General features: G+C 67.6%; 46 protein-coding genes, 1 tRNA gene and 1 rRNA gene. 29 read left to right on the top strand and 19 right to left on the bottom strand.

Going from position 1 to position 51,781, the window contains the following annotated elements; genetic code table 11:
* The 18 genes from rrf to NWF34_RS22425 form a co-directional block, all read left to right on the top strand.
* A 5S ribosomal RNA gene (rrf, locus tag NWF34_RS22510) occupies positions 1-113 on the top strand; the annotation flags it as partial.
* A 129-nt stretch (positions 114-242) separates the two neighbouring features.
* On the top strand, positions 243-2,519 hold the full coding sequence (locus NWF34_RS22505; protein ID WP_258326112.1) for an HAD-IIA family hydrolase: 2,277 nt from the start codon (positions 243-245) through the stop codon (positions 2,517-2,519).
* Positions 2,520-2,530: 11 nt separating this feature from the next.
* Positions 2,531-2,863 carry a hypothetical protein gene (locus NWF34_RS22500; RefSeq protein WP_024498690.1) on the top strand — a complete coding sequence of 111 codons (333 nt, stop codon included), beginning with the start codon at positions 2,531-2,533 and terminating at the stop codon, positions 2,861-2,863.
* Positions 2,864-2,888: 25 nt separating this feature from the next.
* Positions 2,889-3,749, top strand: coding sequence for a TlyA family RNA methyltransferase (locus tag NWF34_RS22495; RefSeq protein WP_024498691.1), 861 nt, complete (start codon positions 2,889-2,891; stop codon positions 3,747-3,749).
* Positions 3,750-3,828: 79 nt separating this feature from the next.
* Positions 3,829-4,848 (top strand): NAD kinase, encoded by a 1,020-nt coding sequence (locus NWF34_RS22490; RefSeq protein ID WP_024498692.1) that lies wholly within the window; start codon positions 3,829-3,831, stop codon positions 4,846-4,848.
* Positions 4,849-4,850: 2 nt separating this feature from the next.
* Positions 4,851-6,605 (top strand): DNA repair protein RecN, encoded by a 1,755-nt coding sequence (recN, locus tag NWF34_RS22485; RefSeq protein ID WP_024498693.1) that lies wholly within the window; start codon positions 4,851-4,853, stop codon positions 6,603-6,605.
* 101 nt (positions 6,606-6,706) lie between these two features.
* Positions 6,707-7,894 carry a putative cytokinetic ring protein SteA gene (gene steA, locus NWF34_RS22480; protein WP_024498694.1) on the top strand — a complete coding sequence of 396 codons (1,188 nt, stop codon included), beginning with the start codon at positions 6,707-6,709 and terminating at the stop codon, positions 7,892-7,894.
* Between the two features lie 3 nt (positions 7,895-7,897).
* Complete coding sequence (locus NWF34_RS22475) at positions 7,898-8,833, top strand: copper transporter (protein WP_024498695.1); 936 nt, start codon at positions 7,898-7,900, stop codon at positions 8,831-8,833.
* 151 nt (positions 8,834-8,984) lie between these two features.
* The gene (locus tag NWF34_RS22470) at positions 8,985-10,769 is read left to right on the top strand and encodes a CTP synthase (RefSeq protein ID WP_081712441.1); all 1,785 of its coding nucleotides are present in this window, start codon (positions 8,985-8,987) and stop codon (positions 10,767-10,769) included.
* A 5-nt stretch (positions 10,770-10,774) separates the two neighbouring features.
* Positions 10,775-11,398, top strand: coding sequence for an NUDIX hydrolase (locus tag NWF34_RS22465; protein WP_024498697.1), 624 nt, complete (start codon positions 10,775-10,777; stop codon positions 11,396-11,398).
* A 22-nt stretch (positions 11,399-11,420) separates the two neighbouring features.
* The gene (xerD, locus tag NWF34_RS22460) at positions 11,421-12,338 is read left to right on the top strand and encodes a site-specific tyrosine recombinase XerD (protein ID WP_006435437.1); all 918 of its coding nucleotides are present in this window, start codon (positions 11,421-11,423) and stop codon (positions 12,336-12,338) included.
* A 170-nt stretch (positions 12,339-12,508) separates the two neighbouring features.
* Positions 12,509-13,450, top strand: a complete 942-nt coding sequence (locus tag NWF34_RS22455) for a ParA family protein (RefSeq protein WP_024498698.1) — start codon at positions 12,509-12,511, stop codon at positions 13,448-13,450.
* Complete coding sequence (locus tag NWF34_RS22450; RefSeq protein ID WP_024498699.1) at positions 13,447-14,349, top strand: ScpA family protein; 903 nt, start codon at positions 13,447-13,449, stop codon at positions 14,347-14,349. The genes NWF34_RS22455 and NWF34_RS22450 overlap by 4 nt, the downstream gene beginning before the upstream one ends.
* Complete coding sequence (scpB, locus tag NWF34_RS22445; protein ID WP_024498700.1) at positions 14,346-15,137, top strand: SMC-Scp complex subunit ScpB; 792 nt, start codon at positions 14,346-14,348, stop codon at positions 15,135-15,137. The genes NWF34_RS22450 and scpB overlap by 4 nt, the downstream gene beginning before the upstream one ends.
* A 37-nt stretch (positions 15,138-15,174) precedes the next feature.
* Positions 15,175-16,110, top strand: coding sequence for a pseudouridine synthase (locus NWF34_RS22440; RefSeq protein WP_006435441.1), 936 nt, complete (start codon positions 15,175-15,177; stop codon positions 16,108-16,110).
* Entirely contained in the window at positions 16,107-16,802 is a 696-nt protein-coding gene (cmk, locus tag NWF34_RS22435; protein ID WP_024498701.1) for a (d)CMP kinase, read from the top strand. Before NWF34_RS22440 ends, cmk begins: the two co-directional genes overlap by 4 nt.
* Positions 16,799-18,238, top strand: a complete 1,440-nt coding sequence (der, locus tag NWF34_RS22430) for a ribosome biogenesis GTPase Der (RefSeq protein WP_024498702.1) — start codon at positions 16,799-16,801, stop codon at positions 18,236-18,238. Before cmk ends, der begins: the two co-directional genes overlap by 4 nt.
* 284 nt (positions 18,239-18,522) lie before the next feature.
* Positions 18,523-18,596, top strand: a tRNA-Pro gene (locus tag NWF34_RS22425).
* A gap of 149 nt (positions 18,597-18,745) precedes the next feature.
* On the opposite strand, the gene NWF34_RS22420 is transcribed toward NWF34_RS22425, so the two are convergent.
* The 7 genes from NWF34_RS22420 to NWF34_RS22390 form a co-directional block, all read right to left on the bottom strand.
* Positions 18,746-19,693 carry a diiron oxygenase gene (locus tag NWF34_RS22420; protein ID WP_258326111.1) on the bottom strand — a complete coding sequence of 316 codons (948 nt, stop codon included), beginning with the start codon at positions 19,691-19,693 and terminating at the stop codon, positions 18,746-18,748.
* Positions 19,690-20,601, bottom strand: a complete 912-nt coding sequence (locus NWF34_RS22415; RefSeq protein WP_258326110.1) for a prephenate dehydrogenase dimerization domain-containing protein — start codon at positions 20,599-20,601, stop codon at positions 19,690-19,692. The genes NWF34_RS22420 and NWF34_RS22415 overlap by 4 nt, the downstream gene beginning before the upstream one ends.
* Positions 20,598-22,718, bottom strand: a complete 2,121-nt coding sequence (pabB, locus tag NWF34_RS22410; RefSeq protein WP_258326109.1) for an aminodeoxychorismate synthase component I — start codon at positions 22,716-22,718, stop codon at positions 20,598-20,600. The genes NWF34_RS22415 and pabB overlap by 4 nt, the downstream gene beginning before the upstream one ends.
* A gap of 1 nt (position 22,719) precedes the next feature.
* Complete coding sequence (locus tag NWF34_RS22405; protein ID WP_258326108.1) at positions 22,720-23,148, bottom strand: chorismate mutase family protein; 429 nt, start codon at positions 23,146-23,148, stop codon at positions 22,720-22,722.
* Positions 23,149-23,457: 309 nt separating this feature from the next.
* Positions 23,458-24,546, bottom strand: coding sequence for an ATP-binding protein (locus tag NWF34_RS22400; RefSeq protein WP_258326107.1), 1,089 nt, complete (start codon positions 24,544-24,546; stop codon positions 23,458-23,460).
* 135 nt (positions 24,547-24,681) lie between these two features.
* A complete protein-coding gene (locus NWF34_RS22395; RefSeq protein WP_258326106.1) occupies positions 24,682-24,984 on the bottom strand; it encodes a hypothetical protein in 303 nt (100 codons plus the stop codon).
* Positions 24,981-25,559, bottom strand: a complete 579-nt coding sequence (locus tag NWF34_RS22390; protein ID WP_258326115.1) for a recombinase family protein — start codon at positions 25,557-25,559, stop codon at positions 24,981-24,983. Before NWF34_RS22390 ends, NWF34_RS22395 begins: the two co-directional genes overlap by 4 nt.
* A gap of 337 nt (positions 25,560-25,896) precedes the next feature.
* Between NWF34_RS22390 and NWF34_RS22385 the strand changes: the two genes are divergently transcribed.
* Entirely contained in the window at positions 25,897-27,333 is a 1,437-nt protein-coding gene (locus NWF34_RS22385; RefSeq protein WP_258326105.1) for an LLM class flavin-dependent oxidoreductase, read from the top strand.
* Positions 27,334-27,642: 309 nt separating this feature from the next.
* Here NWF34_RS22385 and NWF34_RS22380 read toward each other — a convergent pair whose 3' ends face one another.
* Both NWF34_RS22380 and NWF34_RS22375 read right to left on the bottom strand, forming a co-directional pair.
* Positions 27,643-28,842 carry an acyl-CoA dehydrogenase family protein gene (locus NWF34_RS22380; RefSeq protein ID WP_258326104.1) on the bottom strand — a complete coding sequence of 400 codons (1,200 nt, stop codon included), beginning with the start codon at positions 28,840-28,842 and terminating at the stop codon, positions 27,643-27,645.
* Complete coding sequence (locus NWF34_RS22375) at positions 28,839-30,221, bottom strand: LLM class flavin-dependent oxidoreductase (RefSeq protein ID WP_258326103.1); 1,383 nt, start codon at positions 30,219-30,221, stop codon at positions 28,839-28,841. Before NWF34_RS22375 ends, NWF34_RS22380 begins: the two co-directional genes overlap by 4 nt.
* A 213-nt stretch (positions 30,222-30,434) precedes the next feature.
* On the opposite strand from NWF34_RS22375, the gene NWF34_RS22370 reads away from it, so the two are divergent.
* From NWF34_RS22370 to NWF34_RS22345, 6 genes are all read left to right on the top strand, one after another.
* Complete coding sequence (locus NWF34_RS22370) at positions 30,435-32,102, top strand: ABC transporter substrate-binding protein (RefSeq protein ID WP_258326102.1); 1,668 nt, start codon at positions 30,435-30,437, stop codon at positions 32,100-32,102.
* Entirely contained in the window at positions 32,099-33,121 is a 1,023-nt protein-coding gene (locus NWF34_RS22365) for an ABC transporter permease (protein ID WP_258326101.1), read from the top strand. The genes NWF34_RS22370 and NWF34_RS22365 overlap by 4 nt, the downstream gene beginning before the upstream one ends.
* Positions 33,118-33,999 (top strand): ABC transporter permease, encoded by an 882-nt coding sequence (locus NWF34_RS22360; protein ID WP_258326100.1) that lies wholly within the window; start codon positions 33,118-33,120, stop codon positions 33,997-33,999. Before NWF34_RS22365 ends, NWF34_RS22360 begins: the two co-directional genes overlap by 4 nt.
* Positions 33,996-35,714, top strand: a complete 1,719-nt coding sequence (locus tag NWF34_RS22355) for an ABC transporter ATP-binding protein (protein WP_258326099.1) — start codon at positions 33,996-33,998, stop codon at positions 35,712-35,714. Before NWF34_RS22360 ends, NWF34_RS22355 begins: the two co-directional genes overlap by 4 nt.
* 254 nt (positions 35,715-35,968) lie before the next feature.
* The gene (locus NWF34_RS22350; protein ID WP_258326098.1) at positions 35,969-37,444 is read left to right on the top strand and encodes a hypothetical protein; all 1,476 of its coding nucleotides are present in this window, start codon (positions 35,969-35,971) and stop codon (positions 37,442-37,444) included.
* 28 nt (positions 37,445-37,472) lie between these two features.
* Positions 37,473-37,895: a nitroreductase family deazaflavin-dependent oxidoreductase gene (locus tag NWF34_RS22345; protein ID WP_024497439.1), complete on the top strand. Its 423-nt coding sequence runs from the start codon at positions 37,473-37,475 to the stop codon at positions 37,893-37,895.
* A 116-nt stretch (positions 37,896-38,011) separates the two neighbouring features.
* Here NWF34_RS22345 and NWF34_RS22340 read toward each other — a convergent pair whose 3' ends face one another.
* The 4 genes from NWF34_RS22340 to NWF34_RS22325 form a co-directional block, all read right to left on the bottom strand.
* A complete protein-coding gene (locus NWF34_RS22340; RefSeq protein ID WP_258326097.1) occupies positions 38,012-39,085 on the bottom strand; it encodes a cation diffusion facilitator family transporter in 1,074 nt (357 codons plus the stop codon).
* A gap of 3 nt (positions 39,086-39,088) precedes the next feature.
* The gene (locus tag NWF34_RS22335) at positions 39,089-39,487 is read right to left on the bottom strand and encodes a metalloregulator ArsR/SmtB family transcription factor (protein ID WP_006435464.1); all 399 of its coding nucleotides are present in this window, start codon (positions 39,485-39,487) and stop codon (positions 39,089-39,091) included.
* A 25-nt stretch (positions 39,488-39,512) separates the two neighbouring features.
* Complete coding sequence (locus tag NWF34_RS22330; RefSeq protein ID WP_024497442.1) at positions 39,513-40,565, bottom strand: fused (3R)-hydroxyacyl-ACP dehydratase subunits HadA/HadB; 1,053 nt, start codon at positions 40,563-40,565, stop codon at positions 39,513-39,515.
* 81 nt (positions 40,566-40,646) lie between these two features.
* The gene (locus tag NWF34_RS22325; protein WP_258326096.1) at positions 40,647-41,918 is read right to left on the bottom strand and encodes an oxygenase MpaB family protein; all 1,272 of its coding nucleotides are present in this window, start codon (positions 41,916-41,918) and stop codon (positions 40,647-40,649) included.
* Positions 41,919-42,056: 138 nt separating this feature from the next.
* On the opposite strand from NWF34_RS22325, the gene NWF34_RS22320 reads away from it, so the two are divergent.
* Complete coding sequence (locus tag NWF34_RS22320; protein ID WP_258326114.1) at positions 42,057-42,698, top strand: MBL fold metallo-hydrolase; 642 nt, start codon at positions 42,057-42,059, stop codon at positions 42,696-42,698.
* A 5-nt stretch (positions 42,699-42,703) separates the two neighbouring features.
* On the opposite strand, the gene poxB is transcribed toward NWF34_RS22320, so the two are convergent.
* A complete protein-coding gene (gene poxB, locus NWF34_RS22315) occupies positions 42,704-44,440 on the bottom strand; it encodes a ubiquinone-dependent pyruvate dehydrogenase (protein WP_258326113.1) in 1,737 nt (578 codons plus the stop codon).
* A 383-nt stretch (positions 44,441-44,823) separates the two neighbouring features.
* Between poxB and NWF34_RS22310 the strand changes: the two genes are divergently transcribed.
* Positions 44,824-45,240 carry a hypothetical protein gene (locus NWF34_RS22310; RefSeq protein ID WP_258326095.1) on the top strand — a complete coding sequence of 139 codons (417 nt, stop codon included), beginning with the start codon at positions 44,824-44,826 and terminating at the stop codon, positions 45,238-45,240.
* A gap of 83 nt (positions 45,241-45,323) precedes the next feature.
* Here NWF34_RS22310 and NWF34_RS22305 read toward each other — a convergent pair whose 3' ends face one another.
* Positions 45,324-46,178 carry an SDR family NAD(P)-dependent oxidoreductase gene (locus NWF34_RS22305; protein ID WP_258326094.1) on the bottom strand — a complete coding sequence of 285 codons (855 nt, stop codon included), beginning with the start codon at positions 46,176-46,178 and terminating at the stop codon, positions 45,324-45,326.
* Positions 46,179-46,344: 166 nt separating this feature from the next.
* On the opposite strand from NWF34_RS22305, the gene NWF34_RS22300 reads away from it, so the two are divergent.
* The gene (locus NWF34_RS22300; RefSeq protein ID WP_258326093.1) at positions 46,345-47,223 is read left to right on the top strand and encodes a helix-turn-helix domain-containing protein; all 879 of its coding nucleotides are present in this window, start codon (positions 46,345-46,347) and stop codon (positions 47,221-47,223) included.
* An 89-nt stretch (positions 47,224-47,312) separates the two neighbouring features.
* Here the strand turns inward: NWF34_RS22300 and NWF34_RS22295 are convergent, their stop codons facing one another.
* The 4 genes from NWF34_RS22295 to NWF34_RS22280 are packed head-to-tail and all read right to left on the bottom strand — an operon-like array spanning position 47,313 to position 50,257.
* Complete coding sequence (locus NWF34_RS22295; protein WP_258326092.1) at positions 47,313-47,939, bottom strand: GyrI-like domain-containing protein; 627 nt, start codon at positions 47,937-47,939, stop codon at positions 47,313-47,315.
* Positions 47,940-47,961: 22 nt separating this feature from the next.
* Complete coding sequence (locus NWF34_RS22290; RefSeq protein ID WP_159405964.1) at positions 47,962-48,765, bottom strand: ABC transporter permease; 804 nt, start codon at positions 48,763-48,765, stop codon at positions 47,962-47,964.
* The gene (locus tag NWF34_RS22285; RefSeq protein WP_258326091.1) at positions 48,762-49,748 is read right to left on the bottom strand and encodes an ATP-binding cassette domain-containing protein; all 987 of its coding nucleotides are present in this window, start codon (positions 49,746-49,748) and stop codon (positions 48,762-48,764) included. The genes NWF34_RS22290 and NWF34_RS22285 overlap by 4 nt, the downstream gene beginning before the upstream one ends.
* Positions 49,745-50,257, bottom strand: a complete 513-nt coding sequence (locus NWF34_RS22280) for a GbsR/MarR family transcriptional regulator (protein ID WP_024497455.1) — start codon at positions 50,255-50,257, stop codon at positions 49,745-49,747. The genes NWF34_RS22285 and NWF34_RS22280 overlap by 4 nt, the downstream gene beginning before the upstream one ends.
* A 292-nt stretch (positions 50,258-50,549) precedes the next feature.
* Between NWF34_RS22280 and NWF34_RS22275 the strand changes: the two genes are divergently transcribed.
* A partial coding sequence (locus tag NWF34_RS22275; protein WP_258326090.1) for a DUF222 domain-containing protein occupies positions 50,550-51,781 on the top strand: 1,232 nt, incomplete at its 3' end.

The following is a 51,781-nucleotide window of genomic DNA, read 5'->3' as shown; positions in this document are numbered from 1 at the left end:
GCGGCCATAGCGGAGGGGAAACGCCCGGCCCCATTCCGAACCCGGAAGCTAAGCCCTCCAGCGCCAATGGTACTGCACCTTAATCAGTGTGGGAGAGTAGGACACCGCCGAACACAACTTCAGAAGGGCCCCGTATTCGATGAATTCATTCGTCGAATACGGGGCTTTTCTCGTTCGCCCACGTCGTCTGGACGAGGGCGGCGATGCTTCCCATCAAGGTTCAAGGGCATAGATTGGCAGCTATGAATGATCGTGATCGTCCGCGTCGTGACGGACGCGGTGAGCGTGATACGCGAGATCAGCGGGAGTCGCGGGGCCAGGGCGGTCCGCGTGGTCAGCGGGGAGCCCGCGGTCAGAGCGATTCGGGTCGAGGAGATTCGAGTCGGGGACGTCGTCCGGATCGTCCGGGCCGTGAGCGCGGCGACGGTGGTCGCCGGCAGCCGGGTCCTCCGCTGCCCGACGACGTCGCTGCGTCAGACCTTGATCCTGAAGTCCGTCGCGACCTCCTGACACTCGACAAGGCCAACGCCGAGATCGTCGCCAAACACCTGGTGATGGTCTCGCGTCTGCTCCTCGAAGAGCCCGCGCTCGCGCTCGAACACGCTCGTGCCGCGCGCGGCCGCGCGTCGAGGGTCGGCGTCGTTCGGGAAACCGCCGGTATCGCGGCCTACAACGCCGGCGAGTGGCAGGAGTCCGCAACCGAGCTGCGTGCTGCGCGTCGTATCACCGGTAACAATGCGTTGTTGCCTCTCATCGCCGACTGTGAGCGTGGTCTGGGCCGTCCGGAGCGTGCAGTCGAGATCGCCCGTGGCGACGAGGGCCGTGCGCTGCGCGGCGAGGAAGCCACCGAAATGCGCATCGTCGAAGCCGGCGCACGAATCGACCTGGGTGAACCCGAGAAAGCCGTCGTCACGCTTCAGGCCGAGAACCTCAAGCCGGGTCAGGTGGGAACCGGACCTGCGCGGCTGTTCTACGCGTACGCGTCCGCGCTGTACGCATCGGGCCGCCGTGACGAATCGATCACCTGGTTCATGAACGCGGCCGCAGCCGACGTCGAGGACGTGACCGACGCCGAGTTCCGTCTGACCGAACTCGCGAACGACGACGCACCGGTCGGCGATGACGAGCAGGCCGTCGACGGGGTGGACGTCCTCGCCGACAGCGCAGTCTCTGAGGCACCGGCGGCCGAGTCGTCGAGTGCTGAACCCGTGAGCGTCGAACCGGCCGCTGCTGAACCGGCCGCTGCTGAACCGGCCGCTGCTGAACCGGCCGCTGCTGAACCGGCCGCTGCTGAACCGGCCGCTGGTGAGTCCCCCGAGTTGCCCGCGGCAAAGGTAGCTGCCGAACCGGTCGTCGCACCGGAGCCGGTTGTCGTACCGGAGTCCGCCGGCGATCAGGAGGCCGACGACACCGAGACGATCGAAGGCGTGCAGGGGACCGCAGACCTGTCCAAGACGTCGAGTTTCGTCGACGACGACGTATCGGAGCTGATCGGGCTTTCGGACTCGGTCTCGCAGACCCTCGCCGATCGTTACGATGCACTCCTGCTCGATCTGGACGGCACTGTCTTTGCGGGCAACAAGGCGCTGCCGAATGCGGTCGACACCCTCGACCGGCTCGACATCCCCTGCTTCTTCGTGACGAACAACGCGAGTCGACGGCCCGCCGAGGTCGCTGCGCATCTCCGTGACCTCGGCTTCGACGCCACCGACGATCTCGTCGTCACCAGTGCGCAGTCGGGAGCGCGATTGCTGTCCGAGCATCTGGCACCGGGATCGCGGGCGCTGGTGATCGGGACCGATGGACTCGCGCAGGAGGTTCGCGAAGTCGGTATCGGCGTGACACGGAGCGCCGACGACCGTCCCGCGGCCGTGATCCAGGGGCATTCGACCGACACCGGCTGGGCGCAGCTGTCCGAGGCCGCTCTGGCCATCCGAGCCGGTGCGCTGTGGGTGGCCACCAACGTCGACGCCACGCTCCCGTCCGAGCGCGGTCTGCTCGTGGGCAACGGCTCGATGGTCGCAGCACTGCGCAGCGCGACCGGCAAGGAGCCGCTCGTCGCCGGCAAGCCTGCCGCCCCGCTGATGGCGGACGCGATCACGCGGGCCGCGGCCAACGCTCCGCTCGTCGTCGGCGATCGTCTCGACACCGACATCGAGGGTGCACACGCCGTCGGCATCGAGAGCGCACTGGTCCTCACTGGCGTCAGCACGGTCACCGACCTGCTGGCCGCGCCCCCAGAGCAGCGACCCACCTATGTCATCGACGACCTCGCGGGCATGTTCGACGACGTCGACGCGGTGCGCGTGGCCGACCAGCCGGGGTGGACCGTGAGCGTGGAGGCCTCGACGGTGAGCGTCTCCGGCTCGGGCGACGAGACAGGTGTCGTCCCGGCGCTCGCCGCTGCCACCTGGGCCGCGGTCGACGCCGGTACCGCGGATCCCGAGGAGCTACGGATCCGGGCCGAGGGCACGGCGCGGGAGAAGCTGGCGTCGCTGGGTGTCGCCCTCGTCGGCTAGCGTGGTTGACGATGACTTATCCGAGTGACGAGAGCAGTCGTTCGGACCTGAGCAGCGGTCCGACACCGAACAGCATGGCGCCCCGACCCGGTCCGGGCGCCATGCCACGTCGCCAGTACGACCCGATGGCAGCCCTGACCGACGACCTATCGTCGGGACCGGACGCCGATCTCGACCTGCCGGACGTCGAGGCCACGGTCTCTGAGCTTCTCGCCGAGGTCGACGAGCTGCGTGAGTCCGTCGGGGACACTTTTTCGCTGGCCGCACTCGAGCGCCAGGCGAACCTTCTCGAGCAGGCACACGATGCGCTGACCGCAGCGCTCGATGCGGTGGACCGACGATGAGTCGATCCCGGACGCGGCACTGACGATGGCGACCCGAGCACGACTCGACGCAGAACTCGTCCGGCGTGGCTTGGCCCGGTCCCGGGAGCAGGCGCGCGAACTCGTCGACGCCGGCGTCGTGAAGGTCAACGGAACGGTGGCGGCCAAGGCCGCGACCGGCGTCACCCGTGATACCCCGATCGTCGTCGTCGAGGCACCGAAAGACGACTGGGCGTCGCGCGGCGCCCACAAGCTCCTCGGCGCGCTCGAGGCGTTCGAACCCCAGGGTCTGACCCTCGCCGGCCGTCGGTGTCTCGATGCGGGCGCGTCGACCGGTGGCTTCACCGATGTGCTTCTGCGTCGCGAGGTCCGGGAGGTCGTCGCCGTGGATGTCGGCTACGGACAACTGATCTGGCGTCTGCAGAACGACGATCGGGTTCACGTCTACGACCGCACCAACGTCCGGCACCTCGAGCCCGAGCAGATCGGTGGTCAGGTCGACGTCGTGGTCGCCGACCTGTCCTTCATCTCGCTGGGACTCGTCCTACCCGCATTCGCCCGTTGCGCGGTTCCGGGAGCCGACCTGCTGCCGATGGTCAAACCCCAGTTCGAGGTGGGCAAGGACCGTGTCGGCGCCGGCGGAGTCGTGCGCGATCCCGAGTTGCGTGCCGAGGCGGTGCTGGGAGTGGCGACCGAGGCCGCTGCCCTCGGGCTCGAGACTCGTGGAGTCGTGGCCAGCCCACTGCCCGGCCCGTCGGGCAACGTCGAGTACTTCCTCTGGCTGCGTAACGAACCCGAAGGCCGGACGGGCGAGGAGTCGGGGGAGAGCGATAGGGTCGACCGGGCGGGATCGTCCGACGAGCTCCGCTCCATGATCGAGCGTGCGGTCGCGGAGGGACCGCGCTGAGCGCGGACCGACCGGCGCCCGTTCGGCTCGTCCCTGCTCGACCACACGTCCGACCACACTTCTCCGGGAGGGAACATCAGTGACCGACGAGTCGGTAGCCGAGTCCGCCGGTGCCCGCGAGTTCTTGGTGGTCGCCCACACCGGACGCGAGAACGTCATCGAGACGATCGAGGCGATCGCGCGCCACTGTGTTGCGGCCGGCGTCGCGCTGCGTGTCGTCGACCATGACACGCTCGATCGGGACGCTCCGGACCACGACGTGCTGTACCGCAACCGGGAGGGCGAAGCCTCGCGACCCGGCAACATCCCGGTGGATCCGGAGTACCTCCGTTCCCTGGGTGCGGTCGTCGAGGTCACCACGGCCGAGTCCGCGTCGGCCGAGGGTTGCGAGCTCGTCATCGTCCTGGGCGGTGACGGAACCTTCCTGCGCGCCGCCGAGCTGGCCTGCCCGGCCGGAGTGCCCGTCCTGGGCATCAATCTCGGGCACATCGGCTTCCTCGCCGAATCCGAGGCGCACAAGATCGACGAGGTGATGGCGCAGCTCATCGCCCGCGACTACCGCATCGAACCGCGGATGACCCTGGAGATCGACATCGTCGACCCGGCCGATCCCGACCCACCGACGGCCAGCAGCTGGGCCCTCAACGAGGTGGCGATCCTCAACACCAGCAAGAACGGCGTACTCGAACTCGTCACCGAGGTCGACGGTCGCCCGGTGTCCGCGTTCGGCGCCGACGGCGTGCTGGTCGCGACCCCGACCGGGTCGACGGCCTACGCGTTCTCGGCGGGCGGTCCGGTCATGTGGCCGGACCTCGAGGCCATCCTCGTCGTCCCGAACAATGCGCACGCGCTGTTCGCGCGGCCCATGGTGACCAGCCCGAGGTCGCGGATCGCCGTCGAGGTGGACAAGAACGGACGTTCGGCGGTCGCGCTGTGCGACGGCCGTCGAGCACTCGACGTGCCGGCCGGTGCTCGCGTCGAGGTCGTACGCAGCGAACGTCCGGTGAACTGGATCCGAATCGATTCCGATCCGTTCGCCGACCGGCTCGTGACCAAGTTCGCCCTCCCGGTCACGGGATGGCGAGGGAGGCAGGCATAGGGGTGCTCGAAGAACTGTCGATCACCGGACTCGGTGTCATCGAGGAGGCGCAGGCACGTTTCCACCCGGGCTTCACAGTGCTCACCGGTGAGACGGGCGCGGGCAAGACGATGATCGTCACCAGCCTGCACCTGCTGTCCGGGGCGCGCGCCGATGCGACGCGCGTCCGAACCGGTAGCGCCAAGGCCATCGTCGAGGGTCGGTTCCGGCTGGCGAACGCCGAGGGTGTGCAGAAGGATCCGGTGGTCGCCGACATCCTCGACTCCACCGGCGCCGAACTCGACGACGACGACACCGTGATCGCGGTCCGGTCGGTGAGCGCCGACGGTCGGTCGCGGGCACATCTGGGTGGCCGATCGGTGCCGGTCGGGGTGATGGGGCAACTCACCACCGCGGTTCTGGCCATCCACGGCCAGAACGATCAGCTCCGTCTCCTGCGACCGGAGCATCAACGGGCCGCGCTCGACACCTTCGGCGGCTCGAAGGCGACGGCTGCGCTGGAGGCGTACCGGAAGGCCCGGACCGCCTGGGTCGACATCCTCGACGAACTCGACGCCCGTCGCGCGAACTACCGTGAGCTCGCGCAGGAAGCCGACCGACTTCGTTTCGGCATCGATGAGATCGCCGCGGTCGACCCGATCCCGGGTGAGGACGAGGAACTCACCGCGACGATCCGGCGTCTGTCGGACCTCGAATCCATCCGCGGCGCCGCCGACCAGGCACACGACATCGTCGCCGGCGATTCGGGAGCATCGGTGATCGAGGGGTTGGGCACGGTGCGCACCCTTCTGGAGGGTGCCGCCGACGACACCCTGCGCGGACTGGTCCCGCGGGTCTCCGAAGCGCTCACCGTGATCACCGACGTCGGCGCCGAACTGACGGCGTTCACGTCGAGCCTTCCCGCCGATGCCGAAGAGCTCGACAAACTCCTGGCGCGTCAGGCCGAACTCAAGACACTCGTGCGCAAATACGCGCCCGACGTCGACGGCGTCATCGACTGGCGGCGTAAGGCCGAGGCCCGACTCGCCGAGATCGAGGACCCGCGGTCGTCGATCGAGGAACTCGAGACCGCCGCCGCGGCGGCGCTGGAAACGGTCGAGGCGGCTGCGACCAAGCTGCACGACCTGCGCGTCAAGGCGGCGTCGTCGATGGCCGGCAAGGTGTCCAAGGAGCTGAAGGGTCTCGCCATGGGTGACTCGACGCTCGCGGTCTCCGTCGGTCCCGAACCGGCCTCGCCGGAGGATCGGCTCGCGATCACGCTCGGCGGCAGCCGGGCTCATGCGGGGGCCGACGGCGCCGACAAGGTCGAATTCGCGCTCGTGGCGCACCCCGGAGCCACGCCACTGCCGATCGCGAAGTCTGCATCCGGCGGCGAACTGTCGCGCGTGATGCTCGCGCTCGAGGTGGTGCTCGCGGCGCCGACCTCCGGTTCGGTCATGGTGTTCGACGAGGTCGACGCCGGTGTCGGCGGGCGCGCCGCCGTGGAGATCGGCAAGCGACTGTCCCGTCTGGCCCGGGCCCACCAGGTCATCGTCGTCACCCACCTGCCCCAGGTCGCGGCCTTCGCCGACAACCACCTGGTCATCGGCAAGTCCAAGAAGGGTGCGCTGGTCACCAGCAGTGTGCGGACCCTCGACCGCGACGAGCGCGTCGCCGAACTGGCACGCATGCTCGCCGGGCTGGGGGAGTCCGACACCGGACGTGCGCACGCCGAGGAATTGCTGGCCACCGCGGAAGCGGAACGGGCGGCTCACTGACCTCGCACGGGCTGGGACCCCTGTTGCTTGTGTGACAAAAGTTTCTCGTGTTACGGCGCGCCTCCCGGGCTCCGTCGTGTCTTCGGTCAATCATTGCGGTCATGAAGATGCCTGCACTGCTCGCGCGTAACACCGAAGAACTGCCTGGCGTGACCGGTATCGCCAGGATCGACAAGAACACCAAGCGACTGCTCAACCGGGTCGGTCCGGGTGACATCGCCATCCTCGACGAGGTCGACCTGGACCGCGTCACCGCCGACGCCCTCGTCGAGGCCAACGTCGTCGCGGTGGTGAACGCCTCCCGCTCGATCACCGGCCGCTACCCGAACCTCGGTCCCGAGGTTCTCGTCGCGTCGGGCATCGTCCTACTCGACGATGTGGGCCCGGAGATCTTCAAGCGCGTCAAGGACGGAGCCAAGGTGCGCGTCCACGACGACCGGCTCTTCGTCGGTGAACGTCGTCTGGCGCTGGGCACCGAACTCGACGAGCGCGACATCGCCGACATCATGATCGGCGCCAAGGCGGGTCTCGTCGATCACCTGGAAGCCTTCTCCGGCAACACGATCGAATTCATCCGCAGCGAATCCCCGCTGCTGATCGACGGCGTGGGTGTGCCGGAGATCGACGTGGACCTTGCCGGCCGGCATGTGGTCATCGTCGGTGAGGGCGCCGACCGCGCCGCGGATCTGCGTGCGCTCAAGCCGTTCATCAAGGAGTACCAGCCGGTGATGGTCGGTGTGGGCACCGGCGCGGACACCCTGACGAAAGCCGGCTACAAGCCCGCTATCATCGTCGGCGACCCCGAGCACATCAAGACCCCGACGCTGAAATCCGGTGCGCAACTGGTGCTGCCGGCCGACACCGACGGACATGCCGCGGGCCTCGAGCGCATCCAGGACCTCGGTATCGGTGCCACCACCTTCCCCGCGGCGGGCTCCGCGGAAGACCTCGCCCTGCTGCTGACCGACTACCACGGCGCCGACCTGATCGTCACCGTCGGGTACCCGGGCTCCCTCGACGACTTCTTCGATCGTTCGCGTCGCGAGAGCAACCCGTCGATGTTCCTGACCCGTCTGAAGGTTGGGCAGAAGCTCGTCGACGCGAAAGCGGTTGCGACGCTGTACCGCAGTCGCGTGTCCGGCGCAGCCATCGCGTGTGTCGTCCTGGCCGCACTGGTCGCGGTGATCGCGGCCCTCCTGCTGTCCAACACCGGCACCGACGTCACCGATTGGATTGTCACGCAGTGGAATGCGCTGCTCGACTGGGCACGAGAGGTCTGGAATCGATAGGCGATGATCTCGCTACGACAGCATGCGATCTCACTGGTCGCGATCTTTCTGGCATTGGCGCTCGGACTCTTCCTCGGTTCGGGGTTCGTCGGGGATCGGGTGAACTCGATGACCGGGACCAGTAGGGACCGGATCGGTGATCTCGAAGACCAGCGCGACGACCTGAACGCGAAGCTCAACGCGTCCAACAGTTTCGATCTGGCGATCGGGCCCCGGCTCATCGCCAACACCCTGCGCGGCCAGTCGGTTCTGGTGGTCACCGCGCCGAACGCGGCCGAGGCCGACGTCGACGCCGTGAAGGAGAACATCTCCGGCGCCGGCGCGCGCTTCGCCGGTCAGATCGCGCTGACCGAGTCGCTCCTCGGCGACCAGAACGCCGAACAGCTGCGCACCATCGTCGACCAGACGATCCCGCCGGGTGCGATGTTGCGAGCCGAGCTGACCGACTCGGGCAGCCGGGCCGGTGACCTGCTCGGAACCCTGGTGCTCTCCGGCAAATCCACCCGCCCGGCATCGTCCGCCGACCGTCGGACCGGTCTCGCGACCCTGCGGGACGGCGGGTTCATCGACTACGTCAACAACGCGGTGACACCGGCCGATCTGATGGTCGTGGTGACCGGTGACGAGTTCGGCCCCGACTCGGGTGCACAGGGTGCGCTCGTGGCCCGCCTTGCCGCAGCGGCGTCCGTACGTGGCGTGGGAGGGGTGCTCGTGGGTCGGACCGGATCGGCCAACGGAAGCTCGCCGATCGCCGTGGTCCGTGCCGACCCGTCGCTGGCCAACGCGGTCTCCACGGTCGACAACGTCGACCAGCCGACCGGTCTCATCACGACGGTCCTGGCGCTCGCGGCCGAGGGGAAGGGTGCGACCGGGGCCTACGGCACCGGGGCCGGCGCCACCGCGGTCACCGTCGGGGCCGACGGCAAGCCGGCCGCCTGACCCCGCCGTCGAGCTGATTTCGGGTTCGGAGTGAGTACCGCCACGCCACGCGCCGGTGTGGCGGTACGGCGTGGCGGCCCAGTGGTGTTACCCTGGAGTCCCGTAGGTAATCAGGGCATCGGCCCTGATTCGGCCGACGGGAGACACGCTTTTGCGACCTTTGCGACACGTTCACGACACCAAGCACATCTTTGTCACTGGTGGCGTCGCCTCTTCACTGGGTAAGGGCCTCACGGCCTCGAGCCTGGGTCAACTTCTCACCTCTCGGGGCCTGCGGGTCACGATGCAGAAGCTCGATCCCTATCTGAATGTCGATCCCGGCACGATGAATCCTTTCCAACACGGAGAGGTCTTCGTGACCGAGGACGGCGCGGAGACCGACCTCGACGTCGGACACTACGAGCGCTTCCTGGACCGCAACCTCTCGCAGTCGGCGAATGTGACCACGGGACAGGTGTATTCGACGGTCATCGCCAAGGAGCGGCGCGGCGAGTACCTCGGTGAGACCGTGCAGGTGATCCCGCACATCACCGACGAACTCAAGTCGCGGGTGCTGGCCATGGGCGAGCCCGACGCCGACGGCGAGGTGCCCGACGTCGTCATCACCGAGATCGGCGGCACGGTCGGCGACATCGAGTCGCTGCCGTTCATCGAGGCCGCCCGCCAGGTGCGCCATGACGTCGGCCGCGACAACGTCTTCTTCCTGCACGTGTCGCTGGTGCCCTACCTCGCGCCGTCGGGGGAGCTCAAGACCAAGCCGACCCAGCACTCGGTCGCCGCGCTGCGCAACGTCGGTATCCAGCCCGACGCGTTGATCCTGCGCTGCGACCGCGACGTGCCCGAGGGACTCAAGAAGAAGATCGCGCTGATGTGCGACGTCGAACTCGACGGCGTGATCTCGACCCCCGACGCGCCGTCGATCTACGACATCCCCAAGGTGCTGCACAACGAGCATCTCGACGCGTACGTGGTCCGCAAGCTGGGGCTGCCCTTCCGTGATGTCGACTGGACGGTCTGGGGCGAACTGCTCCACCGCGTCCACGAGCCGCGCGAAACCGTGCGGGTGGCGCTGGTCGGCAAGTACGTCGACCTGCCCGACGCCTACCTGTCGGTCACCGAGGCCATCCGTGCCGGCGGTTTCGCCTGGAAGGCACGCACCGAGATCAAGTGGGTGCCGTCGGATGACTGCCAGACCCCGGCGGGTGCGCAGGCCGCGCTCGGGGACGTCGACGCGATCCTGATCCCCGGCGGATTCGGCATCCGCGGCATCGAGGGCAAGGTCGGCGCCATCTCGTACGCGCGGCGCCGCGGCATCCCGCTCCTCGGCCTCTGCCTGGGGCTCCAGTGTGTGGTCATCGAGGCCGCCCGTTCGGTGGGGCTCGACGAGGCCAGTTCGACCGAATTCGATCCCGACACCCCGCATCCGGTGATCTCGACGATGGCCGACCAGGCGGACGCGGTGGCCGGCGAGGCGGACCTGGGCGGCACGATGCGCCTCGGTGCCTACGACGCGGTCCTGAAGGCGGGTTCGGTCGTCGCGGAGTCGTACGGTACCCGCGAGGTGTCCGAGCGTCACCGTCACCGTTTCGAGGTCAACAACGCCTACCGCGACAAGATCGCCGATTCGGGTCTGGTCTTCTCGGGGACCTCGCCCGACGGGCACCTCGTCGAATTCGTCGAATACCCCAAGTCGGTGCATCCGTTCTTCGTCGCCACCCAGGCGCACCCGGAGCTCAAGAGCCGTCCGACGCGACCGCACCCGCTGTTCCGCTCGTTCATCGAGGCCGCTTTGAAATACAAGGCAGCCGAACGCCTTCCGGTGGATCTCGGTGACGAGTACGAGTCGAACGACGCCCCGGCCGGCACCGTCGCGGCGGTCAACGACGTCACCGTCGAACCGGTCGCCGGGATCGACGAGATCGGCGTCGAGGGCTGACCGGGTTGGGCGGCCACGAGTTCGACGTCAACGGAACCCGCACCGTCTACGACGGTGCGATCATCACGTTGCGCGTCGACGACGTGGCCATGCCCGGCGGGCGAGTCGCCGAGCGGGAGGTCGTCGAACACTTCGGTGCGGTCGCGATCCTCGCGCGTGACGAGAACCGCCGGATCGCCATGGTGCGCCAGTACCGGCATCCGATCGGCCGCCGCCTCCTCGAGTTGCCGGCCGGCCTTCTCGACCAGGACGGTGAGGCGCCGCTGGCTGCGGCGCAGCGCGAGCTGGCCGAGGAGGCCGACCTGGCCGCCGACACCTGGCACGTCCTCGTCGATCTGGCGCTCTCACCGGGTTTCACCGACGAGGCACTTCGCCTCTACCTGGCCGAGGACCTACATCGCCTCGACGAGGCGGAGCGCGTCGACGAGGAAGCCGACATGGAGGTCGAGTGGGTGTCGCTCGACGACGCGGTCGCGATGGTGCTGGCCGGCGAGATCGTGAACGCCACCAGCGTCGCGGGCATCCTGGCCGCCTCGGCGGCGGAACGGTCGGGGATCGGGCTGCGCGGGACAGATGCCCCGTGGCCCGAGGAGCCGACCGCGCTCCGGGACCGCCGGCGTCGCTCGTGAACACGTCAGTCGTGAGTCGCCCGTGACGATCGCCGCCGCCATCTCGCGCTTCCTCGATCACCTCACCGTCGAACGAGGTGCGGCGGCCAACACCGTGTCGTCCTACCGTCGTGATCTCGAGCGGTACCGGCGATATCTCGAATCGCGCGACATCGCGTCGATCGACGCGGTGACCGAGGAGGACGTGCGTGAATTCCTCGTCGACCTGCGTCGAGGGGATCCGGACGCCGGGTTCCCGCCCCTCGCGGACAGCTCGATCGCGCGAACCGTGGTGGCGACCAGGCGCTTTCACAAGTTCGCGGTCGACGAGGGGATGGTTGCGACGGACGTCGCGCAGGCGGTCCGTCCGCCGAGGCCGGCGCGCCGTCTCCCGAAGTCGCTGCCCGTCGACGAGGTGCTGGCCATCCTCGAGGCCGCCGGTGCCGAAGATCATCCCCGCGCCCTGCGCGATCGCGCCCTGCTGGAATTCCTCTACAGCTGCGGCGCCCGCATCTCCGAGGCCACCTCGCTCGACATCGACGACCTCGACCTCGACACCCGGGCGGTACGCCTACGGGGCAAGGGCGGCAAGGAGCGTCTCGTCCCGCTGGGCGGACCGGCGATCGACGCCATCGACGCCTATCTCGTCCGCGGCCGTCCCGCGCTGGTGTCGCGGGCGACGCCGGCGCTGTTCCTCAATGCCCGGGGCGGGCGACTCTCGCGTCAGTCGGCGTGGCAGGTACTGGTCACCGCCGCCGAACGTGCCGGGTTGGACAAGGCCGTCTCCCCGCACACCCTGCGGCACAGCTTCGCGACCCATCTCCTCGACGGCGGCGCCGACGTCCGCGTCGTCCAGGAGCTGCTCGGACACGCCTCGGTGACCACCACGCAGGTGTACACACTCGTGACGGTGAACACGATGCGCGAGGTGTATGCCGTCGCACATCCGCGTGCCCGCTGACCGCGCGCCGACAGCGGGTCGACGCCCGCGATGTCCTAGGCTGATACGAGTCGTCGTCCACGGACCGGCATTTCCGCCCGGCCGGCCGACGCGCATCGGGTACCGAAGAGTGAAGGGAGCGGCGGGCACGTGACCACTCCGAGCACACTGCGGTCTGGCACCCGACTCGAGTGTTCGGGGACGCGATCGTGACCTCCGCGGGCGATCAGTACAGCATCCAGGTGTCGCCGGGACATGACGCCGACGAGGTCGATCACCACGGCACCGGCGAGATCGGTCCCACCGGACGGCCCTATCGAGAGGTCCCCGAGCCGAGACCACTCGACCGTCACGGTCCGGCCACCGTCATCGCCGTGTGCAACCAGAAGGGCGGGGTCGGCAAGACCACCTCGACCATCAACCTCGGGGCCGCGCTCGCCGAGTACGGCCGCCGCGTGTTGCTCGTCGACCTCGATCCGCAGGGCGCGTTGTCCGCGGGACTGGGTGTGCCGCACCACGAACTCGAGCAGACGGTCTACAACCTCCTCGTCCCGCCGCAGGTGGCCACCGACGAGGTGCTGATGCGCACACGCGTCGACGGACTCGACCTGCTGCCGAGCAACATCGACCTGTCGGCCGCGGAGATCCAGCTCGTCACGGAGGTGGGACGCGAACAGTCCCTGGCCCGTGCGCTGCACCCGGTGCTCGACCGCTACGACGTGGTGCTGATCGACTGCCAGCCCTCGCTCGGCCTGCTCACCGTGAACGCCCTCGCCTGCGCGGACACCGTGCTGATCCCGATGGAGTGCGAATACTTCTCGCTGCGTGGCCTGGCGCTGCTCACCGACACGATCAACAAGGTGCGCGACCGTCTCAACCCGCGCCTGGACCTCGGTGGCATCCTCGTCACCATGTTCGACGCCCGCACGCTGCATTCCCGCGAGGTGATGGCGCGTGTGGTCGAGGTGTTCGGCGACGCCGTCTACGACACCGTGATCTCCCGGACCGTCCGTTTCCCGGAGACGAGCGTCGCCGGTGAACCGATCACCTCGTGGGCACCTCGGTCGGCCGGCGCGAAGGCCTACCGGGCGCTGGCGCGTGAGGTGATCGCGCGCAACGTGAAGGGCGCATGACCGTCGACACCGACCACGCCGTGACCGAGTCCGACGGGTCCGAGGTCGAAGCGCCGGTCGAGGCGTCGGAGCCGGTCGGGGACACCCCTGATGGGAGTGACGAGGCCACCGAATCCGGTTTCCGGGTCAAGCTCCGCAATTTCGAGGGACCCTTCGACCTGCTGCTGAACCTGATCTCGCAGCATCGGCTCGATGTCACCGAGGTCGCGCTGCACGAGGTGACCGACGACTTCATCGCCTATACCCGCGAACTCGGTCCGGAGGTCGGGCTCGACCAGACCACCGAGTTCCTCGTCGTGGCGGCCACGCTGCTCGATCTCAAGGCGGCCCGGCTGTTGCCGTCCGGCGAGGTCGACGACCCCGAGGACCTGGCCCTGCTCGAAGCCCGCGACCTGCTGTTCGCGCGGCTGCTCCAGTACCGGGCGTACAAGCAGGTGGCACAGTTGTTCGGCGAACTGGAAGCCGCCGCGCTTCAACGTTATCCGCGCGCCGTCTCGCTGGAGCAACGGTTCGAGGACCTGTTGCCGGAGGTCACGCTCGGCGTCGACGCCGCTGGTTTCGTGCAGGTGGCCGCGGCGGCGATGACCCCGCGACCCGTGCCGACGGTCGGACTCGACCATCTCCACGACGTGCAGTCGGTGTCGGTGCCGGGTCAGGCCCGGCGGATGGCGGCACTGCTCAGCGCGTCGACCGGCGAATGGGTCACGTTCCGCGCTCTCACCGCCGACTGCGGGAGCGGACTCGAGATCGTCGGCAGCTTCCTCGGATTGCTGGAGCTCTACCGCGATCAGGCCATCACCTTCGAGCAACCCGAGGCTCTCGGCGATCTCGCGGTGATGTGGACCGGCGAACGCGAGATCGACGACCTGCGCATCGACAAGGCAGAGGATTACGGATGACCGACGGACCGATCGAGGACGCCGACGACGTGAACGACGAGGCTCTCGCCGAATCGGCAACCGACGCCCCGGCGTCGGCGGAGAGTGCGACCGACCACGGCCCCGCCGACCCCGAGCAGACGGCGCTGACGGGGGAGGACGAGGTCGAGGTCCTCGACGACGCGACCCTGCGGGCGGCACTCGAGGCCGTGCTGCTCGTCGTCGACACCCCGGTGACCACCGAGGAGTTGGCCAACGCCGTCGACCAGGACCGGACACGCGTGCGCGAGATGCTCAACGCGATGGCCGCCGAGCTCACCGCGGCGCGCAGCGGCATCGACCTGCGTTTCGCGGGCGACGGCTGGCGGTTGTACACCCGGGCGGACTACGCACCGTACGTGGAGAGGTTGCTGCTCGACGGGGCGCGGTCGAAGCTGACGCGCGCCGCGTTGGAGACACTGGCCGTGATCGCTTACCGGCAGCCGGTGACCCGCGCACGGGTCAGCGCGATCCGTGGTGTGAACGTCGACGGCGTGATCCGCACCCTCGTCGCGCGCGGCCTGATCAACGAGGTCGGCCAGGACCCGCAGACCAACGCCACGACCTACGCGACCACCGAGTTGTTCCTCGAGCGTCTCGGTCTCGCCTCGCTGTCCGAACTGCCCGATCTGGCGCCGCTGCTGCCCGACGTCGACCTCATCGACGACCTGGACGACGAGCTGCTGTCGGATCCCCGATTCGCCAAACTGTCCCCTCAGCCGTCAGACTCGAAGGTACTGGTCACCGACGGTGACCTGAATGATGACTAGAACCGCATAGGTCCACCCACACACAGGATTGAGAACAATGGCTTCCGCTGGCCGAGATGGCTCACCGGGAAAACGCCGCAAGGGCGCCCCCGCACAGCAACCGCGAACCAAGAAGACGCACCGCAAGGGGTCGTCGAAACCGAACGCCGATGTCGGGAAGATCCGGCTCAACAACGCCCGGCCCGCACGCCATCAGGTGGCGCCGGAGCAGGTGAGCGGCACGGGACCGGCCTTCGTCGAGGACGGTGTGCGACTCCAGAAGGTACTCGCCCAGGCCGGCGTCGCCTCGCGCCGCGGCGCCGAGGAGATGATCGCCGCCGGACGTGTGAAGGTCGACGGCGTCGTCGTCACCGAGCAGGGCCTGCGCATCAACCCCGACACCGCGATCATCCACGTCGACGATGCACGCGTGATCATGGACGAGACGCGTCAGTACCTCGCGTTCAACAAGCCCAAGGGCTGGCAGTCGACCATGGCCGACGACCAGGGTCGTCCGTGCGTCGGTGACGTGGTCGCCGAACGCGTGATGGCCGGACAGCGTCTCTTCCACGTCGGCCGCCTCGACGCCGACACCGAAGGTCTGCTGCTGCTCACCAACGACGGCGAGCTGGCCCACCGGCTGATGCACCCGTCGTTCGAGGTGCCCAAGACCTACCTCGCGACCCTGAAGGGTGAGGTGCCCCGCGGGGTCGCTCGTCAACTCCGTGAGGGGATCGAACTCGAGGACGGTCCGGTCAAGGTCGACAGGTTCACCGTCATCGAGGTCCACGAGGGACAGTCGCTGGTGCGGATCACCCTGCACGAGGGCCGGAACCGCATCGTGCGCCGCATGATGGACGAGGTCGGCTTCCCGGTCACGAAACTCGTTCGCACGCATGTGGGTACCGTCGCGCTCGGAGAGCAACGGCCGGGCAGCCTGCGTGTCCTCGGCAACGACGAGGTCGGCGCGCTGTACAAGGCGGTCGGGCTGTGACCGCTGGCACCACGCGCGTCGTCGCCATCGACGGGCCGGCCGGTACGGGCAAGTCGTCGGTGTCGAAGCTGCTCGCCGAGAAGGTCGGTGCCAGCTACCTCGACACCGGTGCGATGTACCGCGCGGTGACCCTGGCGGTCCTCGATGCCGGTGTGGCACTTGATGATCCGGCCGGTATCGCCCGGGTCGTGGACGCGGTCGACATCGAGTTGATCCCCACCGGAGACGGGTCGTCGACGGTGTTGCTCGACGGTCGCGATGTGTCCGGGCCGATCCGGACCGACCATGTGACCAGCGCGGTCTCGGCGGTGTCCGCCGTTCCCGAGGTGCGAACCAAACTCGTTGCGCTGCAGCGGCAGAACGCGCAGGACCGCTTCGTGGTGGTCGAGGGACGCGACATCGGGACCGTGGTGTTCCCGGCCGCCGACGTCAAGATCTTCCTGACCGCGACGCCGGAGGCACGCGCTGACCGGCGGCACAAGCAGAACCTGGCCGCGGGTCGCGACAGCGACTACGCAGCCGTTCTCGACAGCGTGAACCGCCGCGATCATCTCGATTCGACGCGCGCGGTGTCGCCGTTGCGTGCCGCCGACGATGCCGTCGTCGTCGACACCAGCGACAAGACCCTGATGGAGGTGCTCGACGAACTGAGCGGCCTCGTGGAGACCCGGATCGGAGCATCAGAACGGTGAGCGACAACTTCGAGACCGATGTGGCGGCGTTGCCGGGTGACGGCACGTGGGCGGACGAATCCGATTGGCAGCTGGCCGATATCGAGGGTGCCGACGGTGCCGCCGAGTTCGAGCACATGCCGGTGCTGGCGATCGTCGGGCGACCCAACGTGGGCAAGTCCACTCTCGTCAACCGCATCCTCGGCCGTCGCGAGGCCGTGGTCGAGGACATCCCGGGAGTCACGCGTGACCGTGTGTCCTACTCGGCGAGCTGGTCGGGACGTAGCTTCACGGTCGTCGACACGGGCGGCTGGGAACCCGACGCCAAGGGTCTGCAGCAGGCAGTCGCGGCCCAGGCCGAGCTCGCGATGCGGACCGCCGACGCCATCGTCGTGGTCGTCGATGCGACCGTGGGCGCCACCGCCACCGACGAGGCCGTGGCGCGTGTCCTGCGACGGTCGAAGACCCCGGTGATCCTGTGCGCCAACAAGGTCGACAGCGAGCGCATGGAGGCAGACACGGCCGCCCTGTGGTCGCTGGGACTCGGCGAGCCGCACCCGGTGTCGGCGGCGCACGGTCGTGGCGCCGGTGACCTGCTCGACGTCATCCTGGAGAAGCTGCCCGCGACTCCGCGCGAGGCGCCGGTGCTGGGCGGCCCGCGTCGTGTGGCACTCGTCGGCAAGCCGAACGTGGGCAAGAGCTCGCTGTTGAACAAGCTGGCCGGCACCGAGCGTTCCGTCGTCGACAACGTCGCCGGGACCACCGTCGACCCCGTCGACGAGATCGTCGAAGTCGGCGGCAAGACCTGGCATTTCGTCGACACCGCCGGCCTGCGGCGCAAGGTGCGCACCGCGAGTGGTCACGAGTACTACGCGTCGTTGCGGACGCGGTCGGCACTCGACGCCGCCGAGGTGGCGATCCTGCTGATCGACGCGTCGGAGCCGATCACCGAGCAGGACCTTCGCGTGCTGTCGCTCATCATCGAGAGCGGTCGTGCGCTGGTCATCGCGTTCAACAAGTGGGACCTGGTCGACGAGGATCGTCGTTACCAGCTCGACAAGGAGATCGATCGCGAGCTCGCCCGCGTGCCGTGGGCGCGCCGGGTGAACATCTCGGCGTCGACCGGTCGTGCGGTCCAGAAGCTGGTACCCGCGATGGAGAGCGCACTCGACTCGTGGGACAAGCGCATCTCGACCGGACCGCTGAACAGCTGGCTCAAGGACGTCATCGCGGCCAACCCGCCGCCGCTGCGCGGCGGGCGACAGCCGCGCGTGATGTTCGCGACCCAGGCGTCGGTACGACCGCCGACCTTCGTGCTCTTCACCACCGGCTTCCTCGAGGCCGGCTACCGCCGCTTCCTGGAGCGTCGCCTGCGCGAGGAGTTCAACTTCGACGGCTCGCCGGTACGCATCAACGTGCGTGTGCGCGACAAGCGGGAGCAGCGTCGCAAACGCTGACCGCAGACCCACCCTTTTTCGGCAGAATCACCCCCGCGTCGGGTGGTGCGTTTGCCGAAAACTGGTGGGTTTGACTGGGTCTGGCAATCGTCACCGGCGGTTGGATCTGGTTCAAGATGCGGTCCGCGGTCTAGGTCGCGGTAGCAGATGTCGTCGATCGTTGCGCCCGGCGCCACGTTTCGCGACATCTGACGACCGGCCGGGAACCCCGCCTGACCAGGCGATTGGTTCCGAACGGCAGTCGTCGGCTAGGCTTTATCTCGCTCCGCTTGAGCAGGGAGCAACGGGCTGTGGCGCAGTTTGGTAGCGCACTTGACTGGGGGTCAAGTGGTCGCAGGTTCAAATCCTGTCAGCCCGACAGAGCAGGCCCCGTCCGCATTGCGGACGGGGCCTTCGTCTTGTCACGGACTCTTGTCGACGCGATCGAAATACTCGACGATCCTTCCTGCACGAACAGGCCGTCCGCTGAGGAAGTTCGGGGTCGGCGGGGTGCACGCAGAATCGTGGTCAGCACCGGTCGAGCTCACCGAACCGGGCGAGCAGCCGGTCGATCGCGGTGCAGTCCTGCAGAAATCGGCGGCGATCGGGGTCCTCGGCGACCTCGCGCAGCATCGCATCGCCGGCCGGGACCTGTTCGACGGCGAGGATCGCCGACCACGTCGTCCCATCGGTGGCCGTGAACGCGTCGACGCCATCACGCAGGGCCCGCGCCAGGATGTTCCGGTCGTGTCGGTCGAGCCGGTCGTGGACCATGGCGATCATCTCGGACGCAACCGAGGCGTGTGCGCGCTCGTCTCGGCGGTGCAACGCGATGGTGGCTTGGTGCACCGGTTGGATCGTCCGGTCGTCGGCGATCAGGGTCAGGTAGTCCGCGATCGAGGTCTCCGCGACCGTCGCGTACGCGAGGGTCGTCAAGGCCGCGGCACGCGCCGATTCCGCCCGCGAGAGCGCCTCCCGATGCCGCCGCACGGTCGACGTCTCCGGCAAGGCTGCGTCCGGCAGCGCCCAGCCGCGTCGACGCCGGGTCAGCGCGGACGCGTTCAGGTGCATCAGCGTGTGGTACTCCTCGTCGACCATCGACTGCACCACCGCCGCCCGGCCCGCATCGGAGAAGCCGGTGCCGAACGCGTCCCGGAAAAGCAGCCCGAAACCAGGTGTCACCACGTCCTGTTCGATGTCGACGACATTCTTGTTGTAGGCGATCCACGCCCACGCCAGGATGCGGGACCGGACACCCTCGTCGAGCCGCTCCCAGACCGGATGCCCGGCGAAGGGGAGCAGCACCTCTGGGTAGTCGACGCAGGTGTCGTCGTAGAGGTCGTCCATCGTGAGCGAGTCGAGTTCGGGTTCGGCGCGCCGGACCGTCGCCCGCCGTGGCCAGCTGCGGACCAGTCCCGCGATCACCGCAGACTGCACCGGATCGGAGGAGTCGTGCTCAGGCAGGTGGGCGGTCATTGCGACAGTCCTTCGAACATCCGCGCACACAGTTGTGCGTAGCCGTCGGCGTGATCGTTCAGCGGGACACCTGCCTCGGCGAGCAGCGCGGTGAAGTCGTCGGCGTCGCCGGCGCACGCATTCGACACCCGGGACACGGCCCGTGCCAACGCCTCTCGTGCTGCCGGTGCACACGGGTTCGACGCCTGCACGTCCCGGTACACCTCGGGTGTTCCGCCGGTGATCCGCGCCAGCAGTGCGGACATCGTCGTGAACGGGGGTGTGGCCAGCGCAGCCGCCTCGTCGGCGTCGACTCCGAGGTCGGCCAGCGCACACCCGAACGACAGGATCGTCGCATGGGTGAGGGCCTGCACCGCCGCGCACACCCGGTCGTGCCGGTCCGCGGTCGTGACCTCCACCCGTGCGCCCCACCGTGCGAGGTCCTCGAGCAGACGGTCTGCGCCCGCGCCGCCCCGATGGACGACCACCGCGACCGTGCGCCCGGGGAGGCCGAGAGACGGCGCGAACATCGGGTTGATCCCGACGATCGACCCACCCCAGGAGACATCGGACTCGTCGAGATCGGCCGCATCGAGATCGGCCGTGTCGAGATCGGCGACGGCCGACGAAAACCGCGTCTTGACCGACAGCGTCTCCACCAACAGCGCCGTCGGGCGCATTAGTCGTGTCACGGCTCCTAGCGTGGCGAGCGCTACCTCCTCCGGGACCGCAAGGACCACGACGTCCGCCTCGCCCAGCAGGGCCTCCGTCGCCGGGTCGGGGCGTCGGATGTCGCGCCCACAGCGGGCATCGATCACGTGCACGGTGTTCCCGTCACCGCGCCACCGGTCGGCGAGCATCGTCCCGATCGCCCCGGCGCCGCCGGCGACGACCACCGACCGTGCACCTGGGACGGGTGGCGCGGTCACGGGTCGCTCTCTTCGGCGACAGACAGGCAGCGGCGCATCGTCAGCGCCTTGACCATCGTCTCCTCGAACTCCTCGTCCGGATCCGACAGCGCGACGATCGCGCCGCCGACCCCGAACGTCACCTCGGAACCGGTCGCGACCATGGTGCGGATCACGATCGACAGGTCGGCGGTTCCGGTCAGCGAGAAGTAGCCGATCGCGCCCGAATACACCCCCCTCGGACCGGCTTCGAGTTTGTCGATGATCTCCATCGTGCGGATCTTCGGCGCACCCGTCATCGATCCGCCGGGGAACGCCGCCCGCACACAGTCGACCGCTGACAGCCCCTCGCGCAGCGTCCCGCGCACCGTCGACACCATCTGGTGCACGGGCGCGTACGTCTCGATGTCGAACAGGGAGGGCACGTGTACCGATCCCGGCACGCAGACCCGCGACAGGTCGTTGCGGACGAGGTCGACGATCATCAGGTTCTCCGACCGGTCCTTCTCGCTGGCTCGCAGGTCGCACCGAAACCCCTGGTCCTCGACGGGGTCCGCCGACCGCGGCCGGGTGCCCTTGATCGGTTTCGACTCCACGGTCCGGTCCGCACCCACCTTCAGGAATCGTTCCGGGGACGCGCTGAGCACCGACAGTCCCGAGAACTGGAGCAGCGCGTTGTAGGGCATCGGGCTGATCTCGCGCAGACACGAGTACCCGGACACGGGATCGAGGCTGCGGTGCACGGTGGCCGTGTTCGTCAGGCACACCTCGTAGGACTCCCCGGAGCGGATCTCCGCCAGGCATTGTTCGATGAGCCTCAAGTACGTCGGGTGGTTGTGCCGGAATACGATCGGCACCTCTTCCGACGCCGGGACCAGTGGGGGAGCCGTCACTGGTGGCTCGGGGAGCGTGTCCTGCATCGCACCGATGGTCGACGCCGTGTCGTGTAACCACCGCGCGGTATCGGGGTCGGCGGTGTCGGGATCCGGGCCGTCCACCGATTCGAGTGCCAGCGCGTACGCACATCCCCGCTCGTGGTCGATAACCACGGCCCGGTCCGCGAACACGAGCGCCGCATCGGCCTGCTCGGACGCGTGGGCCAGCTGCCCGCCGGTGTCCGCCTTGAGTTCGTAGCCGAGATAGCCGACGTAGCCGAGACAGAACCCGAACGGTGGATCCGAGCGCGGCGCCACTGACCGCTCCCGTAGTTGCGCGCCGAGATAGTCGAAGAAGGTGCTGCGGATCTTCTCCACCGTCCCGTCCGAATGTTCCACTCGCACAGTCATTTCCGGGACACGATAGGTCACGTACTCGGCGCGCGGACCCGAGCAGTCACCCATCACGGAGAACCGGCCCTCCGCTTCGTCGGCCGCCGACCCGTCCAGCCAGTAGCTGTTCGGTCCACCGGCGAACAACCGCTCGTACACCGCCCCGGGGTCCACGACCCGGTCCACCTTCACCGACCGGATCCGGTAACGGTCTCTCGGCTTCGTCGCCGGCGCCTCGGCTTCCGCTGCCGTCGGGGGAGTCCTTGCCGCCCGGGTCGGCCGGGGCGCCCGCACCGGCGTCGCTGCCGCGAAGTTCGCCAGGAGTTCCCGGCCGTACTCGGAGCAGATCGATTCCGGGTGAAACTGCACCCCCCACAACGGCAGTTCCCGATGACGTACCGCCATCAGGACACCGTCGTCCGACCACGCCTGGACCTCCAACACGTTGGGGACCTCCACGACCGCCAAGGAGTGGTACCTCACCGCCCGGAACGGGGACGGCAGTCCCGCGAACAGGCCTCTGCCGTCGTGGTGCACCGCGCTGATCCGTCCGTGTCGAGGTTCGGGCGCCGGCACCACCGGGCTGCCGAACACGTGACACAGTCCCTGGTGGCCCAGACACACGCCGAGTACGGGAAGCCCGCTGTCGGTCAGGACCCGCGCGCTGATCCCGAAGTCGCGCGCGCAGTCCGGCCGGCCCGGGCCGGGGGAGACCACCACGTTGTCGAACGCCGTCAGGTCCACCGACGACCACGGCACGTCGTTGGCGACGACCGTCGGCTCCCGGCCGTTGACCTCCGTCAACAACGCGTACAGGTTGTACGTGAACGAGTCGTAGTTGTCGATGAGTAGTGTCCGCACGGCGGCCACCTCAGTCCGTGCTCGGGCCGCCGATGTCCGCGGCAATCCGTTCGGTGAGGGCACGATCCGGTCCTGCGTTCTCGGCCGGGACGCTGTTGGTCCGCAGTTCCTCGCTCACCACGATCAGGTCCTCCACCCGGCAGGTCTCCGAGATGAGCAGGTCGTAGAGGTCGTGCAGGAATTGCGGGGAGAGGTCGTGATCGAGGGCGTACCGGTGGGCATGCTCGTGCACCGCTCCGACACGGCGCGGCTGCATCACCGGAATGGTGTATCGCTGCTTGAGGTGCGCGATGCGGGTGCACACCTCTATCCGGGCGCGCACGTCCTCGAGCAGTCGGTCGTCGATACCGTCCAACTCCGCACGGAGGTCCGCGAGCTCGCGTTCGCCGACGTCGCTCCCACCCAGCATCTGTCCCTTGTCGCCCATCGATTCGTTCACGGCACGACCACCTTGCGCTGTCTGAAGGGAAGTGCGGCCCGCCAACTTGAACCGCCGAGATGCGACGCCGACCTCGACTGGTCCTGCGCCCGGTTCGGGCTCGCGAACCGCGTCCCCCGACTCGGTCCATGGTCGCACCGACCGCGTGCACTGTGAGGGAGTTGGCGTCACCGCCCGGTCACGATTCACCAACGACCGCGACGTCACTGTCGTCCGATCAGATGGGGGGTGGTTCGATCGCGTCGGTCTGGCCGTGTCCGCGCGGCCCACGAACTCGTGTCGGGTCAGTGGGACGGTCGGACGGGGCGTTCAAGCGGGCAGCGGCACCCCGACGTCGGCGCCGCCCTCTTCGGTGAGCCGAGCGCCCATCCGGGTGAAGGTGGGGGTGGTGATGAATCCGCCGGCGAAGAGGGCTTCGCCCTGGCGGAATTCGGGTGACTCGGCCAGCAGGTGTTCGCCGACGAATCCGAAGGTGTCGGCGAGTTCGGCGAGATCGCGTGGTGCGTTCATCCGCATGAGGCACAGGTTGTCGCACTGGGACAGCACGTTGGGGTGGATCTTCGTCGGCCGTTGCGTGGACAGGAGAAGCCAGAGACCGAACTTGCGGCCTTCGGCTGCAATCTGCACGACGCGATCGATCAGGGCCTGCTCTACGGCGCTCGTGGCGACGGGCGGGCAGATGTTGTGGGCCTCGTCGATGACGATCAGGACGGGTCGACGTTCTTCGCGGCGAGCCCACAGGTGTTCGAGCACGCTGAGGGCGGCGACCTTGGGTTCCGCCGGGTGGGCGAACCCGCCCAGGTCGAGCACTGTGGCCTGTGGGCGTTCGTCGATGATGTCGGTGGCCGCGACCTCGCCCCGCGCCCACAGGTCCCAGTCGAGGACCTGGAGGTTCTCGATCCGCTTGGCCAGCCGCTGGTGGCCGGGGTCGTCGGAGGCGCGCAGCGCTGTGATGTAGGTGCTCTGGTCCGGCGTGCCGGTGAGAGTGGCGTCGGCGTGGAGCAGGACGTTGTACTCGTCGGCGTCGGCGATCGGGTCCAGCTGCAGGACCGCGGCCTTCGCGGCGAGCGGCAGGTCGGTGAACCGCGTCCGCAGCTGGGGGAGGTCGCGCCGCGTCGAATGCAGCACCCGGATGTCGGATGCGGCGATGGTCGCGGCGGCTTCGGGGTCGGAGGTGTCCCTCGTCTCCGGCAACCGGGTGAAGTCGGCATTCGGGTCGAGGATGAGCAGCGGGAGTCGGGTGCTCAGGAGCAACTGCTCCAGCACCACACCGAGCGCGTAGGTCTTGCCCGAACCGCTCTGGCCGCACCAGAAGGTGTGACGGTTGAACTTCAAGGCGGAGAGAACGACTTCGGACGTCGCGTCGTCGCGATGGCTTCCCACTGTCAGCTGAACCACGCCTGAACAATACGGCGTCGGAGGCCTCGGCACCGACTCGCACGGTCGCGTGGCGCGGTGTCGGGGAATCGCCACCTGCGCCCGAGAGCGCTACTCATTGCTGGCGCTGCGATGTTCAGGTGGCGATCCCGGCCTTCACTTGCGGGCGTGCCGCAGGTACCCGTACAGGGCGGCACGATAGCCACGGGTGTAGCTGGGTTCCTCGTCGTCGGGGTCGGGCGGGCAGTCGAGGGTCGACGATGCGAGCTGACGTGCCCACGGTGCCGGCAGTGCGCACAGCGCGGCTTCCGCGTCGTCGAACCCCTTCTGGAAGAGATCGGGATCGAGATGCTCGTCGAGGTCGGCGTCGTAGATCGGGAACGACGTGGGAAGCCGGGTGACGACGCCGTATTCGGTGACGATGTCGAGGTCGGGGAGCTCGTGCTCGTGATCTGTCAACGGACCGTGCGCCTTTCGGCGAGAGTACGGTAGAGCGTTGCACGGCTGACCCCCAGCGCCTGGGCGATCCTCGGCACGGATTCGCCTGCGGCACGCATCTGTTCGGCACGCAGCACCTGCTCGTCGTCGAGGACACGGGGGCGTCCGACCGTCGATGCAGGCTGCCGGTGTGTCGTCGTGGTCCGCGGCCTCGACGAGCCGAGCCCGGGGGAGGGGTCGTCGAGTTCGGCCAGGGACGCCAGGACTCCGACGACCATCGCGCCGGCGGGATCGTCGGTGTCGATGCCCTCGCGCAACGAGCGGAGGCCGATACTGCGTTTCGCGAGTTCACGCGTGATGGCCATGACCTCGCGGATGTTGCGTCCGAGACGGTCGATGCCCACGACCACGGTGGTGTCACCAGCCCGCGCGTAGTCCAGCAGTGCGTTCATGCCCGGCCGACGGTCCGCGGACCGAACCCGGTCGGCGACGTCGGTATAGATCCGTGCCGGATCCACCCCCGCTTCTGTCAATGCATCGATCTGCGGACCGAGGGCGTGTGCCCCCGGGGTCTCGCGCGCGTATCCGAGGGACATCCCCGGCGCGCCACCTCTCGCTTCTGCCGTCACGATGAGGACTCTATCTCAAAAGTCTCGATAAAGATTTGAGACGCGCGGGAGATTCGAGATTGATCGTCTAGAAAGGTCGACCAGATCTCAGTTTTCGCGACATGGTGTCGCAAAATACTGTCTCGTAAGTTTCGAGACGAGATCGGTGCCGAGCGTGATCGCCGTCGTGTGCCGAGGGGGGCGTCGACGATCGATCTTCGGCGCAGCACGTCGACGACCGGATTTCGATCAGGCTGCGCGCAATCGTGTCCCGCTGATCCCGACAGACCTAGGGTGCAGCAGTCCCACTCACGTCCCTCGTTCGGTGAAAGAAGTCGCACTCGTGTCCGAAGAAGCCGCCCGTCCGCTCCATTTCGCCGCGTTCGTCATGAACACGACCAGCCACATCGTCCAGGGCACGTGGCGTCGCCCGTCGTCGCGGTCGGCCGACTTCAACGATCTCGATCACTGGGTGAACCTCGCGAAGACGCTCGAGCGCGGGAAGTTCGACGCCATCTTCTTCGCCGACGTCGTCGGTCTCTATGCGCCGTACCGCGGTGACGAACGGAAGTACTTCGAAGCCGGTCTGCAGGTCCCGAGCAACGACCCGAGTGTGTTGGCCAGTGCGATCGCCTATGCGACAGAGCATCTCGGAATCGCCTTCACTGCCAGCATCCTGCAGGAGCATCCGTTCAATTTCGCCCGCCGGATCTCGACCCTCGATCACGCGACGAAGGGCCGCATCGCGTGGAACATCGTCACGAACTACCTGCCGAATGCCAGCCGCAACTTCGGACTCGAAGGTCTCACGGCGCACGACGCTCGTTATGCGTGGGCCGACGAGTACGTGGACGTCGCCTACAAGCTGTGGGAGGGCAGCTGGGAGGACGACGCGCTACTCCAGGACCGTGAGCGCGGTGTCCACGCCGATTACGAGAAGGTCCACCGCATCAACCATGTGGGGGAGCGGTACCGGGTCGAGGGGCCGCACCTCGTGTCGCCCAGCCCGCAGCGAACTCCGTTTCTCTTCCAGGCCGGCGCGTCGGAGGCAGGCAGGGACTTCGCGGCGAGCAATGCCGAGGCGGTGTTCCTCGCCAGTGCGAATCGCCAAGGCGCACTACGGGACACGACCGACATCCGGCAGCGGGCGGTGGCGGTCGGCCGCCGCGCGGAGGACCTGAAGTTCTTCCAGGGGCTGTACGTCGTGCCGACCTCGACCGAGGCCGAAGCGGCACGCGTCGCCGCGGAGCTCGACGAGTGGATCGACCACGACGGACACCTCGCGCACATGTCGGGGTCCATCGGCATCGACTTCGGTCACGACGACCTCGATACCCCGGTCGGTGAGATCGAGACGGAAGGCGTGCAGTCGGTCGTCGGTTGGATCAACGACCTCGTGACCGACCGCCCCGCCACACTGCGCGACGTCGCGCACCACACCGCGACCAACCTGCGCATCGTCGGCACGCCCGAGAAGATCGCCGACGAGCTTGCCGCGTGGCAGGCGAGCGGTGTCGACGGCATCAACCTGATGAACTACGAGATCCCGACCTCTTACGAGGATTTCGTGGATCATGTGATCCCGACGCTGCGCGAGCGCGGCCTCATCCAGAGCGAGTACTCCGACGGCACCCTGCGACAGAAGATCTTCGGCGAGGGGGATCGGTTGCCGGATCGCCACCATGCGACCCGGTACCGCGGTGCGTTCGGCGCCGGGGCCGGCAAAGCCGGCGACGAGGCGTTTGCTGGTGCGGTGAACTGACGCTCGCTCCTGCTCCCTGAGTAGCGAGCTTGTGCGCGTGAGGCTCTGCTCCCTGAGTAGCGAGCTTGCGAGCGTATCGAAGGGCTTGGCGAGGAAATGTCGCCAGGCCCTTCGAGGCTCGTCGCTAACGCTCCTCACACCTCAGGGAGCGGGGGCGGTCGCTAACGCTCCTCACACCTCAGGGAGCGGGGGCGGTCGCTAACGCTCCTCGTACCACAGGGAGCGGGGGCGGTCGTTAACGCTCCTCACACCTCAGGGAGCGGGACGGGGGTGCTGCCGTGCCCTAGCCTCCCGGGAGCGAGAGGGTGGTCAGAAATACCCGTTCGCGGGCAGGGGAGTGTCGTTGACCAGGAGGTCGCCCAGGGCGATGGCCTTGTATGACGTCGGGTTGTGCAGGGTGACGGTGCGGATGTTGCGCCAGTGCCGGTCCAGGTTCGTGGTCCGGCTCGCCGACGACGCGCCGCCGACGTCGAACAGGTCCGCGGCGGCGCGGAGACCGACGCGGTCCACGTGAACCTTCACCCGCGCGGCCGCCACCGAGGCCTTGATGAACAGGGCGGGGTCGATCACGCCGCTGCGTGCCGGCGCGAACGCCTCCTCGATCGTCCGCGCGGCGTCGAGGACGGCGGCCCTCGCCACGTGGGCGGCCGCGTCGATCTCACCGACGGTCCCGAGGAGCACGGGATCGTGGCGCGGCGAATCCACGGGGGCGTGATCGAACGTCCGCATCCGCGACCGCAGCAGCGTGGTCGCATCATCGCCGACCGACAACAGGATTCCGGTGATCAGTGCCTGTAGGTAGAGCTGAAGGAACGGGCCGTCGTTCGCCACCGGAGCGGTTGACGCCGGGTCTGTGAAGGCCAGGACGTCGTCGGCGGACACCGGGACGCGGTCCAGTGTTGTCGTGCCTGTACCCGTGCGGTTCTGACCGATCCCGTCCCAGTCGTCGGCGACGGTCACGCCGTCACGGTCGACGGGCAGGACGATCCGCGCGACCTTGCCGTCGAAGTCACCGCCTCGTACGGTCGCGGTGACCGAGACGTAGTCCGAGAACGCGGTGCCGGTGCTGTAGAACTTGGTCCCGGTCAGCAGCCACCCGCCGTCGACCGCCTCCAGCTCGGTCTGGAACGACTGCGAACCCGCGCTTCCGATGCGTTCGCTGGTCGCGTTGCCGAAGACCTTTCCCGCGGCGATCTCCGCGACCCAACGGTCGCGCACGGGCCCGTCGGGGAACCGGCGGATCTGCTCGACGAACCAGTAGTGCGCGCGCAGGATGTGGGCGACGATCGGGTCGGCACGAGCAAGCTCGATGAGGAACCCGAACAGCTCCGGTGCGCCGGCACCGGGGCCGGAACCGTCGTCGAGAGTCAAAGCGGTATAACCGGTTTCACTGAGCAACCGCACTTGGGCGTGAGGATCGATGCCGGTGAGCTCACGCACCGCGGCATCGGCCCCGATCTCGGACAGGATCGCCGAACGGTCCGCGACGACACGGCTCAGCACGCTCACGCCGACACCTCCACCTTTTCGGCGAACGCACCGCGATAGGCCGCTGCGGGGTGGGACTCGGGCAGGCGATCGCGGCCGGTGAGCTTGCGCCGCGTCGTGCCCGGCGCGTAGTCGTGCTGGGCGAGTCCGCGTTCCCGCAGCACCGGCAGGACGTGCTCGGCGAACTCGACGTAGCTTCCCGGGATCGTCGCGTTGATGACGTTGATGCCACCGACGCCCGCATCTCGCCACTCGGCCAGGCGGTCCGCGATCTGTTCGGGGGTGCCGACGACCCGTCCGCTGCGGCTGCGGAGTTCGGCCAGGTCGCGGACGGTCGGCTCACGGTCGGGCACGGCCTCGCGCAGCCACAGCAGGGTGCTCTGCGTGCCCTCGGTGTGGATCTCGCCGATCGGGGTGTCGAGATCGTAGAAGCCGAGATCGAGCCCGAGACCACCCGCCGAGTGGGCGATGATCGTGCTCGGATCGATGTACTCGTCGAGTTCGGCGGCCTTCCGGCGTGCCTCCTCCTCGGTGCTGCCGATGACGAAGGAGAGCCCCTGGAAGAACTGGATGTCCTGTGGGTCCCGGCCGGCCTCGACCGCCAGACGACGGGTGTCGTCGACAAGGCCCTTGGCGGCCTGCGGAGTGGGCGACACGATGAACTGTGCCTCGGCATTGCGGGCGGCGAAGCGGCGGCCCGTCGGTGACGAACCCGCCTGGAACAACACAGGTGTGCGCTGCGGCGAGGGTGCCACGAGGTGCGGTCCCTCGACGCGGTAGCGGTCACCGACGTGATGGATCTTGTGCACCTTGTCGAAGTCTGCGTGGACGCCGCTGGTTTTGTCCTGGATCAGCGCGCCGTCGTCCCAGCTGCCCTCCCAGAGCTTGTAGACGACGTCGACGTACTCCTCGGCCCACGCGTACCGGTCGTCGTGCGCGGTGATCCCGTCGTATCCGAAGTTGCGCCAGGCATTCTGGGACAGACTCGTGACGATGTTCCACGCGATGCGGCCATTGGATGCGTGATCGAGCGTCGAGATCTTGCGGGCGAAGTCGAAGGGGTGTTCCTGCAGGATCGAGCTGGTGATGGCGATGCCCAGGTTCTCGGTGTGTGACGCCAACGCGGACGCGAGAACGATCGGGTCGTTGCTGGGGATCTGTAATCCGGTGTCCACGAACTTCTTCCAGTCGCCCTGGTAATCGTCGTAGAGTCCGACGACGTCGGCGAAGAAGACGAAGTCGAATCGCGCCTCCTCCAACGTTTTTGCGAGGTCGATCCAGTGCTGCAGCGAGTTGAAGTCCGTTTGCCGCGCACCGGGGGCACGCCACGCCCCATGCAGGATGTGGGAGGTCGTGTTCATCACAAAGGCGGCGAAACGCAAGGGTTTTGGCTCTGACACCCGAACGACGGTACGTTCGCGCGCCGTCTCGTGTGTCGTTGTGCTCAGGGTGACTCCAAAGCCTGACGCAGACGCCTTCGGTCGTTACCGTACGACGACGACCGCGGGTCCGAGTGCTGATTCAGCTGTGCCGAGACTTCCGTGCCGACCCGCCGCCCCTTCCGCTTTTCATCACTGTCGAATCCTGACTCTCGATATCGAGGAGTACCTGCCGTGTTCAGATCTGTCCGTTCCAGACGGACTCGAGCCCTACTGGCAGTGGGCCTGTCGGCCGCTGCGCTGCTGTCGGCGTGCGGTGAGCGCCCGGCAACCGGAGACGGCACGTCGACGGGCGTTCCCGCTGCGGCCGGCGAATACCTCGACGGCGGCGTCATCGAGTACGGCCACGAGCAGGAACCGCCGTGCATCCACGGCGGCTGGGTCCAGAACGCCTACCTGGCGCGGCAATACCTCGACAACCTGGTCTCGCTCGACGACAACGGGACTCCCGTGCCGTGGCTGGCGACGAGCTGGGAGATCTCGCCCGACCGCAAGACCTACACCTTCCGTCTGAAGTCCGACGTGAAGTTCAGCGACGGAACCGATCTCGATGCCGCGGCGGTGAAGACCAACTTCGACAAGTACCTCGACCCGGATGCGCCGAACGGGACGGTGATGGCCTACATCGGCCAGTACTACGCCGGGGGAGAGGTCATCGACCGCAACACCTACGCGCTGCATCTCAAGCAGCCGTACAGTCCGCTCCTGACCGTTCTCACCCAGGGCTACTTCGGAATCCAGTCGCCCGCCGCGCTCGCGCGTGGGAAGAAGGCGAACTGCTCGCAGCCGGTCGGATCGGGACCGTTCATCATCGAACGCTGGGATCGCAACCGCAGCATCACCTTCGTGCGCAACCCGCACTACAACTCGGCGCCGGCCAATGCGAAACACCAGGGACCGGCCTACGTCGACAAGGTGATCTGGAAGTTCCTCAAGGATCCGGTCCTGCGATACGGCTCGCTGACCAGCGGTTCGTCCGACGTCATCTACAACGTCCCGGCCATCAACTGGGCCGACGCGACAACGCGATTCCAGACCAAGCAGTACGTGACCCCGGGTCGCCCCAACGCGATCACGCTCAACGTCGCCCACGCACCGTTCGACGACGTCCGGGTGCGCCAGGCGTTCGCGTACTCCGCGGACCGCGAGAAGGCGGTGGAGACTGCGTTTCTCGGTGTGGTGCCGTTCAATTCGAACGGCGCCCTCAGTCAGAGCACTCCCGACTACGATCCGTCCGCCGGCGCGTATGTCCGCGACCCGGACAAGGCGAACGCCCTGCTCGATGAGGCGGGGTGGACTTCACGTGACGACGACGGCGTGCGCACCAAGTACGGTCGGCGGCTGACCGCACGGCTCGTGTACGCGGCCGATGCCATCGTCGGACCCGAGGGCGCGGCGATCCTGCAGAACATCGCGTACCAGGCCCGCGACGTCGGCTTCGACATCGAACTCGTCCCGGCGACGCAGAGCGAGTACTTCGGCGGCAACTACGCCAAGCCGGACACCTACGACGCCTACGTCGGCTACTGGACGAGTCCGACTCCCGGCCTGCTCTACATCAACTGGCGCCAGCGACTCGAGGACTCACCCAACCCGCACAACACGGCCTACTACAACGATCCGGCTCTCCAGGGACTGATCGAGAAGGCGAACAGCTCGGCAGACCCCGCCGAACAGCGCGAGTTCTACAGCCAGGCCCAGAAGCTGATCGGTGACCAGGCGCTGTCGATCGGGCTGTACACACAAACGACCTCGATCGCGGCGAACCCGAAGCTGCACGACGTGTGGGTCGAGAAATCCCAGGGTGAACCGGTGTTCGCGGATGCGAGGTTTGTGCGATGACCATTCAGACCGACAAGACGACGATCGTCGACGCGGGCTCGGCGGACGGGCCGGTCGTGCGTCGACGACGCAGGGGCTCGGCGGTGTGGTTGCGGTGGCTCGGCAAGCTCGGCTCGGCCGTGTTCGTGCTGTGGGCGGCCGCGACGATCACCTTCCTCCTGCAGGTGCTCGCACCCGGTGACCGCGCGACGCTGCTGCTGAACCTGTCGTCGGGCGAGAGCCGGGAACGCACGGCCGACGAGGTGGGCCCGGTGAATGATCAGTTCGGCTTCACCGATCCGATCTGGCAGCAGTATCTGCATTACCTGCAGGGTCTGCTGCACGGTGACCTCGGTACGTCGTACCAGCTGAGCGAGCCGGTCACCGAGGTGATCGCCGCCCAGCTCGGTCCCACCCTGGTCCTGACCATCAGTGCGCTGATCGTCGCCTGGCTTCTGGTGCTGGTGACCACGACGCTGACGGCCGGCCGCCGTGGGCCGGGCGGCGCGCTCGGCGCCCTGCTCGAGACCGTGAGCGCCGGACTCCCGCAGTACTGGCTGGGCTCGATCCTGCTGGTGGTCTTCGCGATCAACCTCGACTGGTTCCCGGTCGAGAGCGGTGATTCGCTGCGCGGACTGGTTCTCCCGGTGCTCACACTGGCGATTCCCCTCGCCGGATTCCTCGGCAGCATCGCCCGCGACGAGTTCGCACGCGCACTCGACCAGCCCTTCGTCCTCACGGTCCGGAGCCGCGGACTCGGCGATCTGTCGGTTCGTGCCCGACATGTGTTGCGCCACTCGGTCATTCCCGCCGTGACCGTCTCGGGTTGGGCCATGGGTGCCCTGCTCTCGGGTGCGGTCATCGCCGAAACGGTGTTCGCGAGAGCGGGCATCGGCCAGACCCTCGTCGCAGCCGCCAGTTCGAGAGATGTCCCACTGGTCAGCGGCATCGTCGTGCTCGTCGCCGCGATCTACGCGGTCGCCAACCTGCTCGTGGACTTCCTGTACACCGTCATCGACCCCCGGATCGAGGTCCCGTGACCACCCAGAAACCGTCCATCAAAACGTCCCGCAGCACGGTCACCGCGCTACCGGAGACGTCACGGCGGCCGTGGTCGTTGCCGCCCACCGTCATCGCCGCGCTCGGGGTGCTGGTCCTGCTAGCCCTTGCGGCGGTGGTACCTGGGCTGATCGCGCCGTACGACCCGCTCGCGATCAACCTCGACGAGACGCTGTCGCCGCCGACCTGGGCGCATCCTTTCGGTACCGACCTGTCGGGTCGAGATCTTCTGACTCGCATCATCTTCGGCACCCGGCAGTCCCTCGCCATCGGCCTCGGCGCGGTGGCCGTGGCCCTGTTGCTCGCCGTGGCGCTGGGAATCACGGCCGGGCTCTCGGGCCGGATCGCGCAGGCCCTGGCGAATCGTTGGATCGACGTTCTGTTCGCCTTTCCGACGATCCTCCTCGGACTCCTGCTGACGTCGGTGTTCGGCCCCGGACCGTACACACTGATCTTCGCGATCGGGATCGGCATCGCCCCGGGCTATGCCCGGATCATCCGCGGACAGGTCCTGACGGTCCGCAATGCCGCCTACATCGAGGCGGCGACCGCGCTGGGACACTCGCGGACGCGAATCCTGGTGCAGCACATCGCTCCCAACGCTCTCCGTCCGATGATCGTGACCGCCACGCTCGGCATCGGCCAGGCGATCATCTGGGCGTCGGGGCTGGCCTACCTCGGTCTCGGTGTCGCGCCGCCGTCGCCCGAATGGGGCGCACTGCTCGACGCCGGACGCACCTACATCACGGTGGCGTGGTGGCTGGAGATCTTCCCCGGCCTCGTCATCGTGATCACCGCACTGGCATTCACCACCGTGGGACGCCACCTCGGCGCCCGACTGGAAGGAACAACCCGATGACCGTGGTAGCGAGCTCCATCGAGGAACGGGCGGACGGCGCCGACACCGACGGCACGCGCGCGCCGCTCGCCGAGATCCGGGACCTGCATGTGTCCTTCGGTGATCGGGAAGTCGTCAAGGGCGTCTCGTTCACGGTCGACGCGGGCGAATGCCTCGCCATCGTCGGCGAGTCCGGGTCGGGCAAGTCGGTGACCGCGCGCACGCTCATCGGGCTCACGGGCGAGGGTGCCCGGATCAGCGCCGAGGCCATCGCATTCGACGGACGGTCGCTGCTCGGATACAAGGACCGGGATTGGCGTCGTCTGCGTGGTCGGGAGATCGGCTTCGTCCTCCAGGATGCCCTGGTGTCGCTGGATCAGCTGCGTACCGTCGGGAGCGAAATCGGGGAAGCGCTGACCGCGCACTCGGATTCCCTGGGCGGAGGCATCTTTCGGAGCCGATCGCCCCTCCGACGTGCGGATCGCGAGGAGAAGATCGTCGAACTGCTGACACTGGTCGGCGTCCCCGAACCCCGCGTCCGGGCCGCGCAGCGTCCGCACGAGCTCTCCGGCGGTCTACGCCAGCGCGCGCTGATCGCGTCGGCCCTCGCCCAGGATCCGAAGCTGCTCATCGCGGACGAGCCGACCACCGCTCTCGACGCCACGGTCCAGGCTCAGATCCTCGACGTCCTCGGCGAGGCCAAGGCACGCGGCAACGGCGTCATCCTGATCTCCCACGACCTGGCCGTCGTCGCCCGCCTGGCCGACCGTGTCGCGGTGATGCGGCACGGGGAGATCGTCGAATACGGCTCCACCGACGAGGTGCTGCGCAACCCCACGCACGAATACACCGAAAGCCTGCTCGCATCGGTGCCGTCGCGCACCTCCAAGGGCACGCTCCTGACGAGCGGCGAAACCCTTCCGGAGCCCACGGCGGCATCCGGGATCCACGCGACTCCCGCGCTGCGCGTCCGTGATCTCCGAAAGTCGTTCGAGGGCAAGCACAACACGGCGCGACCGGCGGTACGCGGTGTGAGTTTCGACGTCCTCCCAGGAAAGACGCTGGGAATCGTCGGCGAATCCGGATCGGGCAAGACGACGACGGCTCGGATGGTCCTCGGACTCACCGACCCCGACGCGGGGACCGTCGAGCTGAACGGACGGCCGTGGAGCGCGCTGACCGACGTCGAACGTCGGGTGAACCGGCACCAGATCTCCGTCATCTACCAGGATCCCCTCAGCTCGTTCGATCCCCGGTGGAACGTCGAACGCATCCTGCGCGACAGCCTGCGCTCCCGGGACCTACGCGGCACGGCGCTCGACGACCGTATCTCCGGACTGCTCGGCAGCGTCGGACTCTCGGATGCTTTCCGACGGCGCCACCCACTGCACCTGTCCGGTGGGCAGCGTCAACGAGTGGCCATCGCCCGGGCGCTGGCACCGGAACCGTCGGTGATCGTGTGCGACGAGCCGGTGTCGGCCCTGGACGTGTCGATCCAGGCCCGTATCCTCGACCTGCTCGCGATGCTTCAGGTGGAGACCGGTGTCTCACTGGTCTTCATCTCGCACGACCTCGGCGTCATCCACCACGTCGCCGACGACATCCTGGTGATGCGCGGCGGCGAGGTCGTCGAGTACGGCGACGCCGACCGCGTCTTCGGAAACCCAGAGCACCCCTACACGCGTGAACTGCTCGCCGCGGTGCCCACCGTCGACGGCGGTGAGCTCATCGCCTGAACGCCTCGGCGCGCTCCCATCGAGTCGAGGCCGTGCCGTTCAGAACCGCGCCGGCGGGACAGCCGCAGAGGGCCGGGCCGCGCATGGTGCTGGTGGTGCGCGTGGGACCAACCGTCACTATCGGGCCAACTGAGTCGCGAGCCCGGTGTCGTTAATATCCGGTTCGCCCTGTTCCGGTATATCTCTGGCAGTGCTTTGGTCGGGAAGCCGAAGAATCCCTCGTGCGCATTTCCTGTACAGAGAAAGGCTGTCTCATGACTGCTCGGAGACGGAGCAAACGCCGCAGGAAGATCGCCACCGGTTCGGCGTCGGTGGTGGCAGCGGCGGCCATGACGGCAGGTGTCGCCTTCGGCGGTGCGCAGGCGTCGGTCAATCCGGTGGTGTCGTTCCCGCCCAACCCTCCGGTGGTGTCGTTCCCGTCCAATCCACCGGTCGTGTCCTTTCCTCACCCGTCCGAGATCACCTTCGCCTATGAGAGCCGCGTCCTCACGGCGATGCTGCGAGCGCTCAACGAGGTCGGCGTCACGATCGATGACCGGGGCATCCAGATCGTTTCGCAGGGAGTCCTCGGCGGCACCGTGCTCAACCACCCGGACGCGCAGGGTGACGGGGCGTCATTCGCATTCCTCCCGGGCTCTGTCGCCGGAACCTCGTCTCCGAGCGCCGCTGACGTCGCCTTCGCCCTCGCCGTCCTGGGGTTGGGCGTCGCGACGGCGTCTGCCGACGACACCGGGTCGGTCACCTGCTTCGGTGCCCTCGCGATAGCGACCTCGTCCTCGGCTGGTGCGTGCACAAACGTTCTGGGCGCATTCGACTTTCGTTATGACCGGCTGAAGAAGGAGATCCAGTTCGGCCTGACGAATCCCGGGACGCTCCTCACCGGCGACCGGTCGCTGGAGGACATCCTCGACGACGTGGTGCTCGGGGGAGGCAGCGCGACAGCGTTGACGAAGGACTTCGTTCGGGTCACCCTCGGTCAGTCGGCCGGAACCCACCGGATCGCGGTCACCTCGAGCTATGGGTACGCACCCGTCATCGTCGGCGGCAGCGATTCGAATGTCGCCGACCCGGTGTATGGGCCGGGAGCGATCACACTGGACTGGCTGGGAAGCACGATCGTTCTCTTCCCCGTCGTGACCGTGGGCGGTGACACATACGTCAACTACCTCAGTGTGCCGCAGATCCGCTTGGGTGTGCCGACCGATCGCGCCGACCTCACCCCGAGGATTCGAACCGGAAGCTTCACCCTGCCATGGGGTGTCACACTTCCGGCGAAGACCCTGACGCTCGGACCCCACCTCGTCCCGCCCGTCACGGGTACACCCACGGACCTCGGTTCCGGCAGTGGTTCGGGGAACGATCGGGGCAACACGACGAAGCCGGGTCCCGACCCGGGAATCATCGAGGACACCCAGCCCGTCGATCCCGGCCCCGCCCCCAGAGGCGAGCACGGCGGATCGACCTCGGGTCCCGGCGGAGAACAGTCCGACGACACGACTCCCGGTGCTGACCCGATCGGGGATGTGCCGGCGGTGTCGGACTCCTCGACTACGGAGAAGGAGCCGGTGCCGGATTCCGCCGGTTCGGACCTGAAGACGGTCGTGGACGACGGATCATCCACCGGCGAGACCAATGTGACGACTGCCGACGGGTCGCGACCGGCGTCCGGAGCGGGAGCAGCAACGGAGACTGTCGCCGAAGACGGTGGCGATCCGCGGACGGCGGAATAGGTACGGGTGTCGGAGTGTTCTTGCGGCCATGAGTGTCAACGCAGAATTGAGTCCTGAAGGCTGGGTCCGCGAGCAGACCGAGAAGATCCTGGAGCAGGGCACCACCGAGGGTGTGCTGGTCCAGGATCGTCCGATCGTGCTGTTCACCACCACCGGCGCGAAGTCCGGCAAGAAGCGCTACGTGCCGCTCATGCGCGTGGAGGAGGACGGCAAGTACGCGATGGTCGCCTCCAAAGGCGGTGCACCGGAGCATCCGGCCTGGTACTTCAACGTCAAGGCCAATCCGCAGGTCACCGTGCAGGACGGTTCCGAGATCAAGGAACTGACCGCGCGTGAGATCAGCGGCGACGAGCGTGCTCACTGGTGGGAGCTCGCCGTCGCGGCCTTCCCTCCCTACGGGGAGTACCAGACCAAGACCGACCGTGAGATTCCGGTCTTCATTCTGGAGTGATTCATCTGCAGCCCGCAGGCATCAGAGCCCTCGACTTCGGTCGGGGGCTCTGATGTTGTGGCCGCCGAGTGGCGCCCGATGTCCACCAGCGGGTCATCTGCGGCCATGCTTCGTGATCAAGGGCGGGTGTTGACCGTGTGTTCCTGCTGCCCGTGGGGATGATCCCCGTGTGCGGGATAAGCGTGGATCAGTGCGCTGGCGAGCTTCGGAACGGCATGGGTCAGTTCGTGTTCGGCGTCGTGCGCGATGGTGTGCGCCTCGGTGAGCAGCAGGTTCGGATCGACGTCCAGTTCGGCGTCGGCATGGAGTCGATGTCCGATCCAGCGCATGCGAATGCTGCGGACGGCCAGCACCCCCGGACGTTCGGCGAGGGTCTTCTCGGCGGTCTCGACGAGGTCGGGATCCACGCCGTCGAGCAGACGGCGGAAGACGTCGCGCACCGCAGTGCGCAGAACCGCGAGGATGGCGACGGTGATCAGCAGCCCGACGATCGGATCGGCGAGCGGAATCCCGACAGCCACGCCGCCCGCGCTGAGCAGCACCGCGAGGGACGTGAAACCGTCTGTGCGCGCGTGGAGTCCGTCGGCGACGAGGGCGGCCGAACCGATGCGTCTGCCGACTCGAATGCGGTACAGCGCCACCCACTCGTTGCCGATGAAGCCGACGAGACCGGCAAGCGCCACCCACCCGACGTGTTCGATGGGTCGGGGATCGAGGAGCCGTCCTACGGCCTCGTATCCGGCGATGAACGCCGACAGGGCGATCATCGCGACGACGAACAGTCCGGCCAGGTCCTCGACGCGTCCGAACCCGTAGGTGTAGCGCCGAGTGGCCGACCGGGTGCCCAGGGCGAAAGCGATCCAGAGCGGTACCGCGGTGAGGGCGTCGGAGAAGTTGTGAATCGTGTCGGCGGCCAGCGCGATCGAGCCCGAGGCGGCGACGATCCCGGCCTGTGCGACAGCGGTGACGCCGAGGACCAGCAGGCTGATCTTCACTGCGCGGATGCCTGCCTTCGAGGACTCCAGTGCGGAGTCGACGCTGTCGGCCGCGTCGTGGGAATGCGGCGCGAAGATCTCGGCGACTATTCCCCGGAAGCCGTGCCGGTGCGTATGGCCGTGGTGATGCGGATGGCGGTGCGCGTGACCGTCAGGGTGGTCGTGCCGATGGGGGGCGCGGGGCAGATGCGTCATCGCTCACGCCTCCCGGGCCGGTCCCGGATCGACGGCGCGAAGTGCGGGATCGCCGCGATGGTGTGGGGGCACACCCGGGCCGGCGTGTTCGGCGTTGAACACCGCATCGGTGACGAGACGCTGGACGTGCTCGTTCTCGAGACTGTAGAAGATCGTGGTCCCGGCGCGGCGGGTGCGGACGAGCCGCGCCATCCGGAGCTTGGCGAGATGTTGCGACACGGAGGGCCCGGGCTTGCCGACCGCGTCCGCGAGTTCACTGACCGACATCTCGGTGTCGGACAGTGCCCACAGCAGTTGGATGCGGGTCGGGTCGGCAAGCATCCGGAAGACCTCGACCACCAGCCGCACCTGATCCTCCGCGATGGGAGAGCGCGCGACCGGTGAATGCTTATCTGCATTCATATGCAGATAGTAGCGCTCTGGTCGGTCAGGCGAAACGGATGTTCATGGTCGCGAGACCGAACACCTTCCGGCCACCCGATTTCGCGACGATGATGACGACACCGGACCTGGTCTCGGGGTCCAGCGACTTGATGCGTCCGCTGAATTCGATCTCGCCGCCGTCGGACGCCGAGACGGGAACCGTCTGGGAGAGCCGCACCGAGTAGCGGGTGACCGCGCCGGGATCGCCGGACCACGAGGCGACGAAGGCCGCGCCGAGACCCATCGTGAGCATCCCGTGTGCGATGACGTCGGGCAGCCCCGCGAGCTTGGCGACCGCCTCGTCCCAGTGGATGGGGTTGGCGTCGCCGGCGACACCTCCGTAGTTGACCAGGTCGCCGCGGGAGATGCGGACGGTGTGCATCGGCAGTTCGTCGCCCACCGAGAGCTCGTCGAAGGAGCGCGCGCCGGACGGACGGCTCGCGCCGTCGGCGACGCGGATCTCACCCTCGGGCCGGACGGTCTTCTCGTACAGGTGGTGGGTGTCCTCGTGGCTGAAGATGTTGACGTCGTGCATCATCACCTTGCGCACCGCGGGGCCGAGAGTCGGATCGACCTCGTCGGCGGTGACCCCGACAACCGTGGTGTGCATCGTGTGCACCTTCTCGCCGGCGGCGTCGGTCATGGTGTTGGTCACGGTGATCAGCTCACGGCCGGCGACCTTGCGCACGCTCGACAGTTCGACGTCGGTGACGAGCTCGTCCCCGGCCACGATCGGCCGGTGCTGCTCGAAGACCTGCTCGGTCTGCACGTAGGTGTCGTAGCCGACGATCACGGACTCGAACAGCTCCCGGTTCGCGGCCATCGCCGGGATGGAGGTGAACGTCAGCGGTGCGACGAGTCCCGAGTATCCAAGGGCAGCAGCGGCTTCCGGCTCCCAGTGGGCAGGGTGGTAGTCCTGGACCGCGCGGGCGTATTCGCGGACCTTCTCGCGCCCCACCTCGTAGGAGCCGTCGAGGACGTAGTAGTGGCCGACGCGCGTCTCGAGGTCGGGCGCCTCACCGGCTGCCGTCGGTTCCGTGATGGGGGGTTGGGTCATTTCGACAACGCTAATCGCGCGGGTTCCGCAGGCAAAACCGTGGCATCCTCCGGTCCCGCGCTCGACGACACCGCGTGGACGTCAGCGTCGCAGCCCCTTGCCGTGCGCGAACTCCGCAGGGCGTCCCGAGGACTGCCATCGGTGCCAATTCTCCCGGTGGCGACACATCACCTTCTCGTGCAGTCGGCGGAACGTCGGGGAGACCCGGCGCAGTGTCTCGATGAGCGTCACGGCGGGCAGTCGCAACAGGATCAGCGCGAGACCCGGGACCGGATTGGGCATGTCGTAGCGAAAGCGCGTCGTCGGCATCATGTAGATCGTCGAGTACGCGGCGTACATCATGGCGTTGTACTTGCCGCGGATGCGCTCGAGGCCCTTCGCGTTCGCGCCGGCGAATGCAGCCGGGAACGACTCGATGAGTTCGGCGCCTTCCGCACCCGCGTCGTAGCTGCGCGTCGTGTTGACGAAGGCCAACAATCGCAGCGAGTCGGCGATGGTCTCGGGGAACCACTGGGTACGCACGCCGAGCAGATGCCCGAGGTAGCGCTGATAGTGCAACAGCACCCGGATCTCGCGAGGCGTGGTCTGGACGCCGGTCAGCCACAGTGCCGACGCGGGCACGACGCTGCCGCCGAGCAGGGTCAGCAGCTGATACGACTGACTGATTGGCTCGCCCCACCGCTCCACGTCCCATTCGGGGTGCTCGGCGACGGTGCGTCGAACCCACACATGCATCACGCGGACCCGCATCGCCGTCGCCCGTCCGGCCGACCCCGGGGTCAGCAGCGCGCCGGGCTGGGAGACGTCGATCCAGAACCGGGACGTCTCCAGGAATCGGCGTAGCGCGTTGTCGCCGGCGTATCCGCCGGCCAGTGACAGCGGCTTGGCGACTGCGGCCTCGGTGTACATCTCGAGTGTGATCCCGCCGGCGACACTGAAGAGTCCGGTGCCCCAGCGACGCCAGATCTCCTCGCCCTCCGCGATGAGCTCCGGGTCGACCCAGTCGGGAACCGTCTCGAATTCCTCGAACAGTTCGACCAGCGCCGGCGGTGGGCTCTCGATGCTGTCGAGCCCGTCGGTGAGTGCCTGGTCCAGCAGCGCTCGGGCGGCCTCGGGGCCGAGCGAGCCGTAGACCTCGTCGACAAACCGCTCGGCCACCGGATCGGTGCGGAACATGTCCTCGGCGAAGGTGCGCAGCTGCTCGGGCTCGGGGTAGAGGTCGTTACCCGTCGCCCTCCGGACAAGGGCGCGTGCGCGCTGCAGTCGGCGGTTGGACATCGCGGCGTCGTAGGTGACGGCGCTCGGGAAGGCGGGAGCGTCGTCGGTCGAGCGACCCGACAGCACTGCGGACACGGGAACCCCCAATAACTGAGACGAATTCCCTCATGTGTATCACCCGTCGTGCCGAGTGTGCACGTCGCCTCCTTGACCTCGAGTCCACTTGAAGTTGCACCGTGGGTGGACGTGACCGCCCTCACCGAGGAGAACCCGATGCGACAGGTGCTACCCGACCTCTGGGAGACCGCCACCGACAATCCATTCCCCGGCCTCACCACGCATGCCTACCTGTGGACGTCGGACCGCAACGCGTTGTTCTACTCGGTGGCGTCCGACGCCGAGTTCGACGACGTGGAGAAGTTGGGTGGCGTCGACGACCAGTACCTGTCCCATCACGATGAGGCCGGCCCGATGCTCGGCCGCATCGAAGACCGGTTCGGGGCGACGCTGCACGCGCCCGCACCCGAGGCCGGCCGGATCGGCCGGTATGCGCGCGTGGACATAGCGCTCGCCGAAAGGTACGTCGACGACAACGGTGTCGAGGTGATCCCGACACCCGGGCACACACCCGGCAGCACGTGCTACCTCGTGCCGGGTGACGACGGCCTCCGGTACCTGTTCACCGGAGACACCCTGTACCTGAGCGAATCCGGCGAGTGGACGGCCGGATATCTGCCGAGTTTCAGCAACGCACACACTCTTGCGGAGAGCCTGCGTCTGCTGGCGACGCTGACCGTCGATGTGGTGATCTCGAGTGCGTACGCCGGGGATTCAGCGGTGAATCACGTTGTCGCCCAGGAATGGCCGGATCACATCGATCAGGCTCTCGCCGGACTCTCGGCCGCGCAGCGTTAGGGCGGTCAGTCGAACAGCCGCCGGAAGACGTTGGTCTCCGCCAGGTCGACCAGTTCGTCCCCACGACCGGACAGCACGGTGCGCAGGGCGTAGAGGGTGAATCCCTTGGCCTGGGCGGCGGTGATGGTCGGTGGGATCGACAGTTCCTGGCGGGCCGTCGTCACGTCGAGCAGCGCCGGGCCGTCGTGGGCGAGGAATTCGTCGACGGCGCCGGCGAGGTCGTCGGCCTGCTCGACCTTGCGTCCGCGGATGCCGACGGATTCGGCGAGCTTCGCGAAGTCGGGGTTCTCCAGATCCGTGCCGTAGTTGACGAATCCGGCTGCCTTCATCTCCACCTCGACGAAGTTCAGCGACGAGTTGTTGAAGACGACGATCTTCACCGGCAGCTCGTTCTGGGTGATGGTGAGCAACTCCCCGAGCAGCATCGCCAGCCCGCCGTCGCCGGCCAGTGCGATGATCTGTCGCCGGGGGAATGCCGTCTGCGCGCCGATCGCCTGCGAGACCGCATTCGCCATCGACCCGTGGGTGAACGAGCCGATCAGTCGGCGGGACCCGTTCATGGTCAGGTACCGCGCGGCCCACACGACGGGCGAACCGACGTCGGGGATGAAGACGGCGTCCGCGCTTGCCTTTTCGCTGATGAGCCGGGTGAGGTACTGCGGGTGGATCGGGGACCGGTTGCGGTCGTTGTCGGCCAGTTCGTCCAGGCGTCGACGCGCCTTTGTGTAGTGGGCGAGTGAGGTCGTCAGGTGTTCGGGATCGCGGTCGGCCGAGATCAGCGGGAGCAGCGCGCGCACCGTGTCGCCGACATCGCCGACCAGCGGCACGTCGACCGGACAGCGTCGACCGATCTGTTCGCCACGGATGTCGATCTGGATGATGGTCGCCTTGGACGGATAGAACTGCGGATACGGGAAGTCGGTCCCCAACATGAGAAGGGTGTCGCACTTCTCGATCGCGCGATACCCCGACGAAAAGCCCAACAGCCCGGTCATGCCCACGTCGTAGGGGTTGTCGTATTCGATGAACTCCTTGCCGCGCAAGGCATGCACGATCGGTGCCTGTAACGCGCGGGCGAGTCCGACGACCTCGTCGTGCGATCCCTGGACACCGGCACCCGCGAGGATCGTGACCCGCCGAGCGGCGTTCAGAGTGTCTGCAGTGCGGGTCAACTCCGCGTCGGTGGGACGGACCACCCGCGGCATCCGCCGGATCGGTGCGCCCGCACGACGTTTGGGGCACGGTTTGAGGAACAGTTCGCCGGGGATCACCAGAACGGCCACGTCGCGCCGTTCGACCGCCGTGCGCAAAGCGACGTCGAGCAGTCGGGGCATCTGCTCGGGGGTGCTGACCATCTCGCAGAAGGCGCTGCACTCGCGGAAGAGCTGTTCGGGATGGGTTTCCTGGAAGTAGCCGCTGCCGATCTCGGGTCCGGGGATGTGGGCCGCGATCGCGAGAACCGGCACGCGGCTGCGGTGAGCGTCGAAGAGCCCGTTGATCAGGTGGAGATTGCCGGGGCCGCAACTGCCCACGCACACCGCGAGTTCGCCGGTCAGTGCGGCTTCGGCGGAGGCCGCGAACGCAGCCGCCTCCTCGTGCCGGACGTGTTGCCAGGTGATGGCCTCGGTGGTGCGCAGGGCGTCGGTGAGACCGTTGAGTGAATCACCCGGAAGCCCGTGCACACGCTGCACTCCGGCACGATCGAGCTCTTCGACGATCCTCTCGGCGACTGTTGTCGGCATGGTGATCCGTTCGGTCGAGTCGGTGTGCACCCGACTATAGACGCGACTCGAGAGGCGCCGACCTCGTTGAACTTCCACGCGCGATGATTCCGGGCATCGTACTCGGGGCCGTTGGTGACACGGCCTGTCCTTGCCTCGCCGCGGTGAACCGTTGCAGAAGTGCGGCTTCCAGACGATCGGGTCGTCCGACTTCTCGACAACGTGCCTCGCGGGACGGCTCGGGCCCGGGGTAGGCCCGGGACCTGTGGATGTCAGGCCGGGCTGTGGATGGTGTCGTCGGCCACCGTGTTGCTTGTCGGGATCGGTCGTCACCGTGGATCGCACCACGCCGCGCGGCGTGGGCCTCGCGTTCTGCGAGGTGGATCGACACACGGGAGTCGCTCATGAAAGTCCTGACCGCCACCTCATCCGGTGCCACCCGCGAGGATGACTTCTGCCACGCCGTGGAGGGCGAGATCGTGCTGCCGTCGGTGGTGTGCGATTCCCGGACCTGCGGATGCGACCGCGCGTTCGGCGGACTCAACTCCCACCGGGCCACAACGACGATCATGGTCCGGGACCTGGACCTCACCGTTGAGGATCTCGTGGCGGCCACCTTCGGATATCTCGAGTCCGCGGGATGGGCAGATCTGCTCAAGACCGATGTGATGCCCGACGATCCGGCGGACCCGGTCGCGGCATACGCCCTCGAGCTACTCGTGCCGACGCTGGTGCTGGCCGCGCAACTCGATGCCGGTGCCATCATCCGGGTTGCCTACAACCGCAGAGCCGAAGCGTGGGAGTACGCGCCGGCGAGCTGAAACCCGGCCTGCTCACTGACAGAGGTCATTTCGGCGATGCGACTTCGATCGAGGTCGCATCGCCGAAGCGACGTCGCATGGACTCAGTCCTGGTGATCCGAGGTCACCGCGAGCGTCTTCGCGGCGTCGAAGTCCGCCCGCAGCGCCTCCAGGCGGGCGTCGGCGAACTCGAGTGAGTCCGACCCCAGGAGCTGGTGCATCGGGGCGTCGCCCTCGACGGCGACGGTGATGATCGCCGACGCGGCGCGGGCCGGATCGCCGAGCTGGGTGCCGGGCATGGCCTGGTGTGCCTGGGTCATCTCGCGGATGGCCGGGTAGGCGTCGACGGTGGATTCCGGCAGACCCAGCGAGCTGGGACGCAGGAAGTCGGTCCGCATGTAGCCGGGTTCGATCAGGTTGACCGCGATGTCGAAGTCGGCGACCTCGGCAGCCAGCGACTCGGTCAGCCCCTCCAGCGCGAACTTGCCGGCGCAGTACAGGCCCCAGCCTGGGAACGTGGTGATACCCAGGATCGACGATACGTTGATGATGTGGCCGCTGCGGCGTGCGCGCATCTGCGGCAGCGCGGCCCGCAGCACGTTCCAGACCCCGAAGATCTGGACGTCGAACATCTCCCGGGCCTCGGCGTCGGTGACCTCCTCGACCGCGGCGAGGAAGCCGTAGCCGGCGTTGTTGACCACCACGTCGATGCCGCCGAACCGTTCCTCGGTGGCCGCCGCCGCAGTCTTGACGTCGGCTTCGTCGGCGAGCGACACCTCCAGTGGGAGCAGGCGACTCGTGTCGACATCGGCCAGGGCTTCGGTCAGACGACCGGCAGATCGGGTCGTGGCCGCGACGTTGTCGCCGCGTTGCAACAGCTGGATGACCAGTTCCAGGCCGAGGCCGCGCGAAGCGCCGGTGACGAACCAGGTTGCCGGACGATCGGTGGGATGGCTCATGATTACCTCCTGTGTTTCCCAGCTCGTCTCTCGAACCGGTGACACCAGAATCTCGCGCCGAAAGGCCCTGTGGGACCCCATAACTGACCACCCCGTACCCAGGACCGGGCAACCTAGGACTCGAAGACCCAGGCACGGTCCGCGGCGCGCGCGCATGATGGTGGTCATGGCCGATCTGAATCGAGAACTCGCGGACTTCCTCCGTCGTGCTCGGGCGGCACGCGATCCGCAGGAGGCCGGACTCGCCGACGACGGGCGGGTTCGCCGCGTCAAGGGGCTGCGACGCGAAGAGGTGGCGCTGCTGGCCGGGGTGTCCACCGACTACTACACGCGGCTGGAACAGGGTCGGCGCATCGTGCCGTCGACGCAGGTCATCGAGGCGATCTCGCGTGCCCTCGGGCTCGACGACGTAGGACGCACCCACTTGCACGATCTCGTCTCCGCGACGCGGACGCCGCGGGCGGTCGCACGTACGCGCGCGGCGCAGCGGGTACGACCCGGACTGCGTCAGCTCCTCGATTCGCTCGACGCGCACCCCGCGCTGATCCTCGGTCGACGCACCGAGGTGCTCGCCGCCAACCGGATGGCGTGCGCTCTGTTCGCCGACTTCGAGCGGATGCCCGGACGCGAACGGAACTACGCCCGCTGGATGCTCCTCTCCGACGACGCGCGCGACCTCTTCGTCGACTGGGAAGCGCAGGCCCGCAACGCCGTCGAGAGTCTGCGCCTCGAGGCCGGGCGATCCCCGGAGGATCGCGACGTCATCGAACTGGTCGGCGAGCTGTCGGTGTCGAGTCCGGAGTTCCGGCAGTGGTGGTCGGAACATCAGGTCCACCAACGGACCTTCGGTTCTAAGCGGCTCGTGCACCCGATCGTCGGCGACGTCACCGTCGACTACGAGACTTTCGTGCTGCCCGGCGACAGTGAACAGGCCCTGTACCTGTACACGACGGAGCCGGGGTCGCCGTCCCGCGAGGCGATCTCGATCCTGGCGAGCTGGAGTCAGCCGGCGCGTGAACCCGAGTCCGAACCGTCGGACGGCTGAAGCGCACTCGCCGGGACCCGCCCGCCGACCGCCGACGACTATGCGGCGCTGGAGAGATCGCTGATCCGCCTGCGGGAGATCACCGATCCCTACCGGTGAGTCCTCTCGACCGGCTGGCGCAGGATCGTACGGAGCCTCGCCGGTGCCACCTTGCGGAAGTCGCTGAAGTAGATCTCATGGTGGTGCCCACTCATGCGCAGGTCATTGGCGGGGATGAACTCCTCGTGCATGCGGTTCAGGACGGGTGCCTCGTCGTCGAAGGAACCGAGGTGCAGGGTCTGCACGCAGAGTCCCTCGTCGAGGGTCGCGGTGCGAAGGTCGTCGAGCCGGGGCGGTGGCTTCTTCGTGCCGACCGTCTCGATCACCGAGGCGATCATGTCGTCGGTCAGCCACGGCGGAACCAGGATCATGAGTGTCCAGCTCCACCTGGTCTTGTCGCGCGCCCCGGTGAACACCTCCATGTCGTCGGCCCACCATCGGCCTTCAAGCGGCGGCACCACATAGTCGCGACCGAGTCCGCGGCTGCTGGCGAACTTGAGCTTGTAGGCGACCGGATACAGGGTCTCGATCGCAGCGGCGAAGTCGGGGGAGTCGTTGGGGTCGCCCTGGCCGTCGATCATCAGGTATCGCATGGAGGGGACTTCGAGGATGCGGAACTCGCCGCGTCTGGCCTGATAGCAGTCGAGTGTCTTCTTGAAGTCGACCTTGTCGCTCAAAGAGTTCCGCTCCGGTTGTCGGCTAGGAGGTGATGGCTCGCCGTTCATAGGTGCGCAGGGCGAGTCCGTAGGATACCGCGCCGATGCCCAGGCTCCAGGCAATTGCCGCGATCACGCTGCCGGTGGGAACCGTTGCGGCGGTGAGAGCTCCACGGAGGACCTCGATGACAGGGGTGAACGGCTGGTACTCGGCGAATTGCTTGACCCCGACGGGCAAGGAGTCGGCGGGAACGAAACCGGTGCTGAGAAACGGCATGATCGTCAGGAACATCGGCGAGTTGCTGGCGGTCTCCACGGTGTCCGCGGCGAGGCCCAGGTAGATCGCCAGCCAGATCAGGGCGACCGAGAACATGACCGTGATACCGAGTGCGCCAAGCCATCCGAGGGGGTCCACGGTGGGGCGGAAGCCGAGGGCGATCGCCACCGCGAGAACGATCGCGATGCTGAACAAGGCCTGGATGAGGCTGGCGAGGACATGCCCGACGAGCACGGAGGATCGTCCGATATCCATGGTGCGGAACCGGTTGATAATCCCCGATGTCATGTCCATCGCGACCACGATCGCCGACCCCTGGACCGCGGACGCGATCGTCACGAGGATGATGCCGGGGATGACGTAGTCGAGGTACGCGGCGCGGCCGGTGGCTCCGGTGGATGTGGTCATCCCGGCGCCGAGCTGGCCGCCGAAGACGAAGACGAACAGCAGCAGGAACACGACTGGCAAGCCGACCAGCATGATCGTCAACGACGGGTACTTGACGAGCCGTCGGAGATTGCGGCGCAGCATGACCCGCGAGTCGGTCACGGTGTAGGTCAACGCGGTCATGACGCGGCTCCCGAGGTGTTGCTGTCGTTCCCGACGGCTTCCGCCGGTGCCGACCCGGTGAGGGCGAAGAACACGTCGTCGAGGGTCGCGGTGTGGACGTGGACGTCGGCCACCTCGACGTCGGCGGCGTCGAGGAGGTTGAGCGTCGTGCGGATGGTGGACACGGTGTCGTCGGTGGCGATGTCGAGCCGACGGGACTCGACGATCGGCCGGGCGGAGGGGAGTAGCCGCCGGGCGGAGTCGAAGGCGTCGTCGTCGGCGAACGTGAGGCGCACCTCGGAATCGTGCACCCGCTTCTTCAGTTCCGCCGCGGTGCCCTCGGCGACGATGTGACCGTGGTCGAGCACCGCGATGCGGTCGGCCAGCTGGTCGGCCTCCTCGAGGTACTGGGTGGTGAGGAAGATCGTGACCCCGTCGGCGGCGAGGCCGCTGATGATGTCCCACAACACCCGTCGGCTGCGCGGGTCGAGTCCGGTCGTCGGCTCGTCGAGGAAGATGACGCGCGGTGTGGAGACGAGCGTCATCGCCAGGTCGAGGCGGCGACGCATACCGCCGGAATAGGTCGACACCGCACGGTCCGCAGCGCCCACGAGATCGAACTGTTCGAGCAGATCGTCCGCACGACGTCGACCAGCGGCGCGTCCGAGGTGGCGGAGGTCGGCCATCAGGGTCAGATTCTCGCGGCCGCTGAACAGGTCGTCGATGGCGACATACTGGCCGGTGACGCCGATCATCGAGCGCACCGCGCGGGCCGCTGCCACGGTGTCGTGGCCGTCGATGGTCACGGTGCCGGAATCGGCCGGGAACAGCGTCGAGGCGATGCTCACCGTGGTCGTCTTGCCCGAACCGTTGGGGCCGAGCAGCGCGGTCACCGACCCGGCCGGAACGGTCAGGTCGATACCATCCAGAACCTTTTGCTCGCCATAGCTTTTCGTGAGTCCGCGGATGCAGATCTCGGCGCCTGCGGTGCGGCTGAGGGTCATGCGCTCGGCCCTTCTGACGGAGAAGCGGGGATCTCGCCGGCCGCGATCAACACCTCGCGTTCCTTCTGCCACTCGGCGTACAACGCCGGGATCCGATTGGTGAGGAACTCGGTGAACGCCGCGATCTCGCTGAGGACCGCGCGACGCTCCGGAGGTGCGTCGCGAAGGACGTCGAGTCCCTCTCGTGCGAGTGCCCCCAGTTCTTCGTATTCGGCATTGTCCATCCCGAGGCCACGTGCCGAGGTGATGTCGATCGAGATGCGGTCCATCCGTTCCCCGGCGGTGCGCGTCCGCATCACCTGGCCCACGGATTCCAGCGTGGCGATGGCGTTGGCGATCGCCGAGCGGCTCGCGAGCAGGGCGTCGCTCAGCTCGGCGATCGTCGGGGCAGGCGAATCGCACACCGCCAGATAACCGAGGACGCGTCCGACCATCGGCGGGTAGCTGTAACGACGCGCGCAGAATCGCGCCATGTGATCTGCGAACGTCAGTTGCGCGTCGAGTGCCATACGTCACAGTGTGCGCGCATGACTGAGATAACACAAATCTGTGTCATCTGATCGCCCTGTTCTGAGGAATCGGTCTGTCAGACTCTATTTCGACGTTGCGACTTCGATCGAGGTCGCAACGTCGAGATGAGGTCTGGAAGTGGAAGGACCGATTCTCGCGTAACCCATTGCCGCACAACCCCTTGGTCACCCCGTCTGTGGATGAGTATCTGTTCTTGTCGGTGATCGGGTTTACCTTGGTTGGTAACAGATTCAGCCAACCAGGTTGGGCTGTAGACGTTGTGGGGGCAGCGTGTCAGACAGGTGGACCGATCTACCGGCCGAGTTCCTCGGCGGAGTCGATCCTGCCCACCCCGAATCATCCGACACCGCAACCCATATGACACGGATGCGGTCGATCCGCCACGGCGAAGCCTTCCTGGCCTATTCTCGCTACCAGTCGATCGCCACCGTCTACGACCAACTCGTCCTCAACAGCACTGGCGGGTTCTTCATCGACCGCTACACCGAGATGGTCACCCGGGTGTGCCGCGAAGACGCCATCACCCGCTACCAGGCCGATCAGTGGGTCGGCGAAGCACTCGCGCTGCGCGAGCGGCTTCCCAAAGTACTAACCACCCTGCGCGATGGGATCGTGTCGCGCCAGTTGATCCAGACGGTCCTGTCCCGTACCGACCTGATCACCGACGACACGATCATGGCCGACCTCGACGCCGAGATCGAACACATCCTGCGCGGCCGCACGGGTGCGTGGAGCAAACCCCGGTTGCGGGACATGGTCGATCGCCTGGTCTTCCGTCACGACCCCGATGCGGTGCGGGAACGCCGCCGCGAAGCCTTGGACAAGCGTGGGGTGTGGACGGAGAACTTCGTCGACGGTACCGGTGAGATCACCGGGGTGATGGCGGCCGAGAACGTGCGGATCGCCGAGAAAGCGGTGAAAGCGTTGGCCGAGACCGTCTGCGCCCAGGATGGTCGGAAGCGGAATCAACGGAACTCTGATGCCATGTTCGCGCTGTTGACCGGCACCGCTTTCGAGTGTCAGTGCCAGCGGGAGGACTGCGACGCCGAGATCCCCGACCCGGCTGAGGTGGTGCGGTCGGTGAGTACCGAGATCGTGATCCACGTCGTCACCGACCCCGCCACCCTCGACGGTGTGCCCGGTATCGCCTGGGTCGGCGGTCACGGCGTGATCTCCGATGAACACATTCGCGACCTCGCCGCCCGGCCCGACGCGATCATCAAACCGGTCACCCCTGTCCGCACGGCACCTATACGTGTTGCCGCAGAGTCGGATTCGTCGGCCGGTGAAGACGAGGGCGACGCACAGTCGCGTCAGGCCGAGCGTTCGCGACCCGACGCCGGTGCGACTGGTGAGTCGACGGAGTCGAACTCGGCCGATGCGCCGGAGGCGGCTTCGTCGGGTGTAGTCGTTGTCTATCCCGGTGCGCAATCCGCCGATCCGTACCGGCCCACCACCGCGTGCGCCGACTTCGTGCGCGTGCGCGACGGCTATTGCACCGA

This window comes from Gordonia sp. GONU (assembly GCF_024733855.1).
Lineage (GTDB): Bacteria > Actinomycetota > Actinomycetes > Mycobacteriales > Mycobacteriaceae > Gordonia > Gordonia amicalis.
Note: the sequence above shows the minus strand (reverse complement) of the source record. Positions and strands in the feature narration are given on the sequence as shown.

Excerpts from the sequence above, each read along its gene's own strand:
- NWF34_RS22505 (WP_258326112.1), top strand. The coding sequence starts at position 243 with ATGAATGATCGTGATCGTCCGCGTCGTGACGGACGCGGTGAGCGTGAT.
- NWF34_RS22500 (WP_024498690.1), top strand. The coding sequence starts at position 2,531 with ATGACTTATCCGAGTGACGAGAGCAGTCGTTCGGACCTGAGCAGCGGT.
- NWF34_RS22495 (WP_024498691.1), top strand. The coding sequence starts at position 2,889 with ATGGCGACCCGAGCACGACTCGACGCAGAACTCGTCCGGCGTGGCTTG.
- steA (WP_024498694.1), top strand. The coding sequence starts at position 6,707 with ATGAAGATGCCTGCACTGCTCGCGCGTAACACCGAAGAACTGCCTGGC.
- NWF34_RS22475 (WP_024498695.1), top strand. The coding sequence starts at position 7,898 with ATGATCTCGCTACGACAGCATGCGATCTCACTGGTCGCGATCTTTCTG.
- NWF34_RS22450 (WP_024498699.1), top strand. The coding sequence starts at position 13,447 with ATGACCGTCGACACCGACCACGCCGTGACCGAGTCCGACGGGTCCGAG.
- scpB (WP_024498700.1), top strand. The coding sequence starts at position 14,346 with ATGACCGACGGACCGATCGAGGACGCCGACGACGTGAACGACGAGGCT.
- NWF34_RS22440 (WP_006435441.1), top strand. The coding sequence starts at position 15,175 with ATGGCTTCCGCTGGCCGAGATGGCTCACCGGGAAAACGCCGCAAGGGC.
- NWF34_RS22420 (WP_258326111.1), bottom strand. The coding sequence starts at position 19,693 with ATGACCGCCCACCTGCCTGAGCACGACTCCTCCGATCCGGTGCAGTCT.
- NWF34_RS22390 (WP_258326115.1), bottom strand. The coding sequence starts at position 25,559 with ATGTCCCTCGGATACGCGCGCGAGACCCCGGGGGCACACGCCCTCGGT.
- NWF34_RS22365 (WP_258326101.1), top strand. The coding sequence starts at position 32,099 with ATGACCATTCAGACCGACAAGACGACGATCGTCGACGCGGGCTCGGCG.
- NWF34_RS22355 (WP_258326099.1), top strand. The coding sequence starts at position 33,996 with ATGACCGTGGTAGCGAGCTCCATCGAGGAACGGGCGGACGGCGCCGAC.
- NWF34_RS22350 (WP_258326098.1), top strand. The coding sequence starts at position 35,969 with ATGACTGCTCGGAGACGGAGCAAACGCCGCAGGAAGATCGCCACCGGT.
- NWF34_RS22345 (WP_024497439.1), top strand. The coding sequence starts at position 37,473 with ATGAGTGTCAACGCAGAATTGAGTCCTGAAGGCTGGGTCCGCGAGCAG.
- NWF34_RS22340 (WP_258326097.1), bottom strand. The coding sequence starts at position 39,085 with ATGACGCATCTGCCCCGCGCCCCCCATCGGCACGACCACCCTGACGGT.
- NWF34_RS22335 (WP_006435464.1), bottom strand. The coding sequence starts at position 39,487 with ATGAATGCAGATAAGCATTCACCGGTCGCGCGCTCTCCCATCGCGGAG.
- NWF34_RS22330 (WP_024497442.1), bottom strand. The coding sequence starts at position 40,565 with ATGACCCAACCCCCCATCACGGAACCGACGGCAGCCGGTGAGGCGCCC.
- NWF34_RS22320 (WP_258326114.1), top strand. The coding sequence starts at position 42,057 with ATGCGACAGGTGCTACCCGACCTCTGGGAGACCGCCACCGACAATCCA.
- poxB (WP_258326113.1), bottom strand. The coding sequence starts at position 44,440 with ATGCCGACAACAGTCGCCGAGAGGATCGTCGAAGAGCTCGATCGTGCC.
- NWF34_RS22310 (WP_258326095.1), top strand. The coding sequence starts at position 44,824 with ATGAAAGTCCTGACCGCCACCTCATCCGGTGCCACCCGCGAGGATGAC.
- NWF34_RS22305 (WP_258326094.1), bottom strand. The coding sequence starts at position 46,178 with ATGAGCCATCCCACCGATCGTCCGGCAACCTGGTTCGTCACCGGCGCT.
- NWF34_RS22300 (WP_258326093.1), top strand. The coding sequence starts at position 46,345 with ATGGCCGATCTGAATCGAGAACTCGCGGACTTCCTCCGTCGTGCTCGG.
- NWF34_RS22290 (WP_159405964.1), bottom strand. The coding sequence starts at position 48,765 with ATGACCGCGTTGACCTACACCGTGACCGACTCGCGGGTCATGCTGCGC.
- NWF34_RS22285 (WP_258326091.1), bottom strand. The coding sequence starts at position 49,748 with ATGACCCTCAGCCGCACCGCAGGCGCCGAGATCTGCATCCGCGGACTC.
- NWF34_RS22280 (WP_024497455.1), bottom strand. The coding sequence starts at position 50,257 with ATGGCACTCGACGCGCAACTGACGTTCGCAGATCACATGGCGCGATTC.